Source organism: Empedobacter sp. UBA5987 (genome assembly GCF_002429865.1).
GTDB lineage: Bacteria > Bacteroidota > Bacteroidia > Flavobacteriales > Weeksellaceae > Empedobacter > Empedobacter falsenii_B.
In genome coordinates, this window is sequence record NZ_DJBB01000081.1 from 1 (window position 1) to 57671 (window position 57671).

Annotated in this window: 57 protein-coding genes (1 of these 57 running past the window's edge); 38 read left to right on the forward strand and 19 right to left on the reverse strand. The window is 31.9% G+C overall.

Features of this window, described 5'->3' with window-relative positions; translation table 11 throughout:
- The first annotated feature begins 350 nt into the window (after positions 1-350).
- On the forward strand, positions 351-887 hold the full coding sequence (locus tag B3J26_RS14010; RefSeq protein ID WP_038336888.1) for an RNA polymerase sigma factor: 537 nt from the start codon (positions 351-353) through the stop codon (positions 885-887).
- Between the two features lie 24 nt (positions 888-911).
- Positions 912-1328: a hypothetical protein gene (locus B3J26_RS14015; RefSeq protein WP_038336886.1), complete on the forward strand. Its 417-nt coding sequence runs from the start codon at positions 912-914 to the stop codon at positions 1326-1328.
- Between the two features lie 6 nt (positions 1329-1334).
- On the opposite strand, the gene B3J26_RS14020 is transcribed toward B3J26_RS14015, so the two are convergent.
- The 3 genes from B3J26_RS14020 to mnmD form a co-directional block, all read right to left on the reverse strand.
- Positions 1335-1631 carry an ATP-dependent Clp protease adaptor ClpS gene (locus tag B3J26_RS14020; RefSeq protein WP_180905936.1) on the reverse strand — a complete coding sequence of 99 codons (297 nt, stop codon included), beginning with the start codon at positions 1629-1631 and terminating at the stop codon, positions 1335-1337.
- A gap of 6 nt (positions 1632-1637) precedes the next feature.
- A complete protein-coding gene (gene prmA, locus B3J26_RS14025; protein WP_125350306.1) occupies positions 1638-2465 on the reverse strand; it encodes a 50S ribosomal protein L11 methyltransferase in 828 nt (275 codons plus the stop codon).
- A gap of 72 nt (positions 2466-2537) precedes the next feature.
- Positions 2538-3254 (reverse strand): tRNA (5-methylaminomethyl-2-thiouridine)(34)-methyltransferase MnmD, encoded by a 717-nt coding sequence (mnmD, locus tag B3J26_RS14030; RefSeq protein ID WP_291074859.1) that lies wholly within the window; start codon positions 3252-3254, stop codon positions 2538-2540.
- An 80-nt stretch (positions 3255-3334) separates the two neighbouring features.
- Here mnmD and B3J26_RS14035 point away from each other — a divergent pair, with 80 nt between their 5' ends.
- The 5 genes from B3J26_RS14035 to B3J26_RS14055 all read left to right on the forward strand — a co-directional run bounded on the left by B3J26_RS14035 (position 3335) and on the right by B3J26_RS14055 (position 6541).
- The gene (locus B3J26_RS14035) at positions 3335-4396 is read left to right on the forward strand and encodes a branched-chain amino acid aminotransferase (protein ID WP_291074861.1); all 1062 of its coding nucleotides are present in this window, start codon (positions 3335-3337) and stop codon (positions 4394-4396) included.
- 105 nt (positions 4397-4501) lie between these two features.
- Positions 4502-5524: a DUF4407 domain-containing protein gene (locus B3J26_RS14040; RefSeq protein WP_291074863.1), complete on the forward strand. Its 1023-nt coding sequence runs from the start codon at positions 4502-4504 to the stop codon at positions 5522-5524.
- Between the two features lie 54 nt (positions 5525-5578).
- Positions 5579-6007 carry a hypothetical protein gene (locus tag B3J26_RS14045; RefSeq protein ID WP_125350302.1) on the forward strand — a complete coding sequence of 143 codons (429 nt, stop codon included), beginning with the start codon at positions 5579-5581 and terminating at the stop codon, positions 6005-6007.
- A gap of 31 nt (positions 6008-6038) precedes the next feature.
- Positions 6039-6275, forward strand: coding sequence for a hypothetical protein (locus tag B3J26_RS14050; protein WP_280050105.1), 237 nt, complete (start codon positions 6039-6041; stop codon positions 6273-6275).
- Positions 6257-6541, forward strand: a complete 285-nt coding sequence (locus tag B3J26_RS14055) for a type II toxin-antitoxin system RelE/ParE family toxin (RefSeq protein ID WP_280051637.1) — start codon at positions 6257-6259, stop codon at positions 6539-6541. Before B3J26_RS14050 ends, B3J26_RS14055 begins: the two co-directional genes overlap by 19 nt.
- Positions 6542-6564: 23 nt before the next feature.
- Here the strand turns inward: B3J26_RS14055 and folP are convergent, their stop codons facing one another.
- Positions 6565-7392 (reverse strand): dihydropteroate synthase, encoded by an 828-nt coding sequence (folP, locus tag B3J26_RS14060; RefSeq protein WP_286475847.1) that lies wholly within the window; start codon positions 7390-7392, stop codon positions 6565-6567.
- 53 nt (positions 7393-7445) lie between these two features.
- Here folP and B3J26_RS14065 point away from each other — a divergent pair, with 53 nt between their 5' ends.
- The 6 genes from B3J26_RS14065 (at position 7446) to B3J26_RS14090 (ending at position 13036) form a co-directional block, all read left to right on the forward strand.
- Positions 7446-7994, forward strand: coding sequence for a DUF1599 domain-containing protein (locus tag B3J26_RS14065; RefSeq protein WP_114999073.1), 549 nt, complete (start codon positions 7446-7448; stop codon positions 7992-7994).
- Positions 7991-9112, forward strand: a complete 1122-nt coding sequence (locus B3J26_RS14070) for a BT_3928 family protein (protein WP_114999075.1) — start codon at positions 7991-7993, stop codon at positions 9110-9112. Before B3J26_RS14065 ends, B3J26_RS14070 begins: the two co-directional genes overlap by 4 nt.
- Positions 9113-9115: 3 nt before the next feature.
- On the forward strand, positions 9116-10198 hold the full coding sequence (locus tag B3J26_RS14075) for an ABC transporter permease (protein ID WP_291074868.1): 1083 nt from the start codon (positions 9116-9118) through the stop codon (positions 10196-10198).
- 76 nt (positions 10199-10274) lie between these two features.
- Positions 10275-11033: a triose-phosphate isomerase gene (gene tpiA, locus B3J26_RS14080; RefSeq protein WP_291074870.1), complete on the forward strand. Its 759-nt coding sequence runs from the start codon at positions 10275-10277 to the stop codon at positions 11031-11033.
- A gap of 206 nt (positions 11034-11239) precedes the next feature.
- Complete coding sequence (locus B3J26_RS14085) at positions 11240-11998, forward strand: hypothetical protein (protein WP_280038169.1); 759 nt, start codon at positions 11240-11242, stop codon at positions 11996-11998.
- Positions 11999-12121: 123 nt separating this feature from the next.
- Positions 12122-13036, forward strand: coding sequence for a helix-turn-helix transcriptional regulator (locus tag B3J26_RS14090; protein WP_038336869.1), 915 nt, complete (start codon positions 12122-12124; stop codon positions 13034-13036).
- A 34-nt stretch (positions 13037-13070) separates the two neighbouring features.
- Here B3J26_RS14090 and B3J26_RS14095 read toward each other — a convergent pair whose 3' ends face one another.
- Positions 13071-15212 carry a type IA DNA topoisomerase gene (locus tag B3J26_RS14095; protein ID WP_291074872.1) on the reverse strand — a complete coding sequence of 714 codons (2142 nt, stop codon included), beginning with the start codon at positions 15210-15212 and terminating at the stop codon, positions 13071-13073.
- A 323-nt stretch (positions 15213-15535) separates the two neighbouring features.
- Here B3J26_RS14095 and B3J26_RS14100 point away from each other — a divergent pair, with 323 nt between their 5' ends.
- The 4 genes from B3J26_RS14100 (at position 15536) to B3J26_RS14115 (ending at position 18553) form a co-directional block, all read left to right on the forward strand.
- Positions 15536-16348 carry a MotA/TolQ/ExbB proton channel family protein gene (locus B3J26_RS14100; protein ID WP_038336866.1) on the forward strand — a complete coding sequence of 271 codons (813 nt, stop codon included), beginning with the start codon at positions 15536-15538 and terminating at the stop codon, positions 16346-16348.
- A gap of 88 nt (positions 16349-16436) precedes the next feature.
- Complete coding sequence (locus tag B3J26_RS14105) at positions 16437-17027, forward strand: biopolymer transporter ExbD (RefSeq protein ID WP_038336865.1); 591 nt, start codon at positions 16437-16439, stop codon at positions 17025-17027.
- Between the two features lie 18 nt (positions 17028-17045).
- Positions 17046-17573, forward strand: coding sequence for an ExbD/TolR family protein (locus tag B3J26_RS14110; RefSeq protein ID WP_038336863.1), 528 nt, complete (start codon positions 17046-17048; stop codon positions 17571-17573).
- A gap of 32 nt (positions 17574-17605) precedes the next feature.
- Positions 17606-18553, forward strand: a complete 948-nt coding sequence (locus tag B3J26_RS14115; protein WP_291074875.1) for a hypothetical protein — start codon at positions 17606-17608, stop codon at positions 18551-18553.
- A 187-nt stretch (positions 18554-18740) separates the two neighbouring features.
- Here the strand turns inward: B3J26_RS14115 and B3J26_RS14120 are convergent, their stop codons facing one another.
- Positions 18741-19808, reverse strand: coding sequence for a M20 family metallo-hydrolase (locus B3J26_RS14120; protein WP_280051628.1), 1068 nt, complete (start codon positions 19806-19808; stop codon positions 18741-18743).
- Positions 19802-20569: an acetylglutamate kinase gene (argB, locus tag B3J26_RS14125; protein ID WP_219034928.1), complete on the reverse strand. Its 768-nt coding sequence runs from the start codon at positions 20567-20569 to the stop codon at positions 19802-19804. Before argB ends, B3J26_RS14120 begins: the two co-directional genes overlap by 7 nt.
- 251 nt (positions 20570-20820) lie before the next feature.
- Here argB and B3J26_RS14130 point away from each other — a divergent pair, with 251 nt between their 5' ends.
- The 8 genes from B3J26_RS14130 (at position 20821) to carB (ending at position 30076) form a co-directional block, all read left to right on the forward strand.
- Positions 20821-21399, forward strand: coding sequence for a GNAT family N-acetyltransferase (locus tag B3J26_RS14130; protein ID WP_291074877.1), 579 nt, complete (start codon positions 20821-20823; stop codon positions 21397-21399).
- Positions 21400-21469: 70 nt separating this feature from the next.
- Complete coding sequence (locus B3J26_RS14135; protein ID WP_291074879.1) at positions 21470-21922, forward strand: arginine repressor; 453 nt, start codon at positions 21470-21472, stop codon at positions 21920-21922.
- Positions 21923-21929: 7 nt separating this feature from the next.
- Positions 21930-23111 carry an argininosuccinate synthase gene (gene argG, locus B3J26_RS14140; RefSeq protein ID WP_291074881.1) on the forward strand — a complete coding sequence of 394 codons (1182 nt, stop codon included), beginning with the start codon at positions 21930-21932 and terminating at the stop codon, positions 23109-23111.
- Between the two features lie 94 nt (positions 23112-23205).
- A complete protein-coding gene (gene argC / locus B3J26_RS14145; RefSeq protein WP_280051626.1) occupies positions 23206-24192 on the forward strand; it encodes an N-acetyl-gamma-glutamyl-phosphate reductase in 987 nt (328 codons plus the stop codon).
- 34 nt (positions 24193-24226) lie between these two features.
- Entirely contained in the window at positions 24227-24589 is a 363-nt protein-coding gene (locus B3J26_RS14150; RefSeq protein ID WP_114999097.1) for a four helix bundle protein, read from the forward strand.
- A 27-nt stretch (positions 24590-24616) separates the two neighbouring features.
- Positions 24617-25753, forward strand: coding sequence for an aspartate aminotransferase family protein (locus B3J26_RS14155; protein WP_291074883.1), 1137 nt, complete (start codon positions 24617-24619; stop codon positions 25751-25753).
- Entirely contained in the window at positions 25746-26834 is a 1089-nt protein-coding gene (gene carA, locus B3J26_RS14160) for a glutamine-hydrolyzing carbamoyl-phosphate synthase small subunit (RefSeq protein WP_291074885.1), read from the forward strand. The genes B3J26_RS14155 and carA overlap by 8 nt, the downstream gene beginning before the upstream one ends.
- An 11-nt stretch (positions 26835-26845) precedes the next feature.
- Positions 26846-30076, forward strand: coding sequence for a carbamoyl-phosphate synthase (glutamine-hydrolyzing) large subunit (carB, locus tag B3J26_RS14165; protein ID WP_291074887.1), 3231 nt, complete (start codon positions 26846-26848; stop codon positions 30074-30076).
- 103 nt (positions 30077-30179) lie between these two features.
- On the opposite strand, the gene B3J26_RS14170 is transcribed toward carB, so the two are convergent.
- From B3J26_RS14170 to B3J26_RS14185, 4 genes are all read right to left on the reverse strand, one after another.
- Positions 30180-31214, reverse strand: a complete 1035-nt coding sequence (locus tag B3J26_RS14170) for a DUF3667 domain-containing protein (RefSeq protein ID WP_291074889.1) — start codon at positions 31212-31214, stop codon at positions 30180-30182.
- 264 nt (positions 31215-31478) lie between these two features.
- Complete coding sequence (locus B3J26_RS14175; protein WP_291074891.1) at positions 31479-32186, reverse strand: hypothetical protein; 708 nt, start codon at positions 32184-32186, stop codon at positions 31479-31481.
- 60 nt (positions 32187-32246) lie between these two features.
- Entirely contained in the window at positions 32247-32969 is a 723-nt protein-coding gene (locus tag B3J26_RS14180) for a tRNA threonylcarbamoyladenosine dehydratase (RefSeq protein ID WP_291074893.1), read from the reverse strand.
- Positions 32970-32983: 14 nt separating this feature from the next.
- A complete protein-coding gene (locus B3J26_RS14185; RefSeq protein WP_291074895.1) occupies positions 32984-33640 on the reverse strand; it encodes a TatD family hydrolase in 657 nt (218 codons plus the stop codon).
- A 73-nt stretch (positions 33641-33713) separates the two neighbouring features.
- Here B3J26_RS14185 and mdtD point away from each other — a divergent pair, with 73 nt between their 5' ends.
- Positions 33714-35117: a multidrug transporter subunit MdtD gene (gene mdtD / locus B3J26_RS14190; RefSeq protein WP_038336841.1), complete on the forward strand. Its 1404-nt coding sequence runs from the start codon at positions 33714-33716 to the stop codon at positions 35115-35117.
- A 62-nt stretch (positions 35118-35179) separates the two neighbouring features.
- Here the strand turns inward: mdtD and B3J26_RS14195 are convergent, their stop codons facing one another.
- Positions 35180-36220, reverse strand: a complete 1041-nt coding sequence (locus B3J26_RS14195; protein WP_180905964.1) for an asparaginase — start codon at positions 36218-36220, stop codon at positions 35180-35182.
- A 125-nt stretch (positions 36221-36345) separates the two neighbouring features.
- Between B3J26_RS14195 and B3J26_RS14200 the strand changes: the two genes are divergently transcribed.
- The 5 genes from B3J26_RS14200 (at position 36346) to B3J26_RS14220 (ending at position 41608) form a co-directional block, all read left to right on the forward strand.
- On the forward strand, positions 36346-37182 hold the full coding sequence (locus B3J26_RS14200; RefSeq protein WP_291074897.1) for a hypothetical protein: 837 nt from the start codon (positions 36346-36348) through the stop codon (positions 37180-37182).
- Between the two features lie 63 nt (positions 37183-37245).
- The gene (gene lysM / locus B3J26_RS14205; RefSeq protein ID WP_291074898.1) at positions 37246-37701 is read left to right on the forward strand and encodes a peptidoglycan-binding protein LysM; all 456 of its coding nucleotides are present in this window, start codon (positions 37246-37248) and stop codon (positions 37699-37701) included.
- Between the two features lie 148 nt (positions 37702-37849).
- Entirely contained in the window at positions 37850-38692 is an 843-nt protein-coding gene (locus tag B3J26_RS14210) for an OmpA/MotB family protein (protein ID WP_038336837.1), read from the forward strand.
- A 92-nt stretch (positions 38693-38784) separates the two neighbouring features.
- Entirely contained in the window at positions 38785-40083 is a 1299-nt protein-coding gene (locus B3J26_RS14215) for a cation:proton antiporter (protein ID WP_291074899.1), read from the forward strand.
- A gap of 139 nt (positions 40084-40222) precedes the next feature.
- Positions 40223-41608 (forward strand): AAA family ATPase, encoded by a 1386-nt coding sequence (locus tag B3J26_RS14220; protein ID WP_291074901.1) that lies wholly within the window; start codon positions 40223-40225, stop codon positions 41606-41608.
- Between the two features lie 67 nt (positions 41609-41675).
- Here the strand turns inward: B3J26_RS14220 and B3J26_RS14225 are convergent, their stop codons facing one another.
- Genes B3J26_RS14225 through dnaN form a run of 3 tightly spaced genes read right to left on the reverse strand, consistent with a single transcriptional unit; the run spans position 41676 to position 45708 of the window.
- On the reverse strand, positions 41676-42110 hold the full coding sequence (locus tag B3J26_RS14225; protein ID WP_280051793.1) for an META domain-containing protein: 435 nt from the start codon (positions 42108-42110) through the stop codon (positions 41676-41678).
- Positions 42111-42123: 13 nt separating this feature from the next.
- Complete coding sequence (gene pheT / locus B3J26_RS14230) at positions 42124-44553, reverse strand: phenylalanine--tRNA ligase subunit beta (RefSeq protein WP_291074903.1); 2430 nt, start codon at positions 44551-44553, stop codon at positions 42124-42126.
- Between the two features lie 36 nt (positions 44554-44589).
- A complete protein-coding gene (gene dnaN / locus B3J26_RS14235; protein ID WP_125350238.1) occupies positions 44590-45708 on the reverse strand; it encodes a DNA polymerase III subunit beta in 1119 nt (372 codons plus the stop codon).
- Positions 45709-45976: 268 nt separating this feature from the next.
- Here dnaN and B3J26_RS14240 point away from each other — a divergent pair, with 268 nt between their 5' ends.
- The 5 genes from B3J26_RS14240 (at position 45977) to B3J26_RS14260 (ending at position 50725) form a co-directional block, all read left to right on the forward strand.
- Positions 45977-46255 (forward strand): GNAT family N-acetyltransferase, encoded by a 279-nt coding sequence (locus B3J26_RS14240; protein WP_125350239.1) that lies wholly within the window; start codon positions 45977-45979, stop codon positions 46253-46255.
- A gap of 6 nt (positions 46256-46261) precedes the next feature.
- Positions 46262-46888, forward strand: coding sequence for a carbonic anhydrase (locus B3J26_RS14245; protein ID WP_125350240.1), 627 nt, complete (start codon positions 46262-46264; stop codon positions 46886-46888).
- Between the two features lie 63 nt (positions 46889-46951).
- Positions 46952-49777, forward strand: a complete 2826-nt coding sequence (locus B3J26_RS14250; RefSeq protein ID WP_291074905.1) for a hypothetical protein — start codon at positions 46952-46954, stop codon at positions 49775-49777.
- Between the two features lie 4 nt (positions 49778-49781).
- Positions 49782-50531, forward strand: a complete 750-nt coding sequence (locus B3J26_RS14255; protein WP_219034947.1) for an SDR family NAD(P)-dependent oxidoreductase — start codon at positions 49782-49784, stop codon at positions 50529-50531.
- A gap of 17 nt (positions 50532-50548) precedes the next feature.
- Entirely contained in the window at positions 50549-50725 is a 177-nt protein-coding gene (locus B3J26_RS14260; protein ID WP_280050146.1) for a hypothetical protein, read from the forward strand.
- Between the two features lie 28 nt (positions 50726-50753).
- Here B3J26_RS14260 and B3J26_RS14265 read toward each other — a convergent pair whose 3' ends face one another.
- Positions 50754-51212: a GNAT family N-acetyltransferase gene (locus tag B3J26_RS14265; protein ID WP_280051796.1), complete on the reverse strand. Its 459-nt coding sequence runs from the start codon at positions 51210-51212 to the stop codon at positions 50754-50756.
- 49 nt (positions 51213-51261) lie between these two features.
- Entirely contained in the window at positions 51262-53628 is a 2367-nt protein-coding gene (locus B3J26_RS14270; protein WP_291074906.1) for an outer membrane beta-barrel family protein, read from the reverse strand.
- A 122-nt stretch (positions 53629-53750) separates the two neighbouring features.
- Here B3J26_RS14270 and B3J26_RS14275 point away from each other — a divergent pair, with 122 nt between their 5' ends.
- Positions 53751-55073 (forward strand): sensor histidine kinase, encoded by a 1323-nt coding sequence (locus B3J26_RS14275; protein WP_125350246.1) that lies wholly within the window; start codon positions 53751-53753, stop codon positions 55071-55073.
- On the forward strand, positions 55063-55740 hold the full coding sequence (locus tag B3J26_RS14280; protein WP_125350247.1) for a response regulator transcription factor: 678 nt from the start codon (positions 55063-55065) through the stop codon (positions 55738-55740). Before B3J26_RS14275 ends, B3J26_RS14280 begins: the two co-directional genes overlap by 11 nt.
- Before the next feature lie 89 nt (positions 55741-55829).
- Here B3J26_RS14280 and gdhA read toward each other — a convergent pair whose 3' ends face one another.
- Together gdhA and B3J26_RS14290 are read right to left on the reverse strand one after the other, a co-directional pair.
- A complete protein-coding gene (gene gdhA / locus B3J26_RS14285; RefSeq protein ID WP_221854634.1) occupies positions 55830-57179 on the reverse strand; it encodes an NADP-specific glutamate dehydrogenase in 1350 nt (449 codons plus the stop codon).
- Positions 57180-57378: 199 nt separating this feature from the next.
- On the reverse strand, positions 57379-57671 hold the final stretch of the coding sequence (locus B3J26_RS14290; RefSeq protein WP_180905983.1) for a DUF937 domain-containing protein. The gene runs 298 nt beyond the window's last position; 293 of the gene's 591 nt are visible here — the last part of the coding sequence; its start codon lies beyond the right edge, outside the window — the gene reads right to left on this strand; the stop codon is at positions 57379-57381.

Consider the following 57671-nt stretch of genomic DNA (forward strand, 5'->3'; position numbering starts at 1 on the left):
CGCGTTAGGGATAGTAGTGGAAATCCTTTTGTAGGAATTGGATTTTCTGTAATAACTTCTAATTTTTTCTACAAAAGATTGGAACGGATAGCCCGACCGAGCAATTTATATTACTTGCTATTGAATTATTAAGAAGAAATTGATGAATCGTATAAATGAAAGGAAAAGAGCGAAGGAACGCCCAAATAAATTTTTCAATAGAAATATACTTTTATTGATAGGTTCATACTTAAGTATATGTGGAATATGGATTTGATTTCATAAAAAAAATATAAAATCTTGATTATGTTCAAAATTATTAGAAGTTTATCATTTCAAATTTAATAGCTTTACAGCTTAATATTATTCAATTGGATCAGAAAATATTAGATCACATTTTAAATAAGGATTGGGAACAAGCTTTTAAACTTCTTGTAAAAGATTATCATCAGAGAGTTTATTGGCAAATTCGTCGTATGGTTTTGATTCATGAAGATGCAGATGATATTGCTCAAAATGTTTTTATCAAAATCTATCAAAATTTGAATTCATTCAAAAATGAATCGAAATTATCGACATGGATTTTTAGGATTACTTATAACGAAACCATCAATTTTATTCATAAAAATGCTAAAGAACAAAATGTTTCATTCGAAGATTATTCGATGAATATTGCGGATGATTTATCTACGGATGAATATTATACAGGTGATGAAATTGAGTTGAAATTACAAAAAGCAATCGCAAGTTTGCCAGAAAAGCAGCGTGTAGTATTTATGATGAAATATTATGATGAAATGAAATATGAGCAGATTTCTGAAATTTCGGGTACATCTGTTGGCGCGCTAAAGGCGTCTTATCATCATGCAGTTGCAAAAATTAAAGAATTTTTAGAGGATGAAGATTAAACCTTTTTAACTTTTTTTTGTCTTATGTATGATATGAAAGAAAATGGATTAAAAAATAATTTTAAAGTTCCTGATAATTATTTTAAGAGTTTGGAAGATGAAATTTATCTTAAAAGCTTAAAACAAAAGGAAAATTATACAACTCCAACTAATTATTTTGAAGATTTAGAACAATCAATTTTATCGAAGACTATTGATAAAAAGGAAACAAAAGTTATACATTTCAATATTTGGTGGGCAGCTGCTTGTATATTGCTATTAGCATTGGTTGTTACTCCTTTTGTAATTAATTCTACAGAAAAATCTACAGAAGTTGTAGATACAAAAACAGAAAATCATGTTTACGAGAAGATTTATGATTCATATATAGCGAGCGATCAAAACAAAAAATCGTCCAATGTAACATTAGACGATTCTGATTTTGCTTTATATGATTATTAAGAAATTCTAAATAATTTCTGCACTCAAACCTCGGTTCAATAACTCTGTGCATCGAGGTTTTAAATCTTCTAATTCACCCGTCAAGACTTCGCATTTACCTTTGTAGTGAATCAAAATTGAACATTGTTCCGCTTGTTCAGGCGTGTGTTCACAAACATCAATCAACGACTCGATTACCCAATCAAAAGTATTCACATCGTCATTGTAAACAATAATTTGATATTTGTGCGATTCCTGTTCCAATACATCAACAGCCGAATCTTTTTCCGTTTCCCACATGGGTTGCGTTGCGTATTTTGTCATATCATTTTATTTTTTGAAATGTAGCGCAATCCACTCATTTCGTTGTTTTTTAGACACAAATTTCAAACCATTTTCTGTACAGAAAGCTAAGATATCATCAAAATCTTGCTCCATTAATCCACTTAAGAATAAATCTCCATTTTCATTCAAAACGTTGATGTAAGAAGGAATTTGACTGATCAAAATATTCTTGTTGATATTCGCTAAAATAATGTCAAATTGTTTGCTTCCTAAAAGTGAATTATCACCCATTTTAGCATCTAAACTAACACCATTTCGTTTTCCATTTTCGATAGAATTCTCCACAGCCCACTCGTCAATATCAATACATTCTGCATAATTTGCACCACGTTTCATTCCTAAAATTGCAAGAATTGACGTACCACAACCCATGTCCAAAATATCTTTTCCTGTAAATTCAGTTTCCAAGATATATTCTACCATCAAGTGTGTTGTAGAGTGGTGTCCAGTCCCAAAAGACATTTTTGGTTGAATGATAATTTCGTACGGAATATTTTCAACTGTTTCGTGAAATTCTGCACGAATTAAACATTGGTCGTTCACTAAAATTGGTGTGAAATTTTCTTCCCAAGTTGCATTCCAATTTTGTTGTTCAATTTCTTGACGCGTATAAGAAAAATCAATATTCTCAATAGAGTCAATTACTTCTTTTACTTGGTCAATATTTTCGTCAGTTTTTGGCATGTAAGCATCAAAACCTTCTCCGTTTTCAACAAAACTTTCAAAAGGTAATTCAGAAATCATTGCAATAATAATTTCATTAAAAGGCTCTACTTCCGCAACTTTAAATTTATATTCGATATAATTTGTCATAAAAAAATGTAGAAAACATCAAATTGTTTTCAGGTGCAAATTTACGATTTTTATAATTAATGATAAAGGAGATTATTTATCAAATGGAAAGTCTTTTAGACCAACCATCATTTCACGTTTTCCTGGAGGTCCAGGACGTTTTTGTACAATATAGCCCAAATCTTTCAATCCTCTTTTTATGGTTCCTTTCGCTGCATAAGTGGTAAAAATGGCAGATTTTTTAGTTAAAGAATCAACAATTTCTAACAATTCTTTTTCCCATAATTCTGGTTGAACCCGAGAACCAAATGCATCAAAATAAACCAAATCAAAATTATTTTCGTTGATATTTTTCAGATTGAAAAAATCTTCTTCTACTTTTTTAATTTCAAAATACGCAGAAATTTTATGCCAATTTTCCCAATTCGAATGAAATAATTGTTGATAATAATTTAAAAATTCTTCTTTTCGATGTTCAAATTCCGGATAAAGTTTGAAAACATTTTCAAAATAATTCATTAATTCAAATTCTTCATCAGAAACCGGAAATTTTTCTATTCCAACATATTGCACCGGAATTTTATGTTTTTCAGCTTCCATCAAAGTAACGAAAGAATTAAGTCCTGTACCTAATCCAATTTCGATAATTTTTATAGGATTTTTTGTTTCTGTAAAATGATGAAATCCATTTTGTATAAATACATGAAAAGCCTCTTGTACAGCACCATGTTTAGAATGATAAGATTCATCCCAATCTTCAATATAGATAGTTTTTGAACCATCTTCCGTTTCTTGAATAATTCTTTTCATCGTCGAAAGTTATGATTTTTATTATGAAAAAGTGCAAATAAAATGTACCTTTGATAAGCACAAACAAAATATATCGTAAAATGATTATAGAAAAAATTGCTGAATCAAAATTTAACGATTCAGTTTTCAACTCTACTGTTTTTGGTAAAGAGTTTACAGACCATATGTTGATCGCACATTACAAAGATGGTAAATGGGATGAGCCAAAAATTGTTCCTTACGGACCAATTTCAATGACGCCAGCAGCGATGTCTTTCCATTATGGTCAAACAATTTTTGAAGGAATGAAAGCCTACAAAAATGATAACGAAGAAGTATTTATTTTCTGTCCAGAGAAAAACTTCGAGCGTTTTAATTTATCTGCGGCACGTCTTAATATGCCTCAAATTCCGAAAGAAATTTTTATTGATGGTTTAGAAGCGATTATTGATATCGATCGTCAATGGGTACCAAAAGATTACGGAACGTCATTATATATTCGTCCAGTAATGTTCGCAACAGAAGAAGCGGTTTCTGCAAGAGCATCTAACGAATATATTTTTGCAATTTTATTAGCTTATGCTCCTAATTATTACGACAAACCTTTATCAGTAAAAATTGCTGATTATTATAGTCGTTCAGCTCAGGGAGGTGTTGGTTTTGCAAAATGTGGAGGAAACTACGCAGGATCTTTCTTTCCAACTTCTGAAGCTCAAAAAGATGGTTATGATCAAGTAATTTGGACAGATTCTATCGAGCATAAATACATTGAAGAAGCAGGAACAATGAATGTGATGGTACGTATCGGAAATAAAATTTTAACAGCGCCAACGTCTGAGCGTATTTTGAACGGAGTAACACGTGATTCTGTTTTAACTTTAGCAAAAGATAGTGGATATGAAGTAGAAGTACGTCCTGTAGAAGTACAAGAATTGTATGATGCTTACAAATCAGGAGAATTAAAAGAAGTATTTGGATGTGGAACTGCTGTTGTAATTACACAATACGATGCAGTTGGATTTGGTGAAGAGCGTGCTCAATTACCAACTTTAGCTGAAGAAGATTCTTTTGCATTACAATTGAAAAAGAAATTAAAAGATATTCAATACGGATTAGCAGAAGATCCTTATGGATGGAGAATTAAAATCGAAAAACAAGCTTAATTTTGTTTAAGTAAATTTTTTGAAAATATAAGCTGACAATTTGATTGTCAGCTTTTTTTGGCACGATATTTAATAATATGTTATACAAAGTACTATATTTGCAAAATGAATGGACTACAGAAATTTTTAATCATCTGTTCAGGGAGTAGTCTTGAACTCTTGAAAAAAACACCAACAGATATCAACAAACATGTTGGTATTGGAGGTGTCATATTATTTACAGGAATTTTGGCGGCTTTGTCTGCTGGATATGCGCTGAATACTGTTTTTGATAATATATATGCAGCAACAGGTTTTGGTTTGTTGTGGGGATTAATGATTTTTAATCTTGACCGATATATTGTCACATCAATGAAAAAGTCAGGTGGATTTTTTCGTCAGTTTTTTATTGCTTTGCCACGTATTTTGGTTGCAATTTTATTAGGTATTGTGATTTCGAAACCGTTAGAATTAAAAATTTTCGAGAAAGAAATTAACAAGCAATTAAATATTATTGTCAATCGAAATAAAACGGAATTACAAAAAGGAATTGATGCGCGTTATGCTGAATTGGGAACGCCTTTTTCGAATGAACGAAAAGAAATTTATGCAGAAATTGATAAATTAAGAAATGAGTATAATTCAGCTTCTACCGAGTTGGAAAAAGAAGTTGTTGGTACACAAACTGAAACAACAACTGGACGCGAAGGTTATGGACCAAATGCGAAACGAAAAGCAGAATTGAAAAAACAAAAAGCTGCCGAAATCGAAACTTATATTCAACAATCTGCGCCTCGTTTGGCTGAAATTAATAAAGAATTAGATCGATTGAATGTTGCAAAAGAAAAAGAAATTGATGCGGCTAAACCAACCGAAGAGAATTACAATGGTTTTGCTGCACGTATGCAGGCTTTAGACGAATTGTCAGTTAATAATCCAATTTTAGGAACTGCAGCTATTTTTATAGTTCTTGTGTTTATCTCGTTAGAAACTGCACCAGTTTTAGTGAAATTAATTGCGCCAAAAGGACCTTATGATTTTCTATTAGAAAAACATGAACATTCGTTCAAAATTTTTAGTAAAGAATCGATTCAGATTATGGATATCAAATCTGAAAAACGTGTGAAACATGAGTTAGAAAAAGCATAAATAATTAAAAAAGTAACTTCCATTTGAAGTTACTTTTTTAATTTTGCACAAGATATGGAAACTTATAAAATAGAAATTTACGGAGAAGACGAAAACCAAATTCAACGAATGGAAGAGGTGATTGCTCCTATAAAAGATATACAAGATTATTTTTGGAAAATTCTTTGGGTTGATGGCGAAAGTGAAACGGACGAATATTCGGTTTTCGAATTGCAAGAAGTCATTGATCAACAAGACGGAATTTTTGTGGAATATGATCAGTTAGAAAGTTTATGTTACAAAATGGAACATGTAACGGAAGCGTTGATTATTGGAGATCGAAAAGAAAATAATTTGCATGTAAATATTGAGGATGAAAATTTATATGATAATGAAGTCGTGTTTGAATTTGTGAAAGATTCGCATTGGCAAATTTTGACATCGGACATTAACATTGTTGATACATTTAAAGTTTTCTTTCCAAATAGTAAAATCATTGATTAAAATTGATTAACTTTAAATTAAATCTCTCATTATGAATACAGAAGAGTTAAAAAAGTTGACAATAGAAAAGATAAAAAAACTGGATGATAAAAATAGTATTGAGCAAATAAATAATTTACTTGATTTTGAATCTGAAAGTGGAATTTATACTTTAACTGACGAACAAATTGTTCGAGTTGAAGAAGCTAAAGATGAGTATAAAAATTCATCTATAATTAGTGAAAAAGTAGCCAATCAAGAAATTGAAAAATGGCTAAACGAAAAATAATTTGGACAAAAACAGCGAATCTTGAACGAAAAGAAATCTTAGAATATTGGATTTTAAGAAATAAATCAAAGAGATTTAGTATCAAATTAAATTATCTAATTCTTCAAACATTAGAAGTTTTGCGCGAAAATCCTACAATTGGTCGACGAACAAATATTGATAATGTGAGAGTAAAACTTATCAGAGAATATTTGTTATTGTATGAATTTACTGATGCTGAATTAATTATTTTGAGTATTTGGGATGCTCGCAGAAATATAAAATAAAAGCCTTTTTAGTGGCTTTTATTTTATATTTGATTCAATTTCTGAAAAATTTGTAAGGTTTCTTTTGCTTCTTTTACATCGTGAACACGCAAAATTTTTGCACCTTTTTGTAACGCAACCATATTTAGTACAGAAGTTCCGTTTAAAGCTTCTTGCGGAGTTGTTTCGAACAAATTATAAATCATCGATTTTCGCGAAATTCCGACTAATAAAGGAAAACCTTCAAAACCTAAAGCTTCCATTTTACTGAATAATTCGTAATTATGATCCAATGTTTTTGCAAATCCAAAACCAGGGTCCAAAATAATATCATTTACTTTTGCAGCTTTTAATTGAGCAATTTTCTGCGAAAAATATTCGTTTACTTCCAGCGTAATATCTGCATATTCAGGATTATTTTGCATCGTTTTCGGTGTTCCTTTCATGTGCATCAAAATGTACGGAACTCGAAGTTCTTTTATTGCATCAAACATGTTTTCGTCCAATTCCCAACCCGAAACATCATTTATAATAGCAGCGCCAGCTTTTACAGCTTCGCGTGCCACATTTCCTCGAAAAGTATCAATCGAAATAATCAATTCTGGATATTCTTCAATAATTTTTTCGATAATTGGTGCAGTTCTATCAATTTCTTCTTGCTCCGAAATATTTTCTGCTCCAGGTTTTGTAGAATAACCACCAATATCAATCATATCAGCACCTTCGGACAAATGTTTTTCAACTTTTTCTAAAATCAAATTCATCGATTGATTACTACCACCATCATAAAAAGAGTTTGGCGTTGTATTCAAAATTCCCATAATTTTAGGCTCGTTCAAATCAATCAAACGACCATTACAATTAATTGTCATATCTTAGAAGTTCTTTAAGCAATTTCAATTATTTTTGAAATCGAAACGAAATTATGAAAAATACCTCAATTCAATTTAAAGAAATCATCTCTGTTTGTCGAGATTTATATACAAAAAAATTACAAGATTATGGTCCGGCTTGGCGTGTATTGCGTTTGCCATCGTTGACCGATCAAATTTTTATCAAGGTAAACCGCATTCGTACGTTGCAAGAAGCGACGGAGCGTTTGGTTGATGAAGACGAAGAAGGAGAATTTGTGGCGATCGTTAATTATTCGATTATGGCATTGATTCAGTTGGAACTTGGTTTCGCAGATCAGCCTGATTTAACGGACGAACAAGCTATCGATTTTTATGATAAATATGCGACAATTGCGCATGATTTGATGATGAAAAAAAATCATGATTACGGTGAAGCTTGGCGAGATATGCGTGTTAGCTCCATCACAGATTTAATTTATCAGAAAGTTTTGCGCACAAAAAGTATCGAAGATAATAAAGGAAAAACAATTGTGTCTGAAGGTTTAGATGCAAATTATTTGGATATGATTAATTATTCGATTTTCGCAATGATTTTAATTAACGAAAAGAAAGCTTCATGAAATATTTAGTTCAATTTGCCCGAATTATAGTTGGTGTCATTTTTATAATTTCTGGATTTGTAAAAAATGTTGATCCAATTGGATTAAGTTTCAAATTAGAAGAATATTTTTCGCCAACAGTTCTTAATATTCCATTTTTAGAAGGTTTGAGTTTGCCTTTGGCAACATTTTTCTCCATTTTTGAAATTGTTTTAGGCGTTTTATTATTGCTTGGCGTTTGGAAAAGATTTACAACAATAGCTTTATTGTTAACGATTATTTTCTTCACATTTTTAACATTTTATTCAGCTTATTTCAATAAAGTAACCGATTGTGGGTGTTTTGGTGATGCGCTAAAACTAGAACCTTGGACATCATTTTACAAAGATGTTGTGCTTTTGGTGTTGATAATTATTTTAGTGATTGGTCAAAAATATATTAAACCTTTATTCGTTGAAAAAGCGAATTATGTAATCAATTTTGTTACAATTTTAGGTTCTGCAATTATTGCTTATATCGGAATTAATCATTTACCAATCATCGATTTTAGACCTTATGCAGTTGGAAAAAATTTGATTGAAGGAATGAAATCTCCGCAAGAATTAGGTTTAAAACCAACAACATATAAAACGATTTACACCATGAAAAATAGTGTAGATGGAAAAGTGGTTGAAATTGATGATTCGCAATATATTGCAGATGATAAGTGGTACAAACACGGAACGCCTTGGGTGATTGAAGCGGATAAAACGCGTACAATTGTGGAGAAAAAAGGGTACGAACCACCAATTCACGATTTTAATTTTGATTGCAATGGTGTTGATAAAACTTCTGAAATTTTGAATGCGCCGAAAGCGATCGTTTTTGTCATTCCTTTTGTTGAAAAAGTAAACGAGAAACAAATTGCGAAATTAAATACTCTAGGAAAAGAAGCGAAAGCAAAAGGTTTTGTTGTGACAGCGGTTTCGAATAATCCAATTAAAGGTTTAGAATTGGAGAATTGTTTTATGGATCAAACAACGATGAAAACAATTATTCGCTCTAATCCAGGAGTGATGATTTTAGAAAAAGGAACGGTAAAAGCGAAATATCATGACAACGATTTTCCTTCAATTAATCAATTAGAAGAATTATTTTAAAAAGTGATTAATTATATTTTAAATAAAATTTTCTACGGATTTCTAACGCTTTTTGGTGTAGTGACTGTAGTTTTTCTATTGTTTTCGGTTCTTCCTGGTGATCCTGCACGTATGATGCTCGATCAAAAAGAAGATCCTGAACAATTAGCTCAAATTAGAAAAAACTTAGGTTTAGATCAACCTTTGTGGAAACAATATGCTTTTTATATTAATGATTTGTCACCGATTTCTTTTCATAATATTGACGAAAACAATACAACATATACTTCATTAAGTTCTGATAAATACAATTACACAAAATTGATAGATTTCGGAACAAATGAAATGGTTTTGAAAACGCCTTATTTGCGTGAATCTTTTCAAAAACAAGGAAAAAGCGTCAGTACAATTATTGGAGAAACTTTACCAAATACAATGGTTTTGGCAATTGCAGCCATTATTATTGCAACGATAATTGGTGTTGTGTTGGGAATTGTTTCTGCTTTGATGAAAGATACATGGATTGACAGAGTTTTGTTGGTCGTAACAAGCTTTGGTATGAGTATTCCGTCTTTCTTTTCGGCAATTATCATTGCCTATATTTTTGCTTTTTTAATGCATGATATTACAGGGCTGAATATGATTGGAAGTCTATATGAAGTGGATGATTTGGGAGAAGGAAAACATTTGATGTTGAAAAATTTAATTCTTCCAGCAATTACATTAGGTTCGCGTCCGTTAGCGGTTTTTACGCAATTAACACGAAATTCGTTGTTAGAAGTTTTGAACCAAGATTATATCCGAACAGCTTTTGCAAAAGGACTTTCTAGAAAAACGGTGATTACAAAACATGCATTACGAAATGCTTTAAATCCTGTAATTACAGCAATTTCAGGTTGGTTTGCGTCGATGTTGGCAGGATCGGTTTTTGTGGAATTTGTTTTTGGTTGGAATGGTTTAGGAAAAGAAATCGTAAATGCATTGAATACATTAGATTTACCAATTGTGATGGGAGCTGTCTTAGTGATTGCTGTGATGTTTATTGTGATTAATATTTTGGTCGATATTCTTTACGGAATTTTAGATCCTCGCGTTCGCATAAAATAAATCAGTAATAATTTCACGATAAATAATTATCTTGCAGTAAATATTAAAACCAAAATCAAATAAAATACACTTTTTTATGCGTGATAGAATAGTAGCAGGAAACTGGAAAATGAACTTAAATTATGAAGAAGCGATTCATTTAGCAACAAACCTTAATGCTTGGGTGGCAGATAATCATCCAATTGCACAAGTTATTATTGCGCCTTCTTCTATTTATTTACAAACATTGTTAGAAGCTGTAGATGAACAATATGTTAAGATTTCTTCGCAAGATATTTCTGCTCACGAGAAAGGAGCCTATACAGGAGATATTTCTGCAGAACAATTGGATAGTATCGGATTAGATTTCGCTATAATTGGACATTCTGAGCGTAGAGAATACCAAGGAGAAACGGATATTGTGATTGCTGAAAAATTGAAACAAGCTTTTAAATATCAAATTAATCCAATTCTTTGTGTTGGAGAAAAATTGGAGGAACGTGAAGCAGAGAAACATTTTGATGTTGTAAAAACTCAATTGTTAGACGCTTTAGTTGCACAAAAACCAGAAGATCTTTCTCGTTTGATTATTGCTTACGAACCAGTTTGGGCAATTGGAACTGGAAAAACAGCTACACCAGAGCAAGCGCAAGAAATTCATGCATTTATTCGTAAAGTTTTGAATGATGAATTTGGAGTTGAAGTAGCGAATGATACAAGTATTTTATACGGAGGAAGTGTAAATGCACAGAATGCGGACGAAATTTTTGCTCAACCAGATATTGACGGCGGTCTTGTTGGTGGAGCTTCATTAAAATATGATGATTTTGTGCAGATTATTGCTGCATGTAAATAAATATAATGACTCAATCGAAAGATTGAGTTTTTTTATTTCCTTTTTCAATCTCTCTATTAATCAACGTTAGAATAGATTTATTGTCTGATTTAAGAAAATTATAACATTTCTTAGGATTAATTAAGATTTTTCGGAACAGTGTCTGCAAAGTTTTATAATGTACTAACTATTTAAAAAGTATCATTTTTAAACAAAACACATTTATTATGAAAAAATTGACGCAAGTATTAGGAATCGTAGCAATAGGGTTAGTTTCTTTCTCTTTTACTACAAAAAATGAAATTCCGGTAGCAACGCAATCATCATACAAAGTTGTAGAAGATGCTCCAAAAGTTGTTATTTTAGATATTGTAGATAATATCGCTGTAGAATCAGGAACAAATATCGCATCAGAATTTAAAACAAAGTTAGAATCTTTGAATAAAGAAAATGTTCAGGTTCTTTTATGGAAAGATTTAACGAAAGGATTAAAAGATGAAGAGAAAAGATCAATCATCGATAGTTTAAAACCTGAGTTAATCATGACATTAAATTTTGAAAAAACTGATGATAATACAAATAAAGTTGCCGCAGTTGTTTTTAAACAAAATGTTGCATTTAACGAAACAGTTAAAGTAGCAAAAGAGTTAACAGAAAACTTAAATTCAACAGCTGTTAAAAATGACGGAGTTTATCAAAACGAATCAAATTATATTCAAGATAATGCTGCACCATCAATTTTCTTAAGCGTAAAAGTGAAGAATGAACCAACTTCTAACGCAGAAATTGTTGATAAACTTTCTAATTTCATCGAAACAGCGAAAGTTGAAGATAGCACAACTCCAGTTGAAATAACATCAGAAGTAGTAGTAGATTCAGCGGCAGCTACGGTAGACTCAGCTACAACAACAATAGAAGCGGCGGTACAAGATGTAAAAGCAGCTACGAAAGATGCAAAAACAAAAGTAAAAAAATCTAAAAAATAGAATCCGTTTTTTCGAATATTTCATTTTTATTAATGAAGAAAAAGTAACATTTTGTAATGAAATGTTACTTTTTTTTGTTTTTAATTACAGATAACTTAAGTTTGCTCAAACACTTCCAATTCAATGTCAAAACAAGGTTATATCGCGCGTTATTTCAATATTGTTCGTAAATTATCACAACAAAAATATTGTTCTTATGAAGATTTAGAGCGTTTTTTGGAAAGAGAATTTGAAATGCTTCAACTTAATGATGATACATTAGAGTTTAATTTCTCTAAACGTACATTACAGCGCGATATTCAAGAAATCAGAAATATATTGGGAATTGATATAATGTATAGTCGCAGTCAGCGTGGATATTATATTATTCAAGACGATTATAGCTCTGATTTATTTCTGAAAACTTTAGAAGAAATTAATAGTTTTTCTGCTTTGAAATTGACAAATTCGCTCGAATCTATTGTGTATTTGGAAAAAAGAAAGCCAAAACGCGCCGAATTTTTACCAGATATTGTACAAGCAATTCAAGGAAAAAAGAAAATTGAATTTCATTATCAAAAATTTGGAGAGGAAAAAGAAACGATTCGTAAAGTTTCTCCAATTGCAATTAGAGAGCACAATAACCGATGGTATTTGATTGCGGATGATAAAGGAATTGTCAAAAATTTTGGTTTGGAACGAATGAATAAAGTTTTGATTCTTAGAGATAAAATTGATGATAATATCGAGTTTAATTACAATGATAAGTACAAATATTCGTTCGGGATTATTGTTCCAAGTTCAGAAAAACCAGAAAAAATAGTGCTTTCTGTGACCAAAAAACAAGCGGCCTATTTAGAATCTTTGCCTTTGCACGAATCCCAACAAATTTTAGAAACTAAAAACGATGAAGTTTTAATTGGTTTAGAACTATTTTTGACCGAAGATTTTATCAGCGAAATTCTTTCTATGAGTCGTTCAGTTACAATTATCGAACCTAAAAAATTGAAAGAAAAAGTCAAAACAATTTTGAAAGAAACGTTAGAGAAATATAATTAGCGAGTTTCGAATTTCGAAACTCGCTTTATTTTTTTTACATTTCTTCAAATTCTAAATCGAAATTCATTCCTAAAATAGCTTTACCAGTAACTTTTTCTCCATTTTCAGGATTGATTAAGCCAGCCATTTTTCCAGTTTTTTGTTTGGTTAACAAATCCAAAATTTGTTTATCAGTTAATTTTTTACCCATAAACTCGAACGGAATTTTGAATCCACATGCTGCAAAGTTTGCACAACCATAAGCGGCTTTTCCTTTGACTAATTTATGTGTTTTACATTTTGGACAAGTTGCATCTTCCAGATTAATTTCTTCTTTCGGTTTACGTTCCTTTTTAGGTTTTTCAGCTATTTGAACTGAATTCTGATGAGAAGCGATTGGTCTGAAGTAACTATTTTTTACATCAAATGTTAGTTTCGAAACCATTTCAATCAATTCTTGCTTAAATTGTTCTAATTCGTATTCACCTTTTTCAATCAAACGAAGTTTTCGTTCCCAAACACCAGTCAATTCAGGAGATTTTAATAATTCATCTTGAATGGTATCAATTAAATCAATACCCGTTTGTGTGGCGATAATATTACGTTTTTTCTTTTCTATGTATTTTCTACGAAACAAGGTTTCGATAATATTTGCACGCGTAGAAGGTCGACCAATTCCATTTTCTTTCATCAATTCGCGCATTTCTTCATCATCCACTTGTCGTCCAGCAGTTTCCATTCCTCGCAATAAAGTTGCTTCTGTATAATGTTTTGGTGGAGTTGTTTTTCCTTTGTGAATAAATGGTTCGTGAGGACCTTTTTCACCAATCTCAAAAATCGGCATTATTTTTTCCTCATCTTTTTCGTCTTCCTTTTTATCTTTTGCATAGACTTCGCGCCAACCCATTTCGAGAATTTGTTTTCCCGTTGCTTTAAAATTTATAGCAGAAAGTTGACCGTCTTTTCCATTATTTTCAACTTTTCCTTCGACAGTTGTGTTGGCAACTTTACACTCTGGATAAAAAACAGCAATAAAACGTCGTGCAACCAAATCATAGATACGTTTTTCTTCGTTCGATAAACCTTGTGGAAAGATTTCTGTAGGAATAATAGCGTGGTGATCGGTTACTTTTGTATTATCAAAAACTGCTTTCGACATCGGAATTGGTTGTGCCATCAAAGGGGCAATCAAATTTTGATAAGCGGTTAATTTATTTAAAATTCCAGGAACTTTAGGGTGAATATCTTCCGAAAGATAAGTGGTATCAACACGAGGATAGGTCACAAATTTTTTCTCGTAAAGACTTTGTATATATTTTAAGGTATTTTCTGCCGAAAACGCATATTTTTTATTCGCTTCTACTTGTAAAGCAGTTAAATCGAATAGGCGAGGATTTTTTTCACGACCCTCTTTTACATCGAAATCAATGATTTCAAACTCTCGATTTTTGATGAAATCTAAACCTTGTTTGGCTTTTTCTTCAGATTTTAAACGAGGTATTGTCGCATTAAACTCTACTTCTTTGAAAATCGTTTTCAATTCCCAATATTCCTCAATAATAAACGCATTGATTTCTTTTTGACGCTGTACAATCATTGCTAATGTAGGTGTTTGCACACGACCAATAGAAAGAACTGTTTTTGGCGGCGCAAATTTTTTGGTAAATAATCGTGTAGCGTTCATTCCTAGTAACCAATCGCCAATTGCACGCGCTTGTCCTGCAGAAAAAAGATTGAAATATTTTTCTCCATCTTTCAAATTATCAAAACCTTCTTTAATTGCTTCTTCTGTCAACGAAGAAATCCATAAACGCTTCATTGGCGCTTTAGCACGCGCTTTAAGTAAAACCCAACGTTGTATCAATTCTCCTTCCTGTCCAGCATCGCCACAGTTTATAATCTCGTCGACTTGATCGTTCGTGACTAATTTTTCGATGATATGAAATTGTTTCGAGACACCTTTATCTGCAATTAATTTAATTCCGAAACTTTGCGGAATCATTGGCAAATAATTAAGATCCCAGCTTTTCCACTCGGGTGTATAATCTTGCGGTTCTTTTAATGTACACAAGTGTCCGAAAGTCCAAGTGACCTGAAATCCATTTCCTTCATAGTATCCATCGTGCTTTTGATTCGCACCAATTACTTTGGCGATATCTTTAGCAACACTAGGTTTTTCGGCAATACAAACTTTCATAGCATTTATAATTATTGAAGTGCAAAAGTCAAAATAATAATTTAATTCTTAAAAAAAAATATAAATATGTATAATTATTGAATAAATTTGCGATAGGTTATTTTTTGTGGGAAGGCTGATTTTAATAAAATTATACATTGTTTAATATTAGATATATTGTTTTGATTATTTTTTAATTGTCAAATCAGTAAAAAATTCTATTGATTTCAAGTAGATTGAAAATTTAATATGATAACAACGTAAAAAATTTAGAAGAATTAAAAAATTTTCACTTAATTTACACCCACATTAATAAAAATCATAATATTTAAAAGAATTAGTAAATGGAAAAGAATGTAACAGTACCAGCTAAAACTAAAAAGGGAGGTCTTAACCCTGTGATTACTATGATCATTTTAATTGCAATCGCAATGGGGATCTTCAAGTTTGTATTTGGAGCAGAAGGTAATTTCGAAGGAGGAGATGTAGAAAAAGGTAATCCTTTAAACTTTTTAGGAATTATTCATAAAGGAGGGGTGATTATTCCATTCTTAATGTCTTTCTTCTTTATGGTAATCGTTTTCTCAATTGACCGTGTTATCGCTTTAAACAAAGCAAAAGGAACTGGATCTGCTGAGAAGTTTGTAAATGACATTCGTGCTTTATTAAACAAAAATGAAGTTAACAAAGCAATCGAATTATGTGACAAACAAAAAGGAGCTGTAGGTAACGTAGTTAAAGAAGGTTTAACAACTTACAAAGCTTTAGAAAACGACACAACGTTAAACAAAGAGCAAAAATTAGCTCAATTAGGTAAAACGTTAGAAGAAGCGACTACATTAGAAATGCCAACATTAGAGAAAAACATGACTATTATCTCTACAATTGCTTCTGTAGGTACGTTAATTGCCTTAATGGGTACAGTAATCGGTATGATTAAAGCATTCTTCGCATTAGGTGAAGGAGGAGGATCTCCAGATGCAGCTCAATTATCAGTAGGTATTGCCGAAGCCTTAATTAATACAGGTATGGGTATTGGTGCTTCTGCATTCGCTATTATTATGTATGCTTTCTTAACTTCTAAAATTGATGATTTAACATTCAAAATTGACGAAGTAGGAATGAGTATCCAACAATCTTTCTCTGCTCACAATTAATATTCAATTGACGAAGCCTTAGAAGGATAGTATAAGGACAAAATCAAACAACAAACAATTTAGAATATTAATTAATAATACAGAGAAAATGGCAAGAGTAAAACCAAAAAGAAGAGGTCCTTCGATGGACTTAACAGCTATGTCTGACATGGCTTGGCTTTTGTTAACTTTCTTTATTTTGACATCTAACTTTAGAGAACCTGAAGTTGTTCCAGTCGTAACACCAACATCTGTTTCGAACCAAAAAATGGCTGCTGAAAACATGATGATCATTAAAATTGATGGTGAAGGTAAGTTCTTATTCGGATTAGAAGAAAAAGATCGTATTCCTACATTAGAAAGAATGGGTGATAAGTACGGAGTAAAGTTTACAGATGCTGAAAAGAATGCATTCAAAAGCATAGTAGAGTTTGGTGTACCAATGAATGAAATGAGAAATTATTTGAATCAGTCTGCTGATAAACAACAATCATATCATCCAGGTATTCCATTAGATACGATACCTAACAAAAATCAAGAGTTAATTGATTGGGTATTTGAAGCAAAAGAAGTGAACCCAGATATTTTCTTAGCGATTAAAGGGGATCAAAAATCTGAATATATTCAATTCAAGAATTTGATTCAACAATTGCAAATGAAAAATATGAATAAGTTCCAGTTAATTACATCTCAAGAATAATTATTAAGAAATTAGAAAATGGCACAAATAGAAAGTCACGATGACGGTGGCGGAAAGAAAGTCCGTTCCAAAAAGAATTCGACGAAAGTCGATATGGCTCCTTTGGTTGATTTAGGTTTCTTATTAATTACTTTCTTTATGTTTGCGGCGACATCGATCAAACCAAATGTAATGAACTTGAATATGCCACCAAAAATTGACAAATTAGATCCAACTGATAAACCAGAAATTAAATTGAATAATTCTATATCAATTTTAATTGGAAAGGATAATAAGTTATTTTGGCATCAACAAGATCAGGCAGGATTAAACGGAGGAACTTTAAATGAAACTGACTACTCTAAAATTCGTGATGTTATTACAGCAGCACAAGGTAGAGCAGATAAGGATAAGTTTACTGTAATTATCAAACCTATGGATGATGCTACGTATGATAATTTAGTAACTATCTTGGATGAAATGGAAATTACAAAGTCTACTCGTTACGGAATCGTACCTGTTGCACCTTTTGAACAAAAAGTGTTCGACGAAAAAGTAGGTAAATAATTAGTTTAATTGTTAAATTTAAAAGAATTAAAATGTCAGAAAATAACAACAAACTAAAATCCTTAGACGAGATAGTATTTGAAGGTAGAAATAAAGCGTACGGTGCTTATGACATGAGAATGACTGAGAAGAGTACGTTATTGAAAGCTTTCATTCGTGGATTTATAGTAATTGCGATTTTAGCTTTTGCACTTATTGCTTCTGCAACAGGAATGTTTGATAGCAAGAAGACAGAAGATGTAGTCGTAGACGTTCAGCTTGAGGATTTGAATATTCCTGAACCTCCAAAAGAGGAAGAAGTAGTTGAACCAGAACCACCAAAGCCAGAGCCAGAACAAAGATATCAAGAAGAAACAGCTCAGGTTAGAGTGGTTATGCCAGAACCTAAAGCTCAGCCTAAAAAAGAAGAGCCTATTGTCGAAGTAAAAGAAATGGCGGACAAAGATTTAGGTTTAGTAGATAGAGAAGGTCCAAAATCAACAACACAAACTGGTGGTGCTAATGAAGTAAATACTAAAAAAGAAGCACCAAAAGATACACCAGCGACTCCTAATCCAGGAAAAGGTACAGAGCCTGCTGCTCCATCTACAGTAACTGCTCGTACAGCGGCTGTAATGGCAGTATATCCTGGTTGTGAGAAAGATGCTGCAAAAGGTAAACAAGCTGCAACAGACTGTTTATCTAAAAAGTTATCACAAGATTTACAAGACGAGTTGCAAGATTTTGCGAATGACGCTGCTGGTCAAGGTTTATCTGGTGTAGTAGCTGCTAAACTTTCTTTCCAAATTGATACGGAAGGTAGAATCGTTGGAATTTCTCCAATGGGTGATGCTAAGTTAGGTCCTGAAGCTAAAAAAGCTTTAGAGCGTATTACACAACGTCAACAAAAAAGAGGGAAAACGATCAAACCTGCTCAAACAGAAGATGGTCGTGCTGCGAAGTTGAATTTCAATATTCCAGTTAAAATGCAAATTGAGTAAGACTTAATTTCATATATAAAAAAAGAGGCTAAAATTAATTAGCCTCTTTTTTTTTGTGTTTAAATTTTAGAACAGATTTATATTTCTAATAAAATCCCCGCAGGTTTTAATTATCATATTTGATAAAATAAAAAGCATCTTCATTCAATTGAAGATGCTTTTTTGATTATAAGAGTTTATTATTAATTTAAAACGTAAAACCTTTCAATAAGCTTGTATATCGTTCAATTCCGTGTTCTATTTCGGATAAATAAATATATTCGTCTGGTGTGTGAGAACGAGCAGAATCTCCAGGTCCCATTTTTACGGTTTCGAAATTCATCATTGCTTGATCTGACATCGTTGGCGAACCATATGTTGTACAACCTAATTCTATTCCTTTTTGTACAATTGGATGATTTTCTGAAATACGTGAAGAATTTAAACGCAACGAACGTGCTTTAACTTCTGCTTTTGGCAAACAACTCGAAATAATATCAACGACTTCTTGATTTGAATATAATTCGTTCACGCGACAATCTACAACCAAACGACATTCATCTGGCACAACATTGTGTTGCTTTCCTGCTTCAATTTGTGTAACCGTCATTTTTACTGGTCCTAACATATCAGAAACTCTTTCGAATTGATACGTTTTGAACCAATTCATCACATCAATTGCTTCGTATATAGCATTTACACCTTCATTTCTTGCAGCATGTCCAGTTTTTCCTTTTACAATAACATCCATTACAACCAAACCGCGTTCTGCAATTGCCATGTCCATTTGTGTAGGTTCTCCTATAATTCCCAAATCGATTTTTGGTAGATTTGGTAAAATACTTGCAACATTCAATTGTCCTGAACTTTCTTCTTCAGCTGTGATTGCGACAATCAGATTAAATGGTAAATCATCATTCAAGAAATTGATATAAGTAGCCAATAAACTTACAGCAGAAGCTCCTGCATCGTTACTTCCCAAACCTACTAATTTATCGCCTTCTATCGTTGCTTTCAATGGATCATACGTCCAAGAAGAACCAAATTTTACCGTGTCGTGATGAGAGTTTAATAAAATTGTTTTTTTGTTCTCATCAAAATTTGGATGAATACTCCAAACATTGTTATTCTGACGATGAGCCGTAGCACCATGATCAGTTAAAAACTTGAAAATAATATCGGCCGTTTTATCTTCTTCGCTCGAAAAAGATTGAGTTTCGATTAATTGACACAACAAATCGACAGCTTTCTTTTTGAGAACAGTTAATTCTAACATAAAATTGTTTTAATCTCTGAGTTAATGTTGCGCGCGTGCACCAAACATACATTTTTTACACCCGCATTGATTACTTTGAATGAATTGTCTAATTTTGGAATCATTCCTTCGAAAATTACACCTTCTTCTTTTAACTGCAAATATAAAGTTTCGTTAATTTTTGGAATCAATGTTGTGTCATCATTTACATCACGAAGTACGCCAATTCTATCAAAACAGAAATTTAATTCTACTTCATTTTCTTGTGACATAGCAACCGCAATTGTAGAGGCAATAGTATCTGCATTAGTATTCAACAATTGTCCATTTCCATCATGTGTAATCGCACAAACAACAGGCGTAATATTGTTGTCAATTAATAATTGAAATAATTCTTTGTTGACGCTTTTATCATTCAAATCTCCAACAAAACCATAATCAATAGTTTTTACAGGACGCTTAGAACCTTTGATTGCATTACCATCTGCACCCGATAAACCTAATGCATTGCATCCAAATTCTTGCAATTTAGAAACGATAGATTTGTTCAAATTTCCGGCATATAATCCTGTCACAACATCCAATGTTGGTTTGTCTGTGATGCGACGACCTTCGATCATTTTAGGCTCGATTCCCAATTGATTTAACATCTTCGAAGCACCTTTTCCTCCACCATGAACCAAAATTTTTGGTTCTTTAATTTCGGAAAACGTTTGTAGGAATTGCTCTAAGTCTTGCTCGTTATCGATAATTCCGCCTCCTATTTTAATAATTTTCAACATTTTAATAAATATGTAAATTTTGTTTGCTTTTTTTTGGTGATACAAAAATATAATATTTAACTTTGCATCTCAGTATAATAACTGAATATCTTGTTGATTAATGGAAGAAATTACTGAAATTGTTCTTCTCAATTATGAGAGTAGCTTTCGCAATGAAAGCGCACCTTTTGCTTCTCATATTTTACTTAAGTGTGATGACAAAAGGTCATCTTTTCTCAATTCCTCTTTATTAATCGACTTTCCCTTAAATTATGTATGTTAGAATAGCAAATGCAGATGATGCCAAGTACACAGAATTGTTGTGCGAATGGTACGAAGAATCAGCTCGTATGAGAAAAACGGGTATTGCTAAACGAAATCCAGTTTATCTTGAACGCAAAATGCGTAATGGAAATGCTGTGATTGCTTTTGATGATGATGATCAAATAGCAGGGTTTAGCTACATAGAAACGTACGAAGAAGAAAAATTCGTCGTAAACTCAGGTTTAATTGTTCGTACAGATTTAAGGAGTTCAGGAATTGGACGCGAAATAAAACACGCTGTTTTTGAATTGTCACGTACAAAATTCCCGAAATCAAAAATCTTTAGTATTACAACTTCTTTAGCTGTAATGCGTATGAACACAAAATTAGGATACAAGCCAGTAACATTTTCGGAATTAACACAATCTGATGAATTTTGGAATGGATGTAAAAGTTGTAAAAACTATCACATCTTGATTGAAAATGATCGCGAGCGTTGTATTTGTACAGGATTGGTTTATGATAACCTTGATGACGAGTACGCTAAGCGCGCATTAGAAAATCAATCAAAAAAAGAAGATGAATAAATATACGAACTAAGGTTTTTTTTTGTCTAAAATGAGTATATTTGCATGAAATTCCGAATAAATATTCAAAATGAGTAATAAAAAATACAGATTCCAGATTATAAAAGATTTAATAACAGATCAAGAAATAAGTAATCAAGACGAATTATTAAAAAAATTAATCGATTTAGATATCACAGTTACTCAAGCCACTTTATCGAGAGATTTGCGCGAATTGAAAGTTTCAAAAGTTCCTAATAGTTCGGGACAATACATCTATCGCCTTACAGAAAGTGATGTTCCAACGGCAACCGTTACACATAACGAAAATGCAAGTTTGATTTTCTCTAAAAATTTGGGAGTTATCAAAACAAAACCAGGTTATGCAAACAGAATTGCTTTTGAGATTGACAACACACATTTCAATACAATAATTGGAACAATTGCTGGAGACGATACGGTATTAATCGTAATGAAAGAAGAGAGTAGCCGAGAAGAGGTTACCAATGAATTAAGAAGAATTATTCCCAATATAAACAAATAAACAAACAATGAGCAACAAAGCAGTTTTAGCTTACAGTGGAGGTTTAGATACATCGTACTGTTTGGTTAACTTAACAAAAGATCAAGGAATGGAAGTGCATACAGTAATTGTAAATACTGGTGGATTTTCGGCAGAAGAGTTAAAAGATATCGAAGAACGTGCCTACGAATTAGGATCTTCTAAACACGTTACAATTGATATTACAGACAAATATTACAACGATTGTGTTCGCTACTTAATCTACGGAAACATCTTGAAAAATAACACTTACCCATTATCAGTAAGTGCAGAACGTATGTTTCAGTCAATTGCAATTGCTCAGTATGCAAAAGATGTAGATGCAGAATACATTGTACATGGATCTACAGGAGCAGGAAATGATCAAATTCGTTTTGATGTTGCTTTTGCAGTTATCTCACCACAATCTAAAATCATCACACCAATTCGCGACGAAAAATTATCTCGTCAACAAGAGGTAGAATATTTACAAGCAAATGGTGTAAACTATAGTTGGGAAAAAGCTAAATACTCTATTAACAGAGGAATTTGGGGAACATCTGTTGGTGGAGTAGAAACATTAACATCTAACCAAGCGTTGCCAGAAGAAGCTTATCCAACACAATTATCAAGAACAGAACCATCTGTTATCGAAATTGAATTTGAAAAAGGTATTCCAGTAGGTTTAGATGGAGAAAAATTATCTCCAGTTGCATTAATTCAAAAATTAAACGAAATCGGTGGTGAATATGCAATTGGTCGCGACATCCACGTAGGAGATACAATTTTAGGTATCAAAGGACGTGTAGGTTTCGAAGCGCCAGCAGCTTATTTATTAATCAAAGCACACCACTTATTAGAAAAACATACACTTACAAGATGGCAATTGTTGCACAAAGATTCGTTATCAAACTGGTACGGAACTTTATTGCACGAAGCACAATACTTGGATCCAGTAATGCGTGATATCGAAGCATTCTTAGAATCTTCTCAAAATCATGTAACAGGAAAAGTGAAAGTACAATTAAATCCTTATCATTTCTCAATGATTGGAATCGAATCGCCTTATGATATGATGCAATCTAAAGTCGCTACTTATGGAGAAGAAAACGAAGCTTGGGATAGTAGAGATGCAAGAGGTTTCATCAAAATATTTGGTAATCAATTAAAGATTGTTCATAGTTTCGATTAATTGATTCTTTAAAGTGGATTCCAACGAGTCCACTTTATTTTAGAAATATAGTAGAGGTATTATACCTTAAAAAAACACGCGCAAAACATAACAAATGACAAACAAAATTAACGTAAGCATTGTAGGAGGTGCTGGCTACACAGCAGGCGAACTGCTAAGAATATTGATACATCACCCGATGGTTAATATTTCGTCTGTGTACAGTACATCAAATGCAGGCAACCCCGTTACCAAAGTGCACGACGATTTGTTTGGAGAAACTGACATCGTATTTTCGGATAAAATAGACGAAAATGCTGATGTCGTTTTTTTATGCCTTGGTCACGGAAAATCGGCAGAGTTTTTAAAGAATAATAAATACTCAGCCAACACAAAAATTATTGATTTGAGCAACGATTTTCGATTAAATGAGAACCACATTTTCGAAGATAGAACGTTTGTTTACGGTTTACCAGAATTAGATCGCGAAGCAATCAAAACAGCTCAAAATATTGCAAATCCAGGTTGTTTTGCAACAGCTATTCAATTAGCATTGTTACCATTGGCAGCGAAAAATGAAATCAAAAATGATATTCATATCAATGCTGTAACGGGTTCTACAGGTGCTGGACAAAGTTTATCAGCTTCTACGCACTTTAGTTGGCGAAACAATAACGTTTCTTTCTACAAAGAATTTACGCATCAACACGAAGGAGAAATTTACCAAACATTGAATCAATTAGAAAAAGATTTCAATAACAAAGTATATTTCTTACCAATGCGAGGAGATTTTGCGCGCGGAATTTTAGCAGGTGTTTATTTAAAATCTGATTTATCAGAAGAAGAAGCAAAAAATATCTTCAACGAATATTACAAAAACGAACCTTTTACACATGTTTCTGACGCACCAATTGCATTGAAACAAGTCGTAAATACCAACAAATGTTTTTTACATATCCAGAAACAAGACGATGTATTGTTAATCACTTCTATCATCGATAATCTAACAAAAGGAGCTTCTGGACAAGCCGTAGAAAACATGAACTTGATGTTCGGTTGGGAAGAAAACTTAGGACTTAATCTTAAAACTGTGGCGTTTTAGAAGGCTTAAGGCTGAAAGCTTAACGGTAAACGATATGCAAGATTTTAGGAACATAAAAGTTTGGAATGAATCTCATCAACTTGCTTTGAAAGTTTATGAAATAACTTCTGAATATCCTCAATATGAGATGTTTAATCTAACCTCTCAATTAAGAAGAGCTTGTGTATCTATCCCGAATAATATAGCAGAAGGTTGTGGTAGAAATTCGGATAAAGATTTTTTACGATTCCTTCATATCTCTTTAGGTTCTACAAATGAAACGCTTTATTTATTGATTCTATCAAAAGATTTGAAATTGATAACAGGAGAAATATTTAAAGAACTTGAATATAAAGTTGAAAAAGTAAAAGCGATGTTATTAGCTTTTATTAAAACAATTAATAATCGTTTAGCGTAAACCGTTAAACGTAAAACTTAAAAGAAAATGAAACTATTTGACGTATATCCATTAATGAATGTAACTCCGGTTAAAGCTAAAGATTGTATTCTTTGGGACGAAAACGGAAAAGAATATTTGGACCTTTATGGAGGTCACGCAGTGATTTCTATCGGTCACTCGCATCCATATTATGTTGAGAAATTAAGAGAACAAATTAATAATATCGGGTTTTATTCAAACTCAGTAAATATTCCGATTCAACAAGAATTGGCAGAAAAATTAGGTAAAGCATCAGGTTACGAAGATTATACTTTATTCTTGATTAACTCTGGAGCAGAAGCTAATGAAAATGCAGTAAAACTAGCCTCTTTTCACACAGGAAAAGACCGTGTAATTGCGTTCAAAGATGCGTTTCATGGACGAACTTCAGGAACAGTTGCGCTAACAGATAATCCAAAAATTGTAGCTCCATTTAATTCTCATCACAAAGTATCTTTCGTAGAATATAACATTGATGAAGTGAAAGAAGTAATTGCTGGAGGAGATGTTGCAGCGGTAATTTACGAACCAATTCAAGGAGTTGGAGGAATCATTTTACCTTCTGACGAGTTTGTACAAGAATTAAGAAAAGTTTGTACAGAAAATGGAGTGGTTTTAATTGCAGATGAAATTCAATGTGGTTATGGACGATCTGGGAAATTCTTTGCGCATCAACATTCATGTATCAAAGCAGATTTGATTACGATGGCAAAAGGAATGGGGAACGGATTTCCAATCGGTGGAGTTTTAATCTCTCCAGAATTTAAAGCTTCTTATGGATTATTAGGAACAACTTTCGGAGGAAATCATTTAGCTTGTGCTGCTGCAGTCGCGGTTTTAGATGTGATTGAGCAAGAAAACTTAATCGAAAATGCAAAAGAAATTGGAGAATATATTGGAATCCAATTAAATAAATTTCCAAAAATTAAAGAAGTTCGTGGTCGAGGATCAATGATTGGTATCGAGTTTGATTTCCCAATCGGCGAATTAAAAAACAACTTAGTTACAAAACACAATATTTTTGTAGGCTACGCTGGTACAAACGTTATTCGTTTATTGCCACCTTTAACAGTAACAAAACAATACATAGATAAATTCATATCAGCTTTAGAAACTGAAATTAACATTATCATCAATGGATAAGACAGTAAAATTAGTATTCCAAGACGGATTAGAAATCGAAGGAAAATCTTTCGGTGCGTATACTTCTGCCGCAGGAGAAGTAGTATTCAACACAGCTTTGGTTGGATATAATGAAAGTTTGACTGACCCTTCTTACAAAGGGCAGATTATGGTGATGACAGCTCCAATGATCGGAAACTATGGTGTTCCAGATGATAAAGCAATGATTAATGAAATTGAAGCTTGGATGGAATCGAACCAAATTCAAGTAACTGGATTGGTTGTTTCTTATTATGCTGATGATTATTCGCATTGGAACGCTATTCAAAAATTAGGAGCTTGGTTAGAAAGTCAAAACATTCCTGGTATTTATGGCGTAGATACACGTATGATTACAAAAAAATTACGTGAGCAAGGTTCTACTTTAGGAAAAATTGTAGCTGATACAGATGTCGCATATTACGATCCGAACGAAGATAATTTAGTAGATCAAGTTTCTTGTAAAGAAGTGATTCGTTACAACGAAGGTGCTGATGTCAAAATTGTTTTGATTGATTGTGGAGTAAAAAACAACATTATCCGTTGTTTCACTAATCGAGGAGTTGAAGTAATTCGTGTGCCATGGGATTACGATTACTCTACATTAGAATACGATGGATTATTCATCTCAAACGGACCTGGTGATCCAGCTTTATGTATTCCTACAATTAATAATATCAAAGAATCTTTGAAAGGAGATAAACCAATTTTCGGAATTTGTTTAGGAAATCAATTGGTTAGTTTAGCTGCTGGAGCATCTACTTTCAAATTAAAATACGGACACCGTTCACATAATCAACCTGTACAATTAGTTGGAACAAAAAGATGTTTTATTACATCTCAAAACCACGGTTTCGCAGTAGATGATTCTAAATTACCAGAAGGATTTAAAACATTCTTTACGAACTTAAATGATGGAACGTGTGAAGGAATTCGTCACGAATCAAAACCAATCTTTACAGTTCAATTCCACCCAGAAGCAATGGGAGGACCAGTTGATACAGAATATTTATTTGATGAATTCATCGAAGAAGTAAAAAAATATAAAAACGCTAACGCATAATCAGAATCACGATGTTAAAAAAAGATATTAAAAAAGTATTAGTATTAGGATCAGGAGCATTAAAAATTGGTCAAGCTGGTGAGTTTGATTATTCTGGTTCGCAAGCGTTAAAAGCGTTAAAAGAAGAAGGAATTAAAACAGTTTTAATTAATCCAAATATTGCAACTGTTCAAACTTCTGAAGGAATTGCAGACGAAGTTTACTTCTTACCTGTAACGCCTTACTTTGTGGAAGAAGTCATTAAAAAAGAAAAACCAGACGGAGTTTTAGTTGCCTTTGGAGGACAAACAGCTTTAAACTGTGCGGTTGAATTAAATAAAGAAAATATATTCGAGAAATATGGTGTTGAGGTTTTAGGAACTCAAATTCCAGTAATTGAAGCAACGGAAGATCGTGATATTTTCATCGAAAAATTAGACCAAATTGGTGTTTTAACTGCTCGTTCAGAAGCAGTAGAAACTGTAGAAGACGCAATGGCAGCTGGTAAACGCATCGGTTTCCCATTAATCATTCGTGCGGCGTACGCTTTAGGAGGTTTAGGTTCTGGTTTCGCAAATAACGAAGAAGAATTATTAGATTTAGTTGAAAAAGCATTCAATTATTCTTCTCAAGTTTTAGTGGAAGAGTCATTAAAAGGATGGAAAGAAATTGAGTACGAAGTAGTTCGTGATTCTTACGATAACTGTATCACAGTTTGTAACATGGAGAACTTCGATCCGATTGGAGTTCATACTGGAGAGTCAATCGTTATTGCACCTTCTCAAACTTTATCAAATTCAGAATATCATAAATTACGTGAAGTTGCCATTCGCACAATTCGCCATCTTGGTGTAGTTGGAGAATGTAACATTCAGTATGCTTTCGACACAGTTTCTGAGGAATATCGTGTAATTGAGGTGAACGCTCGTTTATCTCGTTCGTCAGCTTTGGCGTCAAAAGCAACAGGTTATCCTTTAGCTTTCGTGGCTGCTAAATTGGCATTAGGTTATTCTTTAGATGAGTTGAAAAATAGTGTAACGCAAACGACATCTGCGATGTTCGAGCCAGCGTTAGATTATTGTGTGGTGAAATTGCCTCGTTGGGATTTAAATAAATTCTACGGAGTTCGTCGTAACATTGGTTCTGCAATGAAATCTGTTGGAGAAGTAATGGCAGTTGGACGTTCTTTCGAGGAAGCAATTCAGAAAGGAGTTCGTATGTTAGACATCGGACATAGAGGTTTCGTAGCAAATGGATTCAAAATTCCAGAAGGTGAATCTTTGGATACGTGGTTAGCTGAGCCAAATGACGAGCGTTTATATGCGATTACTGAAGCTTTCAAAGCGGGATATTCGATTGAAAAAATTCACGATTTAACAAAAATCGATTTATGGTTTTTACAACGTTTAGAAAGAATTTTTAATGTATCAAAAGAATTTGAAGCGTTAGAAAGATTTGAACAAGTTGAAGCAGATTTAGTAAAACGTGCAAAATTATTAGGATTCTCGGATCAACAAATTGCAGTTTTAGTAAAAGGAGATCAAAACATACACAGAAACGAATTAACAGTTCGTGAATTACGTAAAAACTTCGGAATTAAACCTGTTGTAAAACAAATTGATACGTTAGCAGCAGAATTCCCTGCACAAACAAATTATTTATATGTAACCTATCACGGAACTGAAAATGATTTGGAGCCAGAAACTGAGAAAGCAGTTTGTATTTTAGGATCTGGAGTTTATCGTATTGGTTCGTCTGTAGAGTTTGACTGGTGTTCTGTAAATGCAGCGCATACAGCATCAAAAAATGGTTACAAAACAATTATCATTAACTATAATCCAGAAACGGTTTCGACAGATTATGATGAGTCAGATCGTTTATACTTCGAAGAATTGTCTTTTGAACGTGTAATGGATATTTTAGATTTTGAACAACCTGAAGGAACAATTATTTCGACAGGAGGTCAAATTCCGAATAATTTAGCGATGAAATTGTACGATCAATCAATAAATATTTTAGGAACTTCTCCTTTAAGAATTGATGATGCAGAAAATCGTCACAAATTCTCAGAAATATTAGATGAATTAGGAATCGATCAACCACGTTGGAAAGAGCTTTCTTCTTTAGAAGCGATTCACAAATTTGTGGAAGAAGTTAATTTCCCAGTATTGATTCGTCCTTCTTATGTCTTATCTGGAGCTGCGATGAATGTAGTTTCGAATACACATGAGTTAGATGCTTTCTTGAAATTAGCGAAAGAAGTTTCTCCTGATTATCCAGTTGTTGTTTCAGAATTCGTACAAGGCGCAAAAGAAATTGAGTTGGATGCAGTTTGTCAAAACGGAGAAATTGTAGATTACGCAGTTTCTGAACACGTAGAATTTGCGGGAGTTCACTCAGGAGATGCAACAATGTATTATCCACCACAAAAAGTGTACATCGAAACAATTCGTCAAATGCGTAAAGTTGCAGCGAAAATTGCAAAACGTTTCGAAATTTCTGGACCAATGAACATTCAGTTCTTGTCAAAAAATAATACAGTTCGTGTGATCGAAACTAATATTCGTGCTTCTCGTTCGTTCCCATTCGTATCGAAAGTTGCTGGAAATAACATGATCGAAAAAGCAACAAAAGTTTTATTAGGATTAGAAGTAGAAAAGGGACATTCAGAAATCGTTTACGATTTAGATTATGTTGGAGTGAAAGCTTCTCAGTTCTCATTTACACGTTTAGCAGGAGCAGATCCAGTTTTATCAGTAGACATGTCTTCGACAGGAGAAGTTGGATGTATCGGTGATACAGCGGAAGAAGCTTTATTAAAATCAATGCTATCTGTTGGGTATGAAATTCCTGAGAAAACAGTTTTAATTTCTGGTGGACCAATTGCTTCTAAAGTTGCTTTGTTAGAGCCAGCGAAACAATTAATCGCAAAAGGTTACAAAATTTATGCAACAGAAGGAACGCACAAATTCTTTACAGAAAATGATGTGTATTCTACACTTGTTTACTGGCCTTCTGATAAAAAAGAGCCAAATGTAATGTCTTATTTACATGATAAGAAAATTGATATGGTGATCAACATTCCGAAAAACTTAACAAAAGCGGAATTAGACAACGATTATCAAATTCGTCGTACAGCAGTAGATTTCAATATTCCGTTGGTTACAAATGCACGTTTAGCTTCGGCTTTCATCAATGCATTTACAACCTTAACAATGGATGATTTAAAAATCAAAACTTGGAACGAATACCGTAATAAATAGAAATTAGAATCTAGATATTAGAAGTTAGAAAGCCTCGCAAATGCGAGGCTTTTTTTATGTTATTTTTTTGAATTTGTCATTCCGATGGATCGAGGAATCTTTGTCAAGCATGAAGAAATGAATACAAAATAATTCCAATAACGATTATTGAGAAAATAAACGTATTAATTCCTAAAAGTATAGCACCTTTAATTGTTGTAATGATAAATCCTTGGTTATAGAGTTTTTTCAACGCAAGGAAAAAGTAAACAATAAGATATAAAACAATCAATGTATTAATTAAAGCTATTATGGCTGATACAGCATTACTATCAATATAATCTGAAAGTTTATTCAAAAGAAAATAAACTAAAATAGATAAAAGAATTACCGTAAAATAATGCAGTGTAAAAATTCCGTGATCAAAATACCACCATTTCTTTTTGTTGTAAAAAATCCATAAGAAGAAAGCAAACAAAGGCATGTATACAAACAAAACTTTCGGAATGACATGCAAAGATTTCTCAACAATAGCTTCTCCTAATTGTTCATCAGAAACCTTTCTTTTTCTTAACTCTTGGTATTTTTCAATAAAGGGAGATAATATTGGAACGTTATTTTTTACTTCAGATTGCAAGTTTTTAATAGATTCATCATTTACTTCTTCTAAAGAATTTATGTTTTTATTCTTTTCAAATTCAGATTTTATTTTTGCACCTTGCTCGATAGTTGTTAATCCTTTGTTCTGTAAAGTGTCTATTGTAGCATTAAGTGCTTTTTGAATTTTTTCAGTATTTTCTATTGATATAGGTTCATTGGAACTATCATTATATTCAGTTTTATGAGAAGGAAAAATAGAAATAATAAAAAACGTTACAAAACTGACAAAAATGTACATTTTTACAGGATTAACAGAACTATTTCGTTTACCACTCAAATATTCTTTGGTTAATACCCCAGGTTTTAAAAATAGTTTTTTGATCGTTTGCCAAAAACTTCCATCGTAATGAACAAAATCTTCGATAAAGTGTGTAAATAAAAAGTGAAACGGTTGTCGTGTTTCTACATTTTCTTGTCCGCAATGTGTGCAATAATGTTCTTCTACGTAATGTCCACAATTTTGGCAATTATGATCTTCTCTTAGTTTTCCGTGACTCATGTGTTAATTCTTAGTGATGATAAATCTATAAAAAGATTATTTATTTTGAAATAATCACGAAGAAATATTTGATTAAATATAGATTAAGAAAATAGCTTTTTTGTCTTTCAAAGTTTTTTGTGATGTCTAAATTTAATGCGAAGCTGAAATAAATTCAGTTTGACAAACTAGTTGAGTCATCCTGAACACATTTCAGTAAACATTAAAACAAAAAATCCACTTCAACAGAAGTGGATTTTTTTATTTCTTGTAAAAATAGTTGGCTTAAAACTCAGCAAAAAAAGCTTCTACTTTTTCTACACCGTTTGCATCTAAGGCTTCAACCAATTCTTTTTTGATTTCAGTTAATTCTTTCTTTTTCGCTTTTTTCAAAACTGGTTTTGCAGTTTCCAAAAAGTTTTCGATTTGTTCTAAACCACGAGAACTTAAGAATTTTTCGTCTGTTTTTTTCAATTTAGCATAAACTTGTACCAACATTCTACATTGTTCCAAAGCCAAAACGTATTCTTTTACATTTTCTAACGTAATCATGTAATGTAACATCAATTGTACTGAAGGCATATTACGTTGGTGACCAAATTTCGTGTATTTTTCTAATGCAATTCCAAAAGATTCTTTACTACGTTCGATATTTTTATTTAAAGCTGCAGAAATCACAACGTTAAACCAATCGTCCGAATTATCAGAGTTTTGAGCGATATCGAAAAATGCATTATCCGCATTCTCAAAATCTTGTAAACTATAATAGGATAACGCAATTAATTTCTTTGCATCGTACAATTGTTTTGGGTCTTTTGCATCCAATAAACCTTCACAAATTTTGATACACATCTCGAAATTGCTGTTTCCAAATAAATCTCTCGCAGTGTTCAACAACGAATTAGTCGCATTCTGTTCCAACGCTTGCTCGTACATAAATTGACGCGCTCTCAAAACATCCTCGTATGTGATATAATCGTAATTGATTTTCATCTTTTTCGTCTCTTTGTTAATTCGCAACTAAATTAATTAAATCTTTAAGAAAGTACTTAATTATTTATCTTTTTTTAATAAATGTCGAATCACCGTTTCTGCCGCGTGCAATCCGAATAAACCAGGCATCCACGAATTAGTTCCGTAAAACGATTTTTTATAATTTTTTCCGTCCGTTAATTTAACCGAAGATTCATCAGGAACTTCTGTCGAAAAAACAGCTTTTACACCTTTATTAATTCCTTCTTTTTTTAATCGTTTTCTAACATTTTTTGCCAACGGACAAACATCTGTTTTGCTAATATCACGTACTTGTACTTTGCTTGCCAAATATTTTCCACCAGCGCCCATATTGCTGATTACTTTAATTTTTTTGCGTTTTGCAGCTAAAATCAAATTAATTTTTGGTGTAACAGAATCGATGCAATCTAACACATAATCAAAATCTGGTGTGACGATTTCGTGTGTACGTTCTGGACTCAAAAATTCGTTGATACGCGTTAATTCTAATTCAGGATTAATGTCCATTAAACGATCGCCAACGATGTCTACTTTGTGTTGTCCAACTGTCGAATGCAAAGCGGGCAATTGTCGGTTAATATTTGTAATGTCAACAGTATCACCATCAACAATAGTCATTTTTCCAACTCCTGCGCGTGCGATAAATTCTGCGGCAAAAGAGCCAACTCCACCTAAACCAACAACTAAAATGTTCGAATTTTTTAGGATTTCTAAACCTTCTTCTTTGAATAATAATTCAGCTCTTTCTTGCCAAACTGCCATTGAAATGTATTTTATTATGATTGAACTTCGTAACCAAAAACTGTTTTCCAATTTTCTGCTTGTTGAAGTTGTAATTCCTCGATTGTAATTTTTCTCAAATCTGCTGCAAAAGTATAAATTTCTTCAATAGAAATTTCGCTTGCATCATTTTCCAAAAAGAATTGATTCGCAGAAAGATTTGCAAATATAATTTGTAAGTTTTTGTTTGATAGAAGATTTTTACCAAAAGATACAAAACAATTTTGCGCAATAATTTGATTAAGCAATTGTTCATTCTTATTGAAACCATGAAAAATAAACGGAATCGTCAATTTCATTTGTTTTCGAATGTGTAAAATTTCTTGATAAGCGCGAACCGAATGTATAATGACTGGAAGTTGATGTTGGGTTGCAATTTCTAATTGTTTTTCAAAAACATTGATTTGTAATTCAAAATCTGTTTCGCACAATTTATCCAATCCAATTTCACCAATCGCCAAACAGTTTTTATTCGAAATAGTTTGATTGATAATTTCGATTTCTTCCTCTATTGATGAGGTATTGATGTAAGCTGGATGAATCCCAATCGAAAACAATTTTGCTTCATTATTCAACTCATTTGGAAACTGATTATACAATTCCAAAACATCTGTTTGATGAACTAAATGATGTGTATGCGCGTTGAGAAACATAGTTCAAATTTAATCTTTTTCAATGATTTTCCGAAATGTTAAAATAGGAATAGAATTTGCTGTAGGAATTTCAATGAATTCAGATCATATTTTAAGTCCAAAAATGTTGAAGTTTTTGCCATGGCTTGGTGCGATGGCAATTTTTATGCAAGCTTTGGACGCTACAATTTTAAATACATCATTGCCTACAATCGCAAAAGAATTAGGAAAATCTCCTTTGGAAATTCAGTCGATTATCGTTGCGTATACATTAACAATCGCTTTGTTAATTCCTTTGAGTGGTTGGCTTTCGGATAAATATGGAACGAAAAAAGTTTTTCAATCAGCGATATTGATTTTTACACTTGGATCCACACTTTGTGCATTTGCCACAACTTTACCTTTTTTAGTCATTTCACGCGTTATACAAGCGATTGGAGGATCGATGATGGTTCCTGTTGTACGTTTAGCAATTTTATATGCTTATCCAAAAAGTGAATTATTAAAAGTAATTAATTTTATAACTATACCAGGGTTAATAGGACCACTTTTAGGACCAACAATTGGAGGTATTTTGGTTGAAACGTTATCGTGGCATTGGATTTTCATCGTGAATATTCCATTCGGAATTATTGCACTTTGGATGACAACTTTTGCGATCCCCGATTTTAAACATCCAGTTTTTAAATTTGATATCAGAGGTTTGATTCTTTTTAGTGGAGGAGTTACTGTCTTAACATTGATTATGGAATTGACATCTTCTCGTGTGATTGGCCTGCAAACTGTATTGGCATTGACTGTAGTTTCTGCCTTTTTGATTGGTTTGTATATTTATCATGCAAAACATAAACAACATCCTTTAATCGATTTGAATTTGTTTAACATTAGAACTTTGCGAATTGGTATTATAGGAAATCTTATTACACGATTAGGAATTGGAGGAATACCTTTTCTTATTCCGCTTTTATTGCAAGTTGGTTATGGATATTCGGCTACTGTAGCGGGATTAATTATGATTCCATCTGCAACAAGTAACATTATTGCAAAATCGTTTGTTGTGCCAATTGTGAATAAATTTGGTTATCGAAATACGTTGATTTCCAATACAATAACTTTAGGATTAATCATTTGTATGTTTTTCTTTTTAGAATCGAAATCACCAATTTATTATATCATTCCGTTAATGGTTTTGAATGGATTTTTTAGTTCAATTCAATTTACGGCGATGAATACCTTGTCTTTAGCCGATTTGGACGAAAATACATCCAGCGAAGGGAATAGTTTATTATCGGTTACACAACAATTATCACTAACATTTGGAATTTCTGTAGCTGCATTAATTTTAGGTGTTTTTAGACAAGCAGGATTTGTAAATGGAGTGGAAGTACAAGCTTTTCGTTATTCATTTTTGACGATGGGCGTGATGACAATTTTATCAACTTACATCTTTTTCAAATTAAGAGAATCTGATGGCGCTTCAATGTCGGGGAAGAAATAAAATTTAGAACATAAAAAAATCTCTACCAAGTAGAGATTTTTTTCGTTTTATATTATTTTGATTTAATCATTGTAAAAATGATGGCGAAGTTCACCTTTCAAGTTTGCTTCGTATTGCGTTTTGAATTCTTCTTTCGAAAGGTTTTGACCTAATAAATAAATGGCTTTGGTAATTGCAGCTTCCATTGTCAAATCATAACTCGAAATTGCGCCCATATTTAGTAACGCATCACTTGTAGCATAACGTCCAAGTTCTACCATTCCGCCAGCACATTGCGTGTTGATGATAAGATGAACTCCTTTATTCGTTACTTCTTCCAGCAATTCAATAAACCAACTATCGGTAAAAATATTTCCTGTTCCGAAAGCCTCAATAATAAAAGCTTTCATGTTCGGAGCGTTTAAAACACTTTCGATAAAAGAACGATTCATTCCAGGGAAAATCTTCAAAACACCAACATCAGCATTTAGATTTTTGTTGATCGAAAGTTTATCCGTAACAACATTTTTTAACAATAAATCTTCTTTCACTTCCAGATGAACACCGGAAACTCCAATTACTGGATAATTCGGCGACTCGAAAGCATCAAAGTTTTCTGCATTAATCTTAGTTGTTCTATTCGCACGAAACAATTTATATTCAAAATACACACAAACTTCCTTGATAATTGGTTTGTCATTTTTACGTAACGAAGCCAATTGAATCGAAGTAATTAAGTTTTCTTTCGCATCTGTGCGCAAATCTCCAATTGGTAATTGTGAACCAGTGAAAATGACAGGTTTCTCGAGGTTATCAATCATAAAACTCATTGCAGAAGCTGTATACGCCATTGTATCTGTTCCGTGCAAAACAACAAAACCATCATAGTTTTCGTAGTTTTGTTGAATGGTTTCGGCAATTTCTATCCAATATTTAGGTTTCATATCAGACGAATCTATAGGCGTATCGAAACTATGATAATCGAAAGAACAATCTAACAGACCCAATTCCGGAATTTGTTTCAACAAATTATCAAAATTGAAAGGTTTCAAGGATTGGTCACCATAATCTTTCGCCATTCCAATTGTTCCTCCTGTGTAAATTAATAAAATTTTTGTTTGCATGCGGTTTGATTAATTTCTGGTTAAAATTAACCATTATAAAAAATCTGTACAACATCTTTTCTTAAACTCCGATATTTTGTAAATTGGATAAATAATTGTGAACATAAATTTAAACTATCAACTTGATGAAACTATTACTTTTAGCCATTACAACTTTGTTAACATCAGCTTATGTTAATGCACAATCTGATGAAGGATTGTTTGAAGTTGAGTACGAAATGAACGGACAAGAACTGAAATCTTTTGCTTTTTCTACGGATAATTGTGCGCAGAATTTGATTGTGAAATCGTGGGAAAATTGGGTAACGAACAAAGAAGGTTCTTCTGCTTTTTTGAAAAGACATGAAGCGAGTAATATCAAGTTCAAAAATTCGCAAGATGTGTATAAATCTGTGATTAGTTTGGTTGATGAAGAAAATGGAAAAACGACTGTGATTAATACATTAACGGATCAAAATGGAATGACATTTAATAGTAATTCGGCAGAGTTTGATAAAATTTATGCTCAATTGCAAGATTTAGCAACAAAAACGAAGCAAGGTTGTGTACGAAATGAGTTGAGGTTAGCGAACGAAAATATGATTCGATTGACAAAAGAAAACGCTGATGCACAATTGAAAAAAGGAAACTCGATCAAATCATATCTAAAAGATAATAACACCTTATTGAAATTAGAAAGTAAAAAGCAAGCTTTGGGCGATAAGTTAGATTTGGTGGTGAATCAATTGGAAAGAGAATCGAATGATAAAGTAACTGATGGTTTGATGAAGAAAAAGATAAAAACAGAAAATTCTTTGCGATCGATAGAAGATCAAGTAGTAACATTGAGCGGAAAAATACAAATTGCCGAAGAGAATGATAAAGGTTTGGATGCAAAAATTAATCAATTAACAAGTCAAATTCAACAACAACGCTCGATTACGGAAAATTTAAAAAAGAAATATTCATCAATTGCACGATAATTGTTAGAGAAATTATATATTTACTAAATATCAACAAATAAATATTATTAAAATCAACTCGTTATGGGATTATTTTCGTTTATCAAAAATGCCGGAGAAAAAGTCTTCGGAGGTGCAGAAACACCAGAAGAAAAAGCAGCTAAAGTACAAGAACAAGTTGCAAAACAAGGATTTGATTTGTCAGGAGTAACTTTTTCTACTGATGGAAATAAAATTGTAGTAGCTGGACAAGCGTTGGACATCAACGAGAAACAAAAAATTTTAGCAACAGCAGGTAACATTGATGGAGTGGAAGGAGTAGAAGATCAATTAACATTGAAAACACCTTTGAAAATTGAGATTCCAGATTTATCTAAGACAATGTATACTGTAAAAAGTGGAGATTCTTTATCTAAAATTGCAAAAGAAGTTTATGGAGATCCAATGCAGTATCCAAAAATTTTCGAAGCAAACAAACCAATGTTAAAACACGAAGATAAGATTTATCCAGGTCAGGTTTTATATATTCCTCAGGATTAACACAATAGAAATAAAATATTAACGTTAAAACTCCTACAATCAAATGATTGTAGGAGTTTTATATTTTTACAGCATGGTTTTTGCAGAATATATACTCGCAATAAAAAATAATAACATATATTCGTATAACTGAAATAAAAAAATAATTATGAAAGTTTCAATTTTGCCAGTAGCGGTTATCGCTGCTTCAACTTTATTTAGTTGTGTGAGTCAGAAGAAGTATGATGAATTACAAAATAAATTCAATTCTGCTTATTCTGAGAACCAAGGATGTCAAACAGAATTGGCTGTAGCGAAAGCTAAATTAGCTAATTTTGAATCTAACCAAGGTCAGTACGAAAACACAGTTCAGAGTGAAAGAAATCAAATTAAACAATTACAAGAACAATTGAAAAATTGTATTAATGGTGGTTCTAAAAATGTTTCTGAATTAGTGAACGAAATCAATCAGTCTAACAAATACATCAAACATTTGATTGATGCGAAAAGCAAATCGGATAGTTTGAATATGGTTTTAACAAACAACTTAACGCGTTCTTTATCTAGCAACGAAGCAAAAGATGTTGATGTTAAAGTATTAAAAGGTGTTGTTTACATTTCGTTAGCTGATAACATGTTGTACAAATCTGGTAGCTACGAAATTTCGCCTGCTGCAGGAGAAACTTTAAGTAAAATTGCGAAAATCATCAACGACTATAAAGATTACGATGTATTGATTGAAGGTAACACAGATAATGTGCCAATTTCTAAACCAAACATCCGTAACAACTGGGATTTATCTGCTTTACGTGCATCTTCTGTTGTGCAAGCATTACAAAACCAATACGGTGTTGATGGTAAACGTTTAACAGCTGGTGGACGTGGAGAATTTAATCCATTAACTACAAATGCTACTGCGGAAGGAAAATCTAAAAACCGTCGTACACAAATTATTATCTTACCTAAGTTAGATCAGTTTATGGATTTAATTGGGCAAGCTCCAAAAAACTAATTTTGATAAAAAAATCAAATTAATATAGAAAGAGCCACTTTATAGTGGCTCTTTTTTTGTAACTTTTTCCAAATTTTAATCAATCAATACCAATGGAACTATATTATTCTTTTTCGGTTCTAATTGTTCTTGCTGCATTATTTTCTTATGCAAACCTTCGATTCCTAAAATTACCTGGAACAATTGGAATTATGATTATCGCCATGTTAGTATCTATCGCTATCCGTTTATTGGGAGATAGCTATTTTCCTGATGCTACAAAAGACATGTTTCAACTCTTTAATAGTTTAGACTTCAATGAAATATTGATGGGCGCAATGCTTAATTTTCTGCTTTTTGCAGGCGCAATGCACGTTAATATTCTCGATTTGAAAAACTTGAGATGGACAATTGCTACTTATGCTACAATATCAGTAGTATTATCAGCATTTATTATATCAGTAATTTTATATTACATTGCGCCATATTTTGGTATTCAAATTCCGTATATCTATTGTTTATTGTTCGGAACATTAATTTCACCAACTGATCCAATCGTTGTATTAGGAATTTTGAAACAAGCAAAAGTTCCTAAAATTATTGAGACAAAAATTACAGGAGAGTCACTGTTTAATGATGGTGTGGCCGTTGTAATGTTCGCAGTAGTTTTACAAATAGCAACTAATCCAAGCTTTGATGCTGATTTTTCAAGTGTTTCAAAATTATTTTTAATGGAAGCCGGAGGCGGAATTCTATTAGGACTTTTATTAGGATTTACAGCTTCTAGATCCATGAAAAAAATTGATGATTATAAAGTTTCAGCTTTAATTACATTGTCGATTGTAATGGGAGGATTTTTGATTGCAAAAGAACTTCATATTTCTAGTCCTTTAGCTATGGTTATCGCAGGTTTAATAATCGGAAATTATGGAAAGAAATTCGCAATGAGTAAAACAACTCAAGATTATTTAAACAAATTTTGGGAGCTTATTGATGAAATAATGAACGCCATTTTATTCCTTTTTATAGGTTTCGAATTGTTGTTAATAGAAGATTTAATGGATCAAATTCTATTAGGAATTGCCACAATTTTTATAGTCCTATTATCTCGAACATTATCAATTGTTATTCCAGCTCGTACTATTTTAAGAAAAAACACTTTTTCTAAAGGTTCACTTATTGTCTTGGTTTGGGGAGGAATTCGTGGAGGAGTTTCAATTGCATTAGTTCTTTCGATGCCAAATTCGGAATGGAAAGATTTGTTATTAGAGATTACATACATCGTTGTTTTATTTTCAATCGTTATTCAAGGTTTAACTGTAGGTAAAGTGGCTCATCGTGTTCTAAAAGACGAATCTGATGAAGCAAATAAAGAAGAAATGGAAGATTATCTTAATTCATCTAAATTGTAAATAATTTTAAAATATACAATTAAAAGGAGCAAGCGCATCTATAGATGCGCTTGCTCCTTTAACAGAAGTTTAGAACTTAAAATGGTTTAGTTCACGAATTAATCTTTATTTTTAATAGAAATTAGAACAAGCCAACAGAATGAAATTAAAAGATTTATCTAATCAACTCGAAATATCTTTAGGAAGTTTACAGAATTTTATCAATGATTTTAATATTGATTTGAGTTTTTGTATTGACGAAAATTTTAATGTAACACAACAATTTATAACATTTTCGGAAGAGAATAAAGATTTCTTAAAAAGATATGCCGAAGATTATTCCAAAGAAAAAACAATAGAAGAAATCGCTAAAACAATTGGAGCGAAAGAAGAAGAAGTACTTCATTTTTTTGTGACAAATGGAATTCCTGCCGAGGTTGCAAAGCAGATGAAAACGGGAGTGTCAAGTTATTTGATTCATTCTTACATTGGGGGAAAATATCCGTTTATAGAAAAAGCATTTCCGCAATGCGAAGATTTTTCTGGTAAAAGTTTAGTTGGTTATACTGATTTGTATTTTTATATGACTGATATGTTAGATCCATTTATCAGCAAAGATCAAGGAGAAAGTTGGGGAATCTCAAAACCTGCTGGCTTGATTTTGTATGGACCTCCAGGTAGTGGGAAAATATATTGGGCAAAGAAAATAGCGGATATGATTGGTTACGAATTTGTACATATTTTCAATGATTATTTAGTTGGGAATTTTGATAACAAAAAGAATAAATTCTCCGATTTTCTTTCAAAAAAGATGAATCAACCTAAAACATTATTGTTTATTGATTCGTTCGACGAAATATTACATTCTACTTCTGTAAATACCATTTATCCCGAAATGGTCGATTTGTTTTATTCCGTTCTTAGACATATTCAGAAAAATGATACGAAAGAACTTTTGATTGTTGGAGCTGTTGAATCTTTAGCAAATTTGAATGATGAAATCGTTGCACCTGGTCGTTTTGATTTACATATTCCGATTTTTCCTCCAACTTTTGACGAGCGCAAACAATTACTTCTACATCACATGACTACGAATTTGGCGCAAGATTCTCCGTTATTATCAATTTTGAAAAATCAAAATGCGTTGAACAAAGATTTCTGGACGCCTTATGCGGCTGAAATGAAAATTTTCTCAAATACAATGATGATTGATTTTACACAATCGCTTAAAAAACGTTTATATGCATTATACAGAAAAGATGAAACGAAAAATATTGTGATGACAGAAAAGGTATTGTTTTCGGCATTTCAAGAAGCAAAATCGAAATTAACGCCTGATTATCTAAAACATTGTGCAATTTTCTTAACAGAAGCCAAACAAAATGTTGGACAAGATTTTCCGCATCGTCTGATTGAATTAAATGCTGATTTAGAGTTTTATTTATCATCAAAAGAAATTCCGATTACTAAAATTGGTTTCAAGCAAAGTGATGAAGCAATTTCTCCTACAGCTCAACAAGCAGTTGAAGAAAATAAAGAAGTTTAAAATAAAATAATATAAACCACAAAAAAGCGCTCTTAGAGCGCTTTTTGATTTTATAATTGATTAAAACTTACAAAGTTTTAAATGTCAATAATAAGATATTTCCTTTGTAAAGATGTAATTCTTTTCCAGAAACTTCGTAACGATTTACACTTTTCAACATCGATAAAAATGCTTTTTCTTCTTGCAAATTAGGACAAGCCATTTTAGTTTCAGAGAAATTAACGAAGCTGGTTACGCCGCTAACTTTTGTAAAAGAAGCATTGAAATTGTTGCAACCCGCAAAACCACTTACAGTCGAATTCGCTTCGTCAATAACCAACATTACGTCTTTATCGTACAAACCTTTTACTACGTTGTTATCGTTGATCAAATACCAATTTTGATTTGAAATTGAAACTTCCGCTTTAGGTTTAATTTTAGCAGTACTTGCGCTTGTAGAACAAGAAGTTGCTATAAAACTCATCAAAAGAGTTGCTGAAAATAAAGTTACAATCTTTTTCATTTTTCGGAATATTTTATCTCAACTCAGCGTTGAATTTTTCTTGATACAATTTGATTAATTTATTCATTAAACCATCAATTTCTTGATCGCTTAATGTTTTATTTTCGTCTTGAATCATAAAACTTAAAGCATACGATTTTTTACCAACTGGCAATTTATCTCCTTCGTAAACGTCGAATAAATTAACAGCTTTCAACAAATTCGTTTTCACTTCTTTTGTCGCTTTGTACAATTCTTCATATTTCACAGAAGAGTCAAGCAATAAAGCTAAATCTCTACGAGAACCTGGGAATTTAGAGATTTCTTTGTATTTCAAATCGTGTTTGTTTGCTAAAGCAACCATTGCATCCCAATTTAATTGAGCAAAGAAAACATCTTGATTAACGCCTAATTTTTTTGCTAATTTTTTGCTGATGATTCCAAGTTTTCCTAATGATTTTTGAGCAGAAACAAATTCAATTCCATCTAAGAAATTATCATCTTTTGCAGGTAACTCATCTGTAATTTGAATATCTAATCGAACAAAAATTTGTTTAATCAAACCTTTCAAATCAGCAAATGAAGCTTTACGTAAATTTCCTGTCCACGATTCGCTATTAAAGTTTCCTGAAAGAACGATTCCTAAACATTTATTTTCTTCGTAAATACCATCAATTTTGCGGTAAATTTTCCCAAATTCGAATAATTTAACATCCGAATTACGACGGTTGATATTAAACGCAACATTTTCTAATAAACCATTCAACAAAGTGCGGCGCATTACAGCTAAATCAGCTGAAAGTGGATTTAACATGGCAACACTTTCTCCTTCTGGATAAAAGAAAACTTGTTCGTATTCTTTTTTCGTTAACGAGTTATTCATCGCTTCATTGAATCCGAAAGAAATCAATTGACGCGCAATAAAATCTTCGATTTTATCTGGACTAACTTTTTGATTTGGAACATAAGAAAACGAGAATTTTGAAGGAATTTCGATATTATCGTATCCATAAATTCTCAAAATATCTTCGATTAAATCTACATCACGTTGTACATCTACACGATAAGCAGGAACTTCTAAATCTAAAACTCCATTATTTTCTGACAAAATTTTAATTTCTAAATTTTCTAAAATCGATTTGATTTTATGTTCTGGAATTTCAACTCCTAATAATTCAACCACTTTATGTAAACGTAATTTTACATTAAAGTTTTGAATTGGATTTTCGTAAATATCATCAATATTAGATGCAATTTCAGCGCCAGCGATTTCAACTAACATCATCGCAGCTTTTTTCAATGCATCGATTGTTGTGTTAGGATCAATTCCACGTTCAAAGCGGAAAGAAGCATCTGTATTCAAAGCATGTGCTTTTGCACCTTTACGAATTGTTACAGGTTCAAAATATGCTGATTCTAAGAAAATAGTTGTAGTAGCATCCGAAACTCCAGAATCTTTTCCTCCGAATACTCCTGCAATACACATTGGATGATTTTCGTTGCAGATCATCAATTCATGTCCTTTTAATGTACGTTCAACGCCATCTAAAGTTGTGAATTTTGTTCCTTCTGCTAATTTTTGAACGATCACTTTATTTCCTTCAATTTTAGCTGCATCAAAAGCATGTAAAGGTTGTCCTAAATCGTGTAAAATGTAATTGGTAATATCAACCACATTATTAATTGGTGATAATCCAATAACTTGCAAACGATTTTTTAACCAATCTGGCGACTCAGCAACTTTTAGATTTTTTAAGTAAACACCTGCATAACGAGGCGCTGCTTCTGTATCTTTAACCTCGATAGAAATAGGACTTTTTCCGAAATCTGTCGTAGGATAATTTGAGACATCATATGTTTTGAATGTTGACGCGATATCACGAGTTTTAAGCGCAGCATGTAAATCACGCGCTACACCGAAATGTGACATTGCATCCGCACGATTTGGCGTTAAACCAATTTCGATTTCGTGGTCAACTTCATCATTTTTTCCGAAAAGATCAAACGTAGAAGTTCCAGGTTTTAAATTTTCTGGTAAAACTAAAATACCAGAATGATCTGTACCAATTCCTAATTCTACTTCAGAACAAATCATTCCGAAAGATTCTTCACCACGAATTTTTGCCTTCTTGATTTTAAATTCACCATCAGGAGAAGGTAAAACCGTTCCGACAGTTGCCACAGGTACATTTTGACCCGCTGCAACATTAGGAGCTCCACAAACAATTTGCGTTTCTTTTCCATCTCCTAAATCTATTTTAGTAACTTTTAATTTATCTGCATTCGGATGAGGTATAGCTGATAGAACTTTACCAACTAATACGGTTTCCAAATAATTTTTAGCTCCACCTACTTGCTCTACACCTTCTACTTCTAGACCCGTACTTGTAAGTGTTGAAGACACTTCATCAAGTGTTATATCTGTATCAATGTAGGTTTTTAGCCAATTGTATGAAATTTTCATTGTATTGTATAAATGAATTTTATGTATTCTTTTTGATTATGCGTTTAACATAACTGGCATAACTAACATTAAGATTTCTTCGCCATCTTCTAGTCCATCAACTGGTTTGATGATTCCTGCACGATTCGGTTCAGACATTTCTAATGTTATTTCTTCTGATTGTAAATTGTTCAACATTTCGATTAAGAAACGAGAATTGAAACCGATTTGTAAGTCAGTTCCGTTGTAATCACAAGGAAGTCTTTCTTCTGCTTTGTTTGCAAAATCGATATCTTCAGCAGAAATTGTCAATGAATTTCCAACTAATTTTAATCGAACTTGGTTTGTTGTTTTGTTAGAGAAAATTGCCACACGTTTCAAAGATGTCAAGAATAAGTTTCTGTTAATCGTTAATACATTTGGATTTTCTTTTGGAATTACCGCTTCATAATTAGGATATTTACCATCAATCAAACGACAAGTTAACACGATGTTTTGGAATGAAAAACGTGTATTTGTATTGTTGTATTCGATTGTTACATCGTCATTATTTCCTCCTAAAATATTTTTCAATAAGATAAGTGGTTTTTTCGGCATAATATATTCAGCAGCTTGTAAATTCTCTAAACCATTGCGAGTATATTTTACCAAACGATGCGCATCTGTAGCAACAAAACGGAAAATATCTGCATTTGCTTGGAAGAAGACTCCTGTCATAATTGGACGTAATTCGTCGTTTCCTGTCGCAAAAATAGTTTTGATAATTGCTTCTGATAAAATGCTTGCACTAAGTGTTGTAGAGCTTGCGTCTTCGATATCTGGCGTTTGAGGATATTCGTTTGCGTCTTCGAATGCTAACTGATAATTTCCTTGTTCTGAAACAATTTCCAACGTATTTCCTTCTTTTTGGATAAAAGTAAGCGGTTGCGCAGGGAAAGTTTTCAACGTATCAGTTAAGATTTTTGATGGAATTGCAATTTTTCCATTATCATTAGACTCAACTTCTAAAGTTGTTGAAATTGTTGTTTCTAAATCAGAACCAGTGATAGTTAATTGGCTACAATCCAATTCGAATAAAAAATTATCAAGGATTGGTAAAGTATTATTAGAGTTAATAACCCCTCCGATTAAGTTAACATTTTTTAATAACGTGTTGCTCGATACAATAAATTTCATATGAAGAATATTTCCTTAAAATATCTAACAAATGTAATAAATAATCAAGTAAAAAACTCAAACCTATACATTAAATATTATATAGAATGGCTTGTTGTTGATTATCAAATAGAAAGATGATTGTAAATTGATTGTTATTATTTGTTTAAATTTTCTTTGAATTAAAAACTTTTCACCCGTAAATTTGTCTTGTATATCGAGACTTTTAACAAATCTTTTTGACCAAATCTCATCCAAAAAGATTAATTTGAATTTAAAATACTATTCTATGAAAATTGAATTGAATTTAGAAGGAAAAAATGGAGTTTTTATACTTCTTGATGAGAATAATAAAGAAGTTGGTGAATTAACTTTTATGCTGAAAGAAAAACAAATGTTGATTAATCATACAGGTGTTAATCCCGAATTGAGAGGACAAGGTTTGGCCGAAAAATTAGTGTTAGAAGCTGTAGATTACGCAAGAAAAAATCAGTTGAAAATCATTCCATTTTGTAGTTATGTGAGCGTTTATGTTGGTAAACATCCAGAAGTGCAAGATGTAATTTAGAAAATTATGAATTTAGAAAAAGTTTTTGAACACAACCAAGAGTGGGTAAATAAACGTTTAGGACAAGACGAGCAATATTTTGATAAGCTTTCGGCTGGTCAAAATCCAGAAGTGCTTTACATTGGTTGTTCGGATAGTCGTGTGACGGCAGAAGAATTGTTGGGAGCGGAGCCAGGTGAGGTTTTTGTACACCGCAATATAGCGAACATGGTAATTAGTTTGGATATGAATACCACTTCTGTTTTAGACTATGCGGTAGAACACCTAAAAGTGAAACATATTGTAGTTTGTGGACATTATAATTGTGGTGGGATTAAATCTGCAATGATTCCGAAAGATTTAGGAATTATGAATCCTTGGTTGCGTAATATTCGTGATGTTTATCGTTTACATTCAGAAGAATTGAATGCAATCGAAAACGAAGGAATGCGTTACAACCGTTTGGTAGAGCTAAATGTACAAGAACAATGTGTAAATGTGGTAAAAAATCCTTTTGTACAACGTGCAATGGAAAATGGATTAGAAGTACATGGTTGGGTGTTCGATTTGTTTACTGGAAAATTAATTGATTTGAATTTAAACTTCGATAAAATCTTAGAAAATATCAAAGAAATCTACGATATCAACGAATAAATTTAACATTTTGTTATATCTGGTATAATAATTGTTCTTAAGACTGTTAACCAAACTATATCAATGATTAACAACCGTTGGATAAAAAAAATAGGTATCGCATTAATTTCAATTATTGCGGTACTTTTTATTTTAAGTTTTTACATCTCCTATTTTCTGAATGATCGACTTCCAAAAATCATTGCAGAAAAAAACGATACCGCTTATAATCTGACTTACGAAGATTTGAGCTTTTCTATTTTTAATTCGTCTTTATCACTAAAAAATGTTGAAGTTTCTCCAAAAGATTCGTTGTTAATAAAGGATTCGATTGACGCAACAGGAAAAGTGAAAGAAATAAATGTTGTCGGTATCAATTTTATAAAATTAATTACCAAAAAAGAAGTTGCAGCATATTCAATCAACATCAATAATCCTTCTGTAAATTATTATCTCAAAGAGAAAAAAGATTCGATCAAAAAAGATACAGCACAATCCAAAGTTGGGCAAAGTATAGATGTTTCCAATGTGAATATCAACAATGGCGAGTTTAATTTGTATTCTCAATCAGGAAAGAAACATATAGCAAATGTTTCTAATTTTTCGATCGATTTTGATGGCGTTCGTTTCAATGAGCGAACAGCGGACAAAAAAATTCCGTTCAGATATTCTGCTTTTGATATCAAATTAGATTCGATGTTTTTTGTGGTAAAAGATCAACAATTGATTAGAGCACGAAAAGTTCGTTTTAATGAAACTGATTTTGAGTTGGATAATTTCTTGATGAAACCGCTTAAAATGAACGGAAAAATGTACGTTCCAAACGATTCTGAAAATGATTTATTGGATATTGAATCACCACTTCTTTCGCTTTCTAAGATGGATTGGGGATTTACTTCAGAAGATAAATTATATTTTAAAACAGATTTAATCAAATTCAAAAATCCAAAAATTACCATTATTTCTGCCAAACCTGAGAATAAAGTTGAGAAACAATCAACTAAAAAAGTAAGCATAAAAACGGAAGATGCGGAGTTAATTAATATCAAAAAATTACAAATAGAAAATGGTAAAATTCGTTCACTCTTCTCGAATGCAAAAACGGTAAAATATGCAATAAATAATGTGTCGTTAAATATCGAAGGAATAAAAATGAATGCGTTGACACGCACAAATGATATTCCGATTGATTATAAAACTTTCCGTATTAAGTTGGATTCGATGTATTATCGATTGAATGAAATGCACACGTTAACAGCATCTAATTTTGATTTGACAGAAAAGAAATTGATTCTGAAAAATTTCAAAATGAAACCATTAATTTCAAAAAATCAATTTAATCGAAATTATACAAAATCAAACACATTATTAGATGTCGAAGCACCAATTTTGACGTTAAATAATAACAGTTGGGGAATAAAAAATGGTGATTTCTATTTTCATACAAATTCAATCAAATTGGATGAGGTAAATGTGAAAATCATTGATCAAAAGAATGAAAAAGTTATTGCGAAGAAAGTTGAAAATGTAACAGAAAAGTTCTTGATTAATTTTAATCTTGGAATTGATACGATTCAAATCAAGCAATCGCGTTTTATTGCTTCACAAAAATTTGATTTCAATAATGTTAATTTGAAGGTTTTAGGATTGAAAAATGATTATGGGAAAGAACTTCATGTTAATCATGTTATTTTCAAAAATCCAAAATTTACGATTTATGGACAACCAAGACGAGTGGCGCAGCGCGAAGGAAAAACCTCAAAAGAGTTTAATGATGTTATAAAAGTTGATAAAATTTCGTTGGTAAATGGACATTTAGATGTGGTTCCTTATAAACAAAAAACGCCGAATTTAACATTGAAGCAAATTCAGTTAGCGTTTAATCAAATCAATGTTGATCCAAAAACAATTCAAGAAGCAATACCATTTTCGTATAAATCTGTGTTGTTAAAATCTTCAGGAATTGATTTCGATTTAGGAAAAACGTATAAGATGAATACTGGAGCTTTGCAATTTCAGAATGGAAACTTGACGTTGAATCAATTAAAATTAACGCCAAAACTTTCTCGAAAAGCGTATACAGCTTCATTGAAAAAACAAGCCGATTTATATACAGTTTCTGTCGAGCAATTACAAGGAAATGGAATTCAGTGGGGAATTTCTCCATCCAAAGATTTCTTTTTGAAAGCGAATCAAATAAAATTGAACCAGCTTTATGCAAATATTTATAGAAGTTTGGTTCCACCTGATGACACAAAACGTAAAACAATGTTTTCACAAAAATTACGTGAAATGAAATTTGATTTAGGGGTGAAGCAATTGCAATTGGTCAACTCTAAATTAGAATATGAAGAGGAAACGGCTAAAAGTATCGGAACAGGAAAATTGACGTTTTCGTCGATAAATGCAACGGTTAAAAATGTCAATTCGGGTTATCGTAAAATATCTTTACCAGACGTTGATGTTGATTGGCATTCAGAATTTATGAATGGAGATTTGCGCGCAAATTGGACATTTAATCCAATGAATCGTTCTGAGAAATTTAATATCAATGGTTCAATTTCAAAACTTCCTGCAAAAAATCTTGATCCTTTTGTGAAACCGTATCTTAAGGTTTCTGTAGACGGATTTTTTAATCAAATAAAATTTAATTTTGATGGAAATGATAAAGTCGCTGGTGGAAATTTTGGAATAGATTATCAAAATTTGAAAGTGAATGTTTTGCGTGATGATGGTTCGAAAAGGAAACTATTATCAGCAGTTGGAAATGCAGCGGTAAAGAATGATTCTCGTGGAAAAATGAAAGAAGAAAAAGTAGAAAATATCGAACGAAAACAGGATAAATCATTTTTTAATTTCTTTTTAGCTTGTATCTTAGACGGTCTTAAAAAAGCACTTTTAATTATTTAAGAAAATGAAAAGAACAGTCTTCATAACCGGAGCAACATCTGGCATAGGAATGGCGACAGCAAAGAAATTAGCACCAAATTATCGTTTAATTTTGTGTGGGCGTCGTCAAGAACGATTAGATGAAATTCAGGCAGAATTGAGTCAAATTACGGAAGTTAAAACCATTCAATTTGATGTTCGAGACAAGGAAGCTGTTTTTAATGCAGTAGAAAGTTTAGAAAATGAGTGGAAAAATATTGATGTTTTAATCAATAATGCGGGAAATGCGCACGGATTAGCACCTTTTGATACAGCTGATTTGGAGGATTTGGAAGCAATGATTGATATCAATGTAAAAGGATTAATTTACGTTTCGAAAGCAATTATTCCAATTCTTAAACAATCATCAAATGCGCATATCATCAACCTTTCTTCGATTGCGGGAAAAGAAGTTTATCCAAATGGAGGAACATATTGTGCGTCGAAAGCGGCGGTAGAATCGTTAAGCAAAGGAATGCGTTATGATTTGTTACCTTACGGAATCAAAGTTTCCAATATTGCGCCAGGAGCGGTAGAAACAGAATTTTCTTTGGTTCGTTTCAAAGGAAATCAAGAACTTTCGGATAATGTATACAAAGGTTTTGAACCATTGGCTGGAGAGGATATTGCAAATGCAATAGAGTATTTGTTGCAACAACCAGAACATGTACAAATTGCTGATGTTACAATTTTTCCAAAAGCGCAAGCTGGAGGAACTGTTTTCTTGAAAAAATAATCTATTTCGAAAAATTGATGTTGATAAATAAGGACGGAAGTAAAATTCGCTTTTTAACGGAAAATGCAAATGCGAAAGTTTTTAAAAATGTGTTGATGAGTATTAACAGCGATGATCAACAAATGTACATGATTATGGATGGTGAAATTACGGCATCCGAAATGAACAAAATGGTAAAAGAATCTAATAAATAATAAAAAAGCTGAGCATCGCTCAGCTTTTCTATTTCAATATTTTTTCATAACAAACACTTTCTTCGATGTCTTTGTATTGATCGTAATTTTCGATTCTTGTGTAATCACATCGTTCATACAACGCGATTGCTTCGGGTTGTTTCAATCCGGTTTCCAAAATACATCGTTCATAATTTAATTCGATTGCCCAATTTTCTAACTCATTCAGAACTTTAGCTGCAATTCTATTTCCTCTAAAATCAGGATTTACATACATTCTTTTCACTTCCATCGTTGTATCAGAATAATGTTTTATAGCGCCACAACCAACAGGATTTTCGTTTAAATAGGCGATAGCAACGTGATTTATTTTGTCAACTTTATTGTATTGCGAAAAGAAAGAATGAAATTCGCCATTTCTTATCGCTAAATCTTTATCTAATTCTGTTACCAATTCTTGAAAATCTTTGTTAGAAGAATTTGTTCGAATGATTTTTACTGAATTCATTTTATTGCTTTTCCTCAAATTTAATAAAACTTAAGTTTTTTTTGTAACGCTAAATTCTATTTTGTTCTGCAGTTTTTTCCGCTTGTTTCGCTTCTTTTACTTTCTGGTTTCCGAAATTGTATTTCAAATTCAACATAAAATATTGTGTATCGCGATAATCTTTGAAATATTGATTTTGGTTTGCGTATTTCGTAGAAATCGTATTGCGATCAGTTTTAAAAATATCATTGAAAACCAAACCAATTTCAAAACGTTTATCCCATATTTTTTTGTTTAAAATCAAATATGTATTTTGAGAAGAACTAATATCAAATGAAGCTTGAATAGCTGGGGAATTATAATGATATCCTGTCGAAATATTAAATGTTTTTGCTTTGTCTAAATCCAATTGCGTGCTCAATGAAAGGTGATAAAAAAAGACATCGTTTTTGTATTGCAGATTATCTGGACCAAAATAATAGTTTTGATTATATTCTCCCATCGCAAATAAATTCAGTTTCCACCACGATTTTAGATTAAAATTTTTCGAAAGATTTGCTCCAAAAGCTTCTCCATTTTTGATGTTTGTAAAATGATAAACAGTTTCAAAAGTTTCAGGATTTTGAATAGAAATTTCCATTGCCGGATCTTTTTCGTATCGATAATAGGCTTCGAAATTCCAATCTTTTAAGGTATATGATAAACTCAAATTGTGGATAATCGTAGAAATCGCATTGGCATCGCCTTGAAAATAAGAAAACAGATTGTAATATGATTTCGAAGGATTCAAGAAATTATAATTAGGTCGATCAATTCTTTTTCCATAATTCAAACCAATTTGTCCAGCATTTTCAAAATTATACATAACGTATAAAGTTGGAAAAAGATCGGTGTTTGTTCGTTTATTTTGACTAATTGGATTATCAGAAATCGTATTTATAAGAGCTGTTTCAGATCTCAAACCAGCTTTTGCTTCCCATTTTTTCCATTTATAATTTCCAGAAATATATAAGGCGAAAATCTGTTCTTTGTAATTAAAAATATTACTTTTTTCGGGTTGATATTCGATTTGATTTTGGATTGATTCAAAGAAATCCAAATCATTATCATTCTTCACGAAACTATATTTTGCTCCCGCTTCCAAGCCATAATTTTCTTCGATCAAACTATAATCAATTTGTGTAGAAAATAGATTCAATTTTTGAAGTGCCGCGCTCAAAAAACGATTTTCTTCATAAGGTTTATCCTTGAAATTCAATTTTGTTAAAACATCTTGATTTTCTTTGTAATAACGATGACTAAAATTGTTACTCCAAGTCAAATTATTTTTCGCAATTTTTTTGTCATAAACCAAATACGTATTAAAATTATTTGAAGCTTCGCGACGATGATTTTGTGTTTTGTAAAATGATTCAAGTTGATTATTTGTTGTATTGTAAATATTTGTTGGAACGTTATAATTCCCAATTGAAGCAGGATTTCTAGAACCATTTATTCCAAACTGAAAATTCTGTAAACTATCAATTGAATATTGAGAAGCAAAGTTGTAAATATGTTGTTGTTTCGCAACTGTTCGACGAATCATGTCACTTTCCCAGCGTGTCTGATCTTTTTCATAAGTTGTTACATCAAAATTCTTGCGAACATATTTTCCATTCACAAAATAATAACTTCCTGTCAATTGCCATTTTTCTGTATTGTAAGATTGGGTAGTACCCAGCATTCCTTTGCTATAAATAGATTGATGATAACGTGTCGCAATTTGTCCTTTGTAACCAGAAAGCACATTTTTCTTCATTTTAATATTTATAATCGCGCTTCCAGAAGCTTCATATTTTGCAGGCGGATTGGTAATGACTTCAACCGAAGAAACTGTTGCACCATCAGTATTTTCCAACAATTGTTTCAAATCATCTTGGGACATTAATGTTTTTTTATCATTAATTGTGACTAAAATTTGCGTATTTCCTCTCACACTTAACTGTTCATTTTTTAGAAGAACATTTGGCGTGTTTTTCACGATATCCCAAGCACTTAAATTTTGCAAAGGCGTATTTTCGACATTAAATTCTATTCGATCAATTTTTCGTTTCAACAAAGGTTTTTGACTAGAAAAAACAACGTCTTTTAAGTTAATTGTTTCATCTTTTTGAAGCGTAATAATCAAAGAGTTTTCTGAGTTAGCTTGATATGTCTTTTCAAATTCTTGGTAACCAAATTCTTTAATGTAAATTGTAAATGATTGTGCTTGATGAAGCTCAAAATTAAATTCGCCATTTTCATTCGATTCAGTTACAATCGGATCTTGTGAAGGAATTTCAACTTCAATTGAACTATTTTTGATTGGTTGATTTTGCTCATCGATAATTTTTCCAGAAATAATTTGTGCAAAAATTAAATTTGGAAGTAGCAGAAAAAATGTTATTACTATTTTCATGGTTCAGATTTTTAACAAATCTCTTTCAAGTTTCGATTTTACTTGGTTAATGAACGGTTAACGATGAGTTAATGTGTAATTTATGTGCGAAAACAATGTATTTTTGAATTGATGGAAAGCTTATGAAATTATCTAAAAAACATTATACATTTATTTTCTCTTTTGCATTGATCGTTTTGGTTGCATTGCAAGGGTATTATATCTACAATTTGTATCGATTGATTGAGAAAGATATGAATAAAGAGGCGTGTGAAATTGGAGTTAAAGTGATGAATTTTATGTCAAAATATGAAACAGATTCTAATGATGATAAGATTTTAGATTATTTCAAAAAACTGAATCATGATGAAAAAAAACAGTTTGATGAATTACAAATAATTCGAACGAAAGTAGATTATAATTATGAGATTTATACGCCAATTGTAGATTCTCTATTAGACGTTTATTCTAAGGAAAATAATTTTGAAATAGCACTTCGTACAGATGTTTATTCGGTTTATGATGAATTGAATCATAAAGAACTATTGCCAAAGAAAAAGTATGTGATTTACGAAACGACAAATAAAATTGCGAAACCAACTAATATTAATCAAAGTGTTTGGTCATCGGATGATATTAGTAATCAAACAGATTCTGATTTAGGAATTAATAAAAATGAACGCCATAAATATAAAATTAGAGGAAAGACAGATTTTGAATTGCTGAATTTGAAATTTTTAATTCTCAAGAAAATTATTCCTTTAATCATTGTGAGTTTGTTGATTGTTGGATTAATTGTCTTTTTGTATTGGAAAAGTCTTAAAAATTTATCGAAACAAGAAGAAAAAATCAATCAATTACATTTGACAATAGACTCTATTGCGCATGAATTGAATACGCCAATTACGACGATGAAATTTGCTTTGCATCAAGTTCAACATCCAGAAACGCAACAAATGATGAACAGACAAATTAATCGTTTGGAGCAAACTGTTGATTCTATTTTTGTAAAAAATGACGAAAATTCTGAATTGTTAGATGAGGTTATTTTGAATGAAATTATCCAAAAGATTCAACTTCAATATCCAGAAATTAAACTTATTAATCAAAGTATTTTCGAGAAAAATAATGTACTGAAAACAAACGATTTTAAACAAATTGCTCAGAATTTAATTGAAAATTCAGTCAAATATGGAGCTACTGAAATTGTATTAGATTTTAAATTTCAAAAAAAAATAACATTGAATTTTTCGGATAATGGAATTGGAATTCCAACCAATGATTTGCCTCTTATTTTTGATAAATATTATCGTGTGAATCGTTCTATTAACCAAAATGTAAGCGGTTTGGGTGTTGGATTATTTTTGGTCAAGAATACAATCGAACGATATTTAGGAACAATTAACGTTCAGAATAATAAAGACAAAGGTGTTCAATTTTTAATCATTTTGCCGAATGAAAACTAAATTAATTTTAGTAGAAGATGATCAAGATTTGGGAACTGTTCTCAAACAATATCTAGAATTTTCTGATTTTGAAGTGACTTGGTTTGATCATCCACAAAAACTATTGAAGGAAATAGAATCGTTGGAATCAGCTCAATTAATCATTTTTGATGTCATGTTACCCGAAATTGATGGTTTTTCTTTGGCGAAAAAATTAGCCGAAACCATTACAATTCCATATTTATTTTTGACTGCTAAGGCGCAAAGTTTTGATCGTGTTTTAGGTTTGAAATTAGGTGCAGATGATTATATCACAAAACCTTGCGATCCTGAAGAATTGGTCTTGCGAATAAAAAATATTTTGAAGCGAAATCAACCTGTTTTAGAAGAATTGATTAAAATTGGAGCTTATGTTTTTCTTCCAAATCAATTGCAATTATCTTATCAAGAAGAAAAATTTCAGTTAACAGAAAAAGAAGCAGAATTGTTGAGTTTCTTGATTCAGAATAATCAAAAATTAGTGAGTCGTAAAGAGATTTTAGAAAAAATTTGGGGTGAAAACGATTATTTTATGGGTAGAAGTTTGGATGTTTTTATGACACGTTTGCGCAAATATTTTCAGAACGACGAAATGATAAAATTTGAATCTGTTCGAGGTATTGGTTTTAAAATTAATTTTCCACTCTAAAAAAATAAAGCTGAACAGAAGTCCAGCTTTAATAACAAACAATTGAATTCTAAATTCAGTAAAGGGAACCGAATTTTATAAATGGATTTTTATATTCCTTGAGCAATCATAGCATCGGCAACTTTTACGAAACCAGCTATATTAGCGCCTTTGTAATAATTTATATTTTCTTGAAATTCACCTTTTCCATATTTTTTACATTGGTGATGAATTTTTATCATAATTTCTTTTAATCGATAATCTACTTTTTCTCTGTTCCAATTTTGACGGATCGAATTTTGAGACATTTCCAATCCAGAAGTTGCAACACCACCAGCATTCGCAGCTTTTCCAGGACCGTATAAAATTTGATGATCCAAAAAATAATGAACCGCTTCGGGAGTTGTTGGCATATTAGCACCTTCGGCAACCAATTTGCAACCATTGAGATGTAAAGTTTGCGCATCTTGTAAATCCAATTCGTTTTGTGTTGCACATGGCAAAGCTATATCACAAGGAACTTTCCAAGGATTTTGGTCGGAGAAAAATTTAGCGTTTGGATAATAATCAACATACTTTGAAATTCTATCGTAATCATCATTCTTAATTTTGAAAATGACATTTAGTTTTTCTGTATCAAAACCGTCTTCATCATAAATATATCCAGAAGAATCAGAAAGTGTAACCACTTTTGCGCCTAATTCCAGAGACTTTTCAGCAGCATATTGTGCAACATTTCCAGAACCAGAAATAGAAACTGTTTTTCCTTTTAAGGTTTCTTTTTTTTCGGCTAACATACATTCTACAAAATATAATAAACCATAACCAGTAGCTTCTGGGCGAATCAAAGAGCCACCATATTCTAATCCTTTTCCAGTTAAAACACCTGTAAATTCGTTTCGCATTCGTTTGTATTGACCAAATAAATAACCAATTTCTCGTCCTCCAACGCCAATATCACCAGCAGGAACATCGACATCTGCACCAATATGACGAGATAATTCGCTCATAAAAGATTGGCAGAAGCGCATAATTTCCATGTCCGATTTTCCTTTTGGATCAAAATCAGAACCACCTTTTCCGCCACCCATAGGTAAAGTTGTCAAGCTGTTTTTGAAAACTTGTTCAAAAGCTAAGAATTTAAGAATAGAAAGATTAACAGATGGATGAAAGCGCAAACCACCTTTATAAGGACCAATCGCAGAATTCATTTGTACACGATAACCTTTGTTGATTTGGATTTCGCCTTTATCATCAACCCAAGTTACTCTAAATTGAATAATACGTTCTGGTTCTGCAATTCTTTCAAGAATTTTGAACTTTTTGTATTTAGGGTTTTCTTCTACAAATGGTAAAATGGTTTCGGAAACTTCTTCAACTGCTTGTAAAAATTCTTTTTCGTTAGGGTTTTTTGATTTAATTCTTTGAATGAATTTTTCTGAGTAAAATAAAGTATCCATGCTATTTGTGTTTTATTGTTGATAAAATTATAATAAATAACAAATAAAATAATATATTTTTTAAATCAAACTTTTAATATTTATGAATTTGATAATTTCGAATACTTAGAATATATAGGTTGATAATTTTTGAAACAAAAAAAGCAGGAAAATTTCCTGCTTAATAAATTTTGTATTTTTATTCAGTTTAAGACAAGACTTATTTTTTGAAAAATCCACCCAATAAACTCATGGCATCTCCAATTCCTAATTGTCCATCACCATCCTGATCTAACAATTTTTCGAAACCTCCTAAATTTACTCCGCTTTGGTTTGTTTGAGTTGTAGAACCACCAACTAAACCGCCTAATAAACCAGCAATCCCATTTGAATCTAATCCAGCAGATTGTTTTTGTTTACCCAAGTAGCCCATTACAATTGGCGCAACTAACGCTAAAATTTGAGTAACTTGTGCTGTATTCAATCCAGATTGTTGAGAAATTGCAGATTCTA

Bases quoted from the DNA above. Each gene is read 5' to 3' on its own strand.
- argC (WP_280051626.1), top strand. From the start codon at position 23,206: ATGACAAACAAAATTAACGTAAGCATTGTAGGAGGTGCTGGCTACACA.
- B3J26_RS14055 (WP_280051637.1), top strand. From the start codon at position 6,257: ATGGCTAAACGAAAAATAATTTGGACAAAAACAGCGAATCTTGAACGA.
- B3J26_RS14220 (WP_291074901.1), top strand. From the start codon at position 40,223: ATGAAATTAAAAGATTTATCTAATCAACTCGAAATATCTTTAGGAAGT.
- pheT (WP_291074903.1), bottom strand. From the start codon at position 44,553: ATGAAAATTTCATACAATTGGCTAAAAACCTACATTGATACAGATATA.
- B3J26_RS14015 (WP_038336886.1), top strand. From the start codon at position 912: ATGTATGATATGAAAGAAAATGGATTAAAAAATAATTTTAAAGTTCCT.
- B3J26_RS14170 (WP_291074889.1), bottom strand. From the start codon at position 31,214: ATGAGTCACGGAAAACTAAGAGAAGATCATAATTGCCAAAATTGTGGA.
- B3J26_RS14240 (WP_125350239.1), top strand. From the start codon at position 45,977: ATGAAAATTGAATTGAATTTAGAAGGAAAAAATGGAGTTTTTATACTT.
- B3J26_RS14085 (WP_280038169.1), top strand. From the start codon at position 11,240: ATGAAAAAATTGACGCAAGTATTAGGAATCGTAGCAATAGGGTTAGTT.
- B3J26_RS14180 (WP_291074893.1), bottom strand. From the start codon at position 32,969: ATGGCAGTTTGGCAAGAAAGAGCTGAATTATTATTCAAAGAAGAAGGT.
- B3J26_RS14065 (WP_114999073.1), top strand. From the start codon at position 7,446: ATGAAAAATACCTCAATTCAATTTAAAGAAATCATCTCTGTTTGTCGA.
- gdhA (WP_221854634.1), bottom strand. From the start codon at position 57,179: ATGGATACTTTATTTTACTCAGAAAAATTCATTCAAAGAATTAAATCA.
- B3J26_RS14100 (WP_038336866.1), top strand. From the start codon at position 15,536: ATGGAAAAGAATGTAACAGTACCAGCTAAAACTAAAAAGGGAGGTCTT.
- B3J26_RS14135 (WP_291074879.1), top strand. From the start codon at position 21,470: ATGAGTAATAAAAAATACAGATTCCAGATTATAAAAGATTTAATAACA.
- B3J26_RS14150 (WP_114999097.1), top strand. From the start codon at position 24,227: ATGCAAGATTTTAGGAACATAAAAGTTTGGAATGAATCTCATCAACTT.
- B3J26_RS14265 (WP_280051796.1), bottom strand. From the start codon at position 51,212: ATGAATTCAGTAAAAATCATTCGAACAAATTCTTCTAACAAAGATTTT.
- B3J26_RS14115 (WP_291074875.1), top strand. From the start codon at position 17,606: ATGTCAGAAAATAACAACAAACTAAAATCCTTAGACGAGATAGTATTT.
- mdtD (WP_038336841.1), top strand. From the start codon at position 33,714: ATGAATTCAGATCATATTTTAAGTCCAAAAATGTTGAAGTTTTTGCCA.
- B3J26_RS14040 (WP_291074863.1), top strand. From the start codon at position 4,502: ATGAATGGACTACAGAAATTTTTAATCATCTGTTCAGGGAGTAGTCTT.
- argG (WP_291074881.1), top strand. From the start codon at position 21,930: ATGAGCAACAAAGCAGTTTTAGCTTACAGTGGAGGTTTAGATACATCG.
- carB (WP_291074887.1), top strand. From the start codon at position 26,846: ATGTTAAAAAAAGATATTAAAAAAGTATTAGTATTAGGATCAGGAGCA.
- B3J26_RS14210 (WP_038336837.1), top strand. From the start codon at position 37,850: ATGAAAGTTTCAATTTTGCCAGTAGCGGTTATCGCTGCTTCAACTTTA.
- B3J26_RS14255 (WP_219034947.1), top strand. From the start codon at position 49,782: ATGAAAAGAACAGTCTTCATAACCGGAGCAACATCTGGCATAGGAATG.
- B3J26_RS14215 (WP_291074899.1), top strand. From the start codon at position 38,785: ATGGAACTATATTATTCTTTTTCGGTTCTAATTGTTCTTGCTGCATTA.
- folP (WP_286475847.1), bottom strand. From the start codon at position 7,392: ATGACAATTAATTGTAATGGTCGTTTGATTGATTTGAACGAGCCTAAA.
- B3J26_RS14260 (WP_280050146.1), top strand. From the start codon at position 50,549: ATGTTGATAAATAAGGACGGAAGTAAAATTCGCTTTTTAACGGAAAAT.
- B3J26_RS14200 (WP_291074897.1), top strand. From the start codon at position 36,346: ATGAAACTATTACTTTTAGCCATTACAACTTTGTTAACATCAGCTTAT.
- B3J26_RS14280 (WP_125350247.1), top strand. From the start codon at position 55,063: ATGAAAACTAAATTAATTTTAGTAGAAGATGATCAAGATTTGGGAACT.
- tpiA (WP_291074870.1), top strand. From the start codon at position 10,275: ATGCGTGATAGAATAGTAGCAGGAAACTGGAAAATGAACTTAAATTAT.
- prmA (WP_125350306.1), bottom strand. From the start codon at position 2,465: ATGACAAATTATATCGAATATAAATTTAAAGTTGCGGAAGTAGAGCCT.
- B3J26_RS14270 (WP_291074906.1), bottom strand. From the start codon at position 53,628: ATGAAAATAGTAATAACATTTTTTCTGCTACTTCCAAATTTAATTTTT.
- B3J26_RS14050 (WP_280050105.1), top strand. From the start codon at position 6,039: ATGAATACAGAAGAGTTAAAAAAGTTGACAATAGAAAAGATAAAAAAA.
- mnmD (WP_291074859.1), bottom strand. From the start codon at position 3,254: ATGAAAAGAATTATTCAAGAAACGGAAGATGGTTCAAAAACTATCTAT.
- B3J26_RS14105 (WP_038336865.1), top strand. From the start codon at position 16,437: ATGGCAAGAGTAAAACCAAAAAGAAGAGGTCCTTCGATGGACTTAACA.
- B3J26_RS14110 (WP_038336863.1), top strand. From the start codon at position 17,046: ATGGCACAAATAGAAAGTCACGATGACGGTGGCGGAAAGAAAGTCCGT.
- B3J26_RS14195 (WP_180905964.1), bottom strand. From the start codon at position 36,220: ATGCAAACAAAAATTTTATTAATTTACACAGGAGGAACAATTGGAATG.
- dnaN (WP_125350238.1), bottom strand. From the start codon at position 45,708: ATGAAATTTATTGTATCGAGCAACACGTTATTAAAAAATGTTAACTTA.
- B3J26_RS14020 (WP_180905936.1), bottom strand. From the start codon at position 1,631: ATGACAAAATACGCAACGCAACCCATGTGGGAAACGGAAAAAGATTCG.
- carA (WP_291074885.1), top strand. From the start codon at position 25,746: ATGGATAAGACAGTAAAATTAGTATTCCAAGACGGATTAGAAATCGAA.
- B3J26_RS14185 (WP_291074895.1), bottom strand. From the start codon at position 33,640: ATGTTTCTCAACGCGCATACACATCATTTAGTTCATCAAACAGATGTT.
- B3J26_RS14090 (WP_038336869.1), top strand. From the start codon at position 12,122: ATGTCAAAACAAGGTTATATCGCGCGTTATTTCAATATTGTTCGTAAA.
- B3J26_RS14035 (WP_291074861.1), top strand. From the start codon at position 3,335: ATGATTATAGAAAAAATTGCTGAATCAAAATTTAACGATTCAGTTTTC.
- B3J26_RS14250 (WP_291074905.1), top strand. From the start codon at position 46,952: ATGATTAACAACCGTTGGATAAAAAAAATAGGTATCGCATTAATTTCA.
- B3J26_RS14070 (WP_114999075.1), top strand. From the start codon at position 7,991: ATGAAATATTTAGTTCAATTTGCCCGAATTATAGTTGGTGTCATTTTT.
- lysM (WP_291074898.1), top strand. From the start codon at position 37,246: ATGGGATTATTTTCGTTTATCAAAAATGCCGGAGAAAAAGTCTTCGGA.
- B3J26_RS14155 (WP_291074883.1), top strand. From the start codon at position 24,617: ATGAAACTATTTGACGTATATCCATTAATGAATGTAACTCCGGTTAAA.
- B3J26_RS14130 (WP_291074877.1), top strand. From the start codon at position 20,821: ATGTATGTTAGAATAGCAAATGCAGATGATGCCAAGTACACAGAATTG.
- B3J26_RS14275 (WP_125350246.1), top strand. From the start codon at position 53,751: ATGAAATTATCTAAAAAACATTATACATTTATTTTCTCTTTTGCATTG.
- B3J26_RS14045 (WP_125350302.1), top strand. From the start codon at position 5,579: ATGGAAACTTATAAAATAGAAATTTACGGAGAAGACGAAAACCAAATT.
- B3J26_RS14245 (WP_125350240.1), top strand. From the start codon at position 46,262: ATGAATTTAGAAAAAGTTTTTGAACACAACCAAGAGTGGGTAAATAAA.
- argB (WP_219034928.1), bottom strand. From the start codon at position 20,569: ATGTTGAAAATTATTAAAATAGGAGGCGGAATTATCGATAACGAGCAA.
- B3J26_RS14225 (WP_280051793.1), bottom strand. From the start codon at position 42,110: ATGAAAAAGATTGTAACTTTATTTTCAGCAACTCTTTTGATGAGTTTT.
- B3J26_RS14120 (WP_280051628.1), bottom strand. From the start codon at position 19,808: ATGTTAGAATTAACTGTTCTCAAAAAGAAAGCTGTCGATTTGTTGTGT.
- B3J26_RS14095 (WP_291074872.1), bottom strand. From the start codon at position 15,212: ATGAAAGTTTGTATTGCCGAAAAACCTAGTGTTGCTAAAGATATCGCC.
- B3J26_RS14175 (WP_291074891.1), bottom strand. From the start codon at position 32,186: ATGAAAATCAATTACGATTATATCACATACGAGGATGTTTTGAGAGCG.